At 27.3% G+C, this 57,671-nt stretch carries 54 protein-coding genes and 2 pseudogenes (1 of these 56 running past the window's edge); 51 read left to right on the top strand and 5 right to left on the bottom strand.

The window, feature by feature from the left end:
* From BUA70_RS04070 to BUA70_RS03970, 21 genes and pseudogenes are all read left to right on the top strand, one after another.
* Positions 1-1,054 carry the 3' portion of a flagellar hook-length control protein FliK gene (locus BUA70_RS04070; RefSeq protein WP_072893582.1) on the top strand. Its footprint begins 443 nt before the window's first position, so 1,054 of the gene's 1,497 nt are visible here — the last part of the coding sequence; its start codon lies off the left edge, out of view; the stop codon is at positions 1,052-1,054.
* A 26-nt stretch (positions 1,055-1,080) separates the two neighbouring features.
* Positions 1,081-1,743 (top strand): flagellar hook assembly protein FlgD, encoded by a 663-nt coding sequence (locus tag BUA70_RS04065; RefSeq protein ID WP_072893578.1) that lies wholly within the window; start codon positions 1,081-1,083, stop codon positions 1,741-1,743.
* 11 nt (positions 1,744-1,754) lie between these two features.
* A complete protein-coding gene (locus tag BUA70_RS04060; protein WP_072893574.1) occupies positions 1,755-2,150 on the top strand; it encodes a TIGR02530 family flagellar biosynthesis protein in 396 nt (131 codons plus the stop codon).
* Positions 2,151-2,241: 91 nt separating this feature from the next.
* On the top strand, positions 2,242-4,926 hold the full coding sequence (locus BUA70_RS13380) for a flagellar hook-basal body complex protein (protein ID WP_072893570.1): 2,685 nt from the start codon (positions 2,242-2,244) through the stop codon (positions 4,924-4,926).
* 111 nt (positions 4,927-5,037) lie between these two features.
* A complete protein-coding gene (locus tag BUA70_RS04050; protein WP_072893567.1) occupies positions 5,038-5,226 on the top strand; it encodes a flagellar FlbD family protein in 189 nt (62 codons plus the stop codon).
* A 14-nt stretch (positions 5,227-5,240) separates the two neighbouring features.
* The gene (locus BUA70_RS04045) at positions 5,241-6,059 is read left to right on the top strand and encodes a motility protein A (RefSeq protein WP_072893564.1); all 819 of its coding nucleotides are present in this window, start codon (positions 5,241-5,243) and stop codon (positions 6,057-6,059) included.
* Positions 6,052-6,807, top strand: coding sequence for an OmpA family protein (locus tag BUA70_RS04040; protein WP_072893561.1), 756 nt, complete (start codon positions 6,052-6,054; stop codon positions 6,805-6,807). Before BUA70_RS04045 ends, BUA70_RS04040 begins: the two co-directional genes overlap by 8 nt.
* Positions 6,808-6,809: 2 nt before the next feature.
* A complete protein-coding gene (locus BUA70_RS04035; RefSeq protein WP_072893558.1) occupies positions 6,810-7,247 on the top strand; it encodes a flagellar basal body-associated FliL family protein in 438 nt (145 codons plus the stop codon).
* Positions 7,248-7,257: 10 nt separating this feature from the next.
* Entirely contained in the window at positions 7,258-7,629 is a 372-nt protein-coding gene (locus tag BUA70_RS04030; protein ID WP_072893555.1) for a flagellar biosynthetic protein FliO, read from the top strand.
* On the top strand, positions 7,629-8,405 hold the full coding sequence (gene fliP, locus BUA70_RS04025) for a flagellar type III secretion system pore protein FliP (RefSeq protein ID WP_072893552.1): 777 nt from the start codon (positions 7,629-7,631) through the stop codon (positions 8,403-8,405). The genes BUA70_RS04030 and fliP overlap by 1 nt, the downstream gene beginning before the upstream one ends.
* A gap of 11 nt (positions 8,406-8,416) precedes the next feature.
* A complete protein-coding gene (fliQ, locus tag BUA70_RS04020) occupies positions 8,417-8,686 on the top strand; it encodes a flagellar biosynthesis protein FliQ (RefSeq protein WP_072893549.1) in 270 nt (89 codons plus the stop codon).
* A 10-nt stretch (positions 8,687-8,696) separates the two neighbouring features.
* Positions 8,697-10,532 (top strand): fused FliR family export protein/FlhB family type III secretion system protein, encoded by a 1,836-nt coding sequence (locus tag BUA70_RS04015; RefSeq protein ID WP_072893546.1) that lies wholly within the window; start codon positions 8,697-8,699, stop codon positions 10,530-10,532.
* A 29-nt stretch (positions 10,533-10,561) separates the two neighbouring features.
* Positions 10,562-12,627 (top strand): annotated as a pseudogene (gene flhA / locus BUA70_RS04010) (flagellar biosynthesis protein FlhA).
* 1 nt (position 12,628) lies between these two features.
* Positions 12,629-13,789: a flagellar biosynthesis GTPase FlhF gene (flhF, locus tag BUA70_RS04005; protein ID WP_072893543.1), complete on the top strand. Its 1,161-nt coding sequence runs from the start codon at positions 12,629-12,631 to the stop codon at positions 13,787-13,789.
* The gene (locus BUA70_RS04000; protein ID WP_072893541.1) at positions 13,783-14,637 is read left to right on the top strand and encodes a MinD/ParA family protein; all 855 of its coding nucleotides are present in this window, start codon (positions 13,783-13,785) and stop codon (positions 14,635-14,637) included. Before flhF ends, BUA70_RS04000 begins: the two co-directional genes overlap by 7 nt.
* Before the next feature lie 21 nt (positions 14,638-14,658).
* The gene (locus BUA70_RS03995; protein WP_072893538.1) at positions 14,659-15,294 is read left to right on the top strand and encodes a PilZ domain-containing protein; all 636 of its coding nucleotides are present in this window, start codon (positions 14,659-14,661) and stop codon (positions 15,292-15,294) included.
* A 14-nt stretch (positions 15,295-15,308) separates the two neighbouring features.
* Entirely contained in the window at positions 15,309-16,034 is a 726-nt protein-coding gene (locus BUA70_RS03990) for a FliA/WhiG family RNA polymerase sigma factor (protein ID WP_072893534.1), read from the top strand.
* Between the two features lie 66 nt (positions 16,035-16,100).
* Positions 16,101-16,535 carry a hypothetical protein gene (locus tag BUA70_RS03985; RefSeq protein WP_159429637.1) on the top strand — a complete coding sequence of 145 codons (435 nt, stop codon included), beginning with the start codon at positions 16,101-16,103 and terminating at the stop codon, positions 16,533-16,535.
* A gap of 77 nt (positions 16,536-16,612) precedes the next feature.
* On the top strand, positions 16,613-16,738 hold the full coding sequence (locus tag BUA70_RS13260) for a hypothetical protein (protein ID WP_278337206.1): 126 nt from the start codon (positions 16,613-16,615) through the stop codon (positions 16,736-16,738).
* The gene (locus BUA70_RS03975; protein WP_072893524.1) at positions 16,735-17,505 is read left to right on the top strand and encodes a flagellar hook-basal body complex protein; all 771 of its coding nucleotides are present in this window, start codon (positions 16,735-16,737) and stop codon (positions 17,503-17,505) included. Before BUA70_RS13260 ends, BUA70_RS03975 begins: the two co-directional genes overlap by 4 nt.
* 15 nt (positions 17,506-17,520) lie before the next feature.
* Positions 17,521-18,294, top strand: coding sequence for a flagellar hook-basal body complex protein (locus tag BUA70_RS03970; RefSeq protein ID WP_072893521.1), 774 nt, complete (start codon positions 17,521-17,523; stop codon positions 18,292-18,294).
* Positions 18,295-18,385: 91 nt separating this feature from the next.
* On the opposite strand, the gene BUA70_RS03965 is transcribed toward BUA70_RS03970, so the two are convergent.
* Positions 18,386-20,023: a putative manganese-dependent inorganic diphosphatase gene (locus BUA70_RS03965; protein ID WP_072893518.1), complete on the bottom strand. Its 1,638-nt coding sequence runs from the start codon at positions 20,021-20,023 to the stop codon at positions 18,386-18,388.
* Positions 20,024-20,254: 231 nt separating this feature from the next.
* Between BUA70_RS03965 and BUA70_RS03960 the strand changes: the two genes are divergently transcribed.
* Complete coding sequence (locus BUA70_RS03960) at positions 20,255-22,804, top strand: calcium-translocating P-type ATPase, SERCA-type (protein WP_072893516.1); 2,550 nt, start codon at positions 20,255-20,257, stop codon at positions 22,802-22,804.
* 98 nt (positions 22,805-22,902) lie between these two features.
* On the opposite strand, the gene BUA70_RS03955 is transcribed toward BUA70_RS03960, so the two are convergent.
* Positions 22,903-23,313 carry a hypothetical protein gene (locus tag BUA70_RS03955; protein ID WP_072893512.1) on the bottom strand — a complete coding sequence of 137 codons (411 nt, stop codon included), beginning with the start codon at positions 23,311-23,313 and terminating at the stop codon, positions 22,903-22,905.
* 260 nt (positions 23,314-23,573) lie between these two features.
* Between BUA70_RS03955 and BUA70_RS03950 the strand changes: the two genes are divergently transcribed.
* The 5 genes from BUA70_RS03950 to BUA70_RS03930 all read left to right on the top strand — a co-directional run bounded on the left by BUA70_RS03950 (position 23,574) and on the right by BUA70_RS03930 (position 29,161).
* Complete coding sequence (locus BUA70_RS03950; RefSeq protein ID WP_072893508.1) at positions 23,574-24,620, top strand: DNA polymerase IV; 1,047 nt, start codon at positions 23,574-23,576, stop codon at positions 24,618-24,620.
* A gap of 18 nt (positions 24,621-24,638) precedes the next feature.
* Positions 24,639-25,304, top strand: coding sequence for an NUDIX domain-containing protein (locus BUA70_RS03945; protein WP_072893504.1), 666 nt, complete (start codon positions 24,639-24,641; stop codon positions 25,302-25,304).
* A gap of 100 nt (positions 25,305-25,404) precedes the next feature.
* The gene (locus BUA70_RS03940; RefSeq protein WP_072893501.1) at positions 25,405-25,773 is read left to right on the top strand and encodes a hypothetical protein; all 369 of its coding nucleotides are present in this window, start codon (positions 25,405-25,407) and stop codon (positions 25,771-25,773) included.
* 79 nt (positions 25,774-25,852) lie between these two features.
* Entirely contained in the window at positions 25,853-26,527 is a 675-nt protein-coding gene (gene deoC / locus BUA70_RS03935) for a deoxyribose-phosphate aldolase (protein ID WP_072893498.1), read from the top strand.
* Between the two features lie 342 nt (positions 26,528-26,869).
* Positions 26,870-29,161 carry an AAA family ATPase gene (locus BUA70_RS03930; protein WP_072893495.1) on the top strand — a complete coding sequence of 764 codons (2,292 nt, stop codon included), beginning with the start codon at positions 26,870-26,872 and terminating at the stop codon, positions 29,159-29,161.
* A 101-nt stretch (positions 29,162-29,262) separates the two neighbouring features.
* On the opposite strand, the gene BUA70_RS03925 is transcribed toward BUA70_RS03930, so the two are convergent.
* Entirely contained in the window at positions 29,263-31,038 is a 1,776-nt protein-coding gene (locus tag BUA70_RS03925) for a hypothetical protein (protein WP_072893492.1), read from the bottom strand.
* 265 nt (positions 31,039-31,303) lie between these two features.
* Between BUA70_RS03925 and spoIIAA the strand changes: the two genes are divergently transcribed.
* From spoIIAA to holA, 8 genes are all read left to right on the top strand, one after another.
* Positions 31,304-31,639 (top strand): anti-sigma F factor antagonist, encoded by a 336-nt coding sequence (spoIIAA, locus tag BUA70_RS03920; RefSeq protein WP_072893489.1) that lies wholly within the window; start codon positions 31,304-31,306, stop codon positions 31,637-31,639.
* Positions 31,640-31,653: 14 nt separating this feature from the next.
* The gene (gene spoIIAB, locus BUA70_RS03915) at positions 31,654-32,085 is read left to right on the top strand and encodes an anti-sigma F factor (protein WP_072893486.1); all 432 of its coding nucleotides are present in this window, start codon (positions 31,654-31,656) and stop codon (positions 32,083-32,085) included.
* An 8-nt stretch (positions 32,086-32,093) separates the two neighbouring features.
* Entirely contained in the window at positions 32,094-32,849 is a 756-nt protein-coding gene (gene sigF / locus BUA70_RS03910) for an RNA polymerase sporulation sigma factor SigF (RefSeq protein WP_072893483.1), read from the top strand.
* A 207-nt stretch (positions 32,850-33,056) separates the two neighbouring features.
* A complete protein-coding gene (gene spoVAC, locus BUA70_RS03905) occupies positions 33,057-33,530 on the top strand; it encodes a stage V sporulation protein AC (RefSeq protein WP_072893479.1) in 474 nt (157 codons plus the stop codon).
* Positions 33,530-34,549 carry a stage V sporulation protein AD gene (gene spoVAD / locus BUA70_RS03900; protein ID WP_072893476.1) on the top strand — a complete coding sequence of 340 codons (1,020 nt, stop codon included), beginning with the start codon at positions 33,530-33,532 and terminating at the stop codon, positions 34,547-34,549. The genes spoVAC and spoVAD overlap by 1 nt, the downstream gene beginning before the upstream one ends.
* A gap of 14 nt (positions 34,550-34,563) precedes the next feature.
* Positions 34,564-34,923, top strand: a complete 360-nt coding sequence (gene spoVAE / locus BUA70_RS03895; RefSeq protein ID WP_072893473.1) for a stage V sporulation protein AE — start codon at positions 34,564-34,566, stop codon at positions 34,921-34,923.
* Between the two features lie 485 nt (positions 34,924-35,408).
* On the top strand, positions 35,409-37,136 hold the full coding sequence (locus tag BUA70_RS03890) for a ComEC/Rec2 family competence protein (protein WP_072893469.1): 1,728 nt from the start codon (positions 35,409-35,411) through the stop codon (positions 37,134-37,136).
* On the top strand, positions 37,133-38,173 hold the full coding sequence (gene holA, locus BUA70_RS03885) for a DNA polymerase III subunit delta (RefSeq protein ID WP_072893466.1): 1,041 nt from the start codon (positions 37,133-37,135) through the stop codon (positions 38,171-38,173). Before BUA70_RS03890 ends, holA begins: the two co-directional genes overlap by 4 nt.
* A gap of 60 nt (positions 38,174-38,233) precedes the next feature.
* On the opposite strand, the gene rpsT is transcribed toward holA, so the two are convergent.
* Positions 38,234-38,497 (bottom strand): 30S ribosomal protein S20, encoded by a 264-nt coding sequence (gene rpsT, locus BUA70_RS03880; protein ID WP_072893463.1) that lies wholly within the window; start codon positions 38,495-38,497, stop codon positions 38,234-38,236.
* A gap of 201 nt (positions 38,498-38,698) precedes the next feature.
* On the opposite strand from rpsT, the gene gpr reads away from it, so the two are divergent.
* The 6 genes from gpr to BUA70_RS03850 all read left to right on the top strand — a co-directional run bounded on the left by gpr (position 38,699) and on the right by BUA70_RS03850 (position 45,496).
* Positions 38,699-39,673 carry a GPR endopeptidase gene (gene gpr, locus BUA70_RS03875; protein ID WP_072893459.1) on the top strand — a complete coding sequence of 325 codons (975 nt, stop codon included), beginning with the start codon at positions 38,699-38,701 and terminating at the stop codon, positions 39,671-39,673.
* A 283-nt stretch (positions 39,674-39,956) separates the two neighbouring features.
* Positions 39,957-41,024: a stage II sporulation protein P gene (locus tag BUA70_RS03870; protein ID WP_159429636.1), complete on the top strand. Its 1,068-nt coding sequence runs from the start codon at positions 39,957-39,959 to the stop codon at positions 41,022-41,024.
* Positions 41,025-41,086: 62 nt separating this feature from the next.
* On the top strand, positions 41,087-41,440 hold the full coding sequence (locus BUA70_RS03865; RefSeq protein WP_072893456.1) for a hypothetical protein: 354 nt from the start codon (positions 41,087-41,089) through the stop codon (positions 41,438-41,440).
* A gap of 127 nt (positions 41,441-41,567) precedes the next feature.
* Positions 41,568-43,373 (top strand): translation elongation factor 4, encoded by a 1,806-nt coding sequence (gene lepA, locus BUA70_RS03860; protein WP_072893453.1) that lies wholly within the window; start codon positions 41,568-41,570, stop codon positions 43,371-43,373.
* Positions 43,374-43,485: 112 nt separating this feature from the next.
* Positions 43,486-44,613: a radical SAM family heme chaperone HemW gene (hemW, locus tag BUA70_RS03855; protein ID WP_072893449.1), complete on the top strand. Its 1,128-nt coding sequence runs from the start codon at positions 43,486-43,488 to the stop codon at positions 44,611-44,613.
* Positions 44,614-44,872: 259 nt separating this feature from the next.
* The gene (locus BUA70_RS03850) at positions 44,873-45,496 is read left to right on the top strand and encodes an NUDIX hydrolase N-terminal domain-containing protein (RefSeq protein WP_072893446.1); all 624 of its coding nucleotides are present in this window, start codon (positions 44,873-44,875) and stop codon (positions 45,494-45,496) included.
* Between the two features lie 259 nt (positions 45,497-45,755).
* Here BUA70_RS03850 and BUA70_RS03845 read toward each other — a convergent pair whose 3' ends face one another.
* Complete coding sequence (locus BUA70_RS03845) at positions 45,756-46,790, bottom strand: M42 family metallopeptidase (RefSeq protein ID WP_072893444.1); 1,035 nt, start codon at positions 46,788-46,790, stop codon at positions 45,756-45,758.
* 412 nt (positions 46,791-47,202) lie between these two features.
* Between BUA70_RS03845 and hrcA the strand changes: the two genes are divergently transcribed.
* From hrcA to BUA70_RS03795, 10 genes and pseudogenes are all read left to right on the top strand, one after another.
* Positions 47,203-48,231, top strand: coding sequence for a heat-inducible transcriptional repressor HrcA (hrcA, locus tag BUA70_RS03840; RefSeq protein ID WP_072893442.1), 1,029 nt, complete (start codon positions 47,203-47,205; stop codon positions 48,229-48,231).
* Positions 48,232-48,263: 32 nt separating this feature from the next.
* Positions 48,264-48,896 (top strand): nucleotide exchange factor GrpE, encoded by a 633-nt coding sequence (gene grpE / locus BUA70_RS03835; protein WP_072893440.1) that lies wholly within the window; start codon positions 48,264-48,266, stop codon positions 48,894-48,896.
* Positions 48,897-48,945: 49 nt separating this feature from the next.
* The gene (gene dnaK / locus BUA70_RS03830) at positions 48,946-50,805 is read left to right on the top strand and encodes a molecular chaperone DnaK (RefSeq protein WP_072893438.1); all 1,860 of its coding nucleotides are present in this window, start codon (positions 48,946-48,948) and stop codon (positions 50,803-50,805) included.
* A gap of 93 nt (positions 50,806-50,898) precedes the next feature.
* On the top strand, positions 50,899-52,050 hold the full coding sequence (dnaJ, locus tag BUA70_RS03825) for a molecular chaperone DnaJ (RefSeq protein WP_072893436.1): 1,152 nt from the start codon (positions 50,899-50,901) through the stop codon (positions 52,048-52,050).
* Between the two features lie 192 nt (positions 52,051-52,242).
* Positions 52,243-53,172: a ribokinase gene (gene rbsK / locus BUA70_RS03820; RefSeq protein WP_072893434.1), complete on the top strand. Its 930-nt coding sequence runs from the start codon at positions 52,243-52,245 to the stop codon at positions 53,170-53,172.
* Positions 53,172-53,570 carry a D-ribose pyranase gene (gene rbsD / locus BUA70_RS03815; RefSeq protein ID WP_072893431.1) on the top strand — a complete coding sequence of 133 codons (399 nt, stop codon included), beginning with the start codon at positions 53,172-53,174 and terminating at the stop codon, positions 53,568-53,570. Before rbsK ends, rbsD begins: the two co-directional genes overlap by 1 nt.
* A 17-nt stretch (positions 53,571-53,587) precedes the next feature.
* Complete coding sequence (locus BUA70_RS03810) at positions 53,588-55,090, top strand: sugar ABC transporter ATP-binding protein (protein WP_072893429.1); 1,503 nt, start codon at positions 53,588-53,590, stop codon at positions 55,088-55,090.
* A gap of 18 nt (positions 55,091-55,108) precedes the next feature.
* Positions 55,109-56,044, top strand: a complete 936-nt coding sequence (locus BUA70_RS03805; RefSeq protein WP_072893426.1) for an ABC transporter permease subunit — start codon at positions 55,109-55,111, stop codon at positions 56,042-56,044.
* A gap of 15 nt (positions 56,045-56,059) precedes the next feature.
* The gene (gene rbsB, locus BUA70_RS03800) at positions 56,060-56,974 is read left to right on the top strand and encodes a ribose ABC transporter substrate-binding protein RbsB (RefSeq protein WP_072893423.1); all 915 of its coding nucleotides are present in this window, start codon (positions 56,060-56,062) and stop codon (positions 56,972-56,974) included.
* Positions 56,975-57,252: 278 nt separating this feature from the next.
* Positions 57,253-57,576, top strand: a pseudogene (locus BUA70_RS03795) (LacI family DNA-binding transcriptional regulator); the annotation flags it as partial.
* Positions 57,577-57,671 lie beyond the last annotated feature (95 nt).

Genomic DNA, 57,671 nt, shown 5'->3' with positions numbered 1-57,671 from the left:
ATTTACAAGGGACTTAAGTGAGTTTTTAAAGGGACAAGAAAATGCCATAGACTTTAATGCGTTAAATGGTGAAATTGGTAGTTCTAAAAATTATTTGATAGATTTATTAGATAAAAAAATTCAAAGTATTAAAGAAAACTTAATGCTTAATGGTAATTCAGATAAATTAAATAGTAAAAACATTAAGACTAATTTAATTTTAGAATTATTTAGTGATAAAGAAATTAATAATATAAAACAGTTAATTAATAGTTTTAAAAATGAGAATTCTGACAGCTTAAATAATAATTCATCTAAGAATTTGTTTAATTTAATAATTAAAAAACTTAAAGAATCAGATGATTTTAAAACAAATGAAAATAAAAATAACTTAAACAATATAGAGCAGATAAAAAAACATAGTAATAAGCTTAAGACTGTTTTAGAAAATAATTCAAATTTAAAAGATAGTAAAGAAAATTCTTCTAAAGAATTTAAGGAAGATGACTTTTTAAATGAGGTAATTGGTAAAAATAATAAAAATCAATTTAATCATAGAATAGGATTTATGCAAAATCTAAATAATGTTTCTTTTAATCAAAATATTGAAGATGTAGGAACAATAAATATAAAAGAAAATCCTGTTGAAGGAATAATAAAAACTATAAAGTTCATGGATAAAGAAGGAATTAAAGAATTAACTGTTAAAATTAATCCAAAGGAATTAGGAGAGATGACAGTAAAGCTTACAATGACGGCTTCTTCAATGAAGGCCACAATAGAAGCAACTTCTAAGGAAACTTATAAGATTCTTCAAGCCAATTTAAATGAACTTAAAAATTCTCTTCATAATGAAAATATAAAAATTGAAGAATTAAATATAAATTTATATAATGATGATCCAAGTTTTTATAGGAATAGCTCTAATGAAAGCGGATTTAATAATAGTTTTTTAAACAACAATAACTCTAACAGGGAAAATAAAGAAAGTCATAATAGAATAAACATATTAAATGACAATGTAGAAGTTAAAGAGACTACTACTGATGATGGAATTGTAAATATGTTTGCTTAAAATTATATAAAGAAGGAGAGCTTTAAATGTCTATAAATAGTATTGGATATGATGGAAGCAGAGCTACTGAAAGAGGAACTAAGATCTCAAAGCCTGGTAGTGATATGGATAAAAATGCGTTTTTAAAAATATTATCTGCTCAATTATCAAACCAAGATCCTATGAGCAATACTGATTCAACTCAATATATATCACAAATGGCTCAATTTACTGCAATGGAACAAATGCAAAACTTAAATTCTACAATGACAAAATTTGCAGATAATTCATTAGTAGGTAAAGGGGTAACTACTAAAGTTTTAGATGATAAGGGAATACCATATACAGGAATTGTTAAAGCTGTTACAGATAACAGTGGTAAAATAACTATTTCAGTAGAAGTAAATAATAATGGCAAAAATGAACTTAAAGATTTTGATAAAAATGACATATCATCAGTTTTAAATGTTCCAGATTACTCTTTAAATGGAATAAATAATATAAATGGTAATATGCAATTTTTATTAGCATCTTCATTTATAGATAAAAAGGTTACTATAAATGAAAAAGATGGTAATGGAAATCTACTTAAAGGGGAAGTGATTAGTGCCTTTAAGGATAATGGATTAATCAAAGTTACTGTTAAATTAGATGGGGAAAATATTAGTAAGGATTATACTTTGGATAAAATTACGAAAATATCAAAGTAGAGGTGGTTTAGGTGAGCTATAGAATCATTAATGGAAAGCCATATTTAGTTGGAAGTTTTGGACAAGTTAATGATAACTCAACTAATAAAATAGAAAAAAATAATGGCAAAAAACAAAACAGTTTTAAGGAAGTACTAGATACTACTTTAAAAAATGATAAGAGCTTTACTATATCAAATCACGCTTCAGAAAGATTAAAAAATATAGATTTTACAGATAAAGATTATAAAGAGATAGAAAAAGGTTTTGCTATAGCTTATGAAAAAGGTGCGAAAAACACATTAATGCTTTATAAGGATGTTGCTTTAATAGCAAGTGTAAAAAATAAAACAATTATTACAGCTATAGATAAAGATAGAACTAAAGATAATGTTTTTACCAATATAGATAGTGTAGTAATTTTATAAAAAGCTGGACCAAGGGGAAGCTTAGTTTTGTGGAACGATAGAAGCAAAACATTGTTATTTTACACATAATAAAAATTGGAGGTTACATAAGATGTTAAGATCAATGTATTCAGGAATAAGTGGTATGAAAACCAACCAGGTCAAGTTAGATGTTATAGGAAATAATATTTCTAACGTAGGAACTACAGCTTTTAAATCATCAAGAGCTAGATTCCAAGATATGTTAAGTCAAAATGTAAAAGATGCAATGGCACCAAATGCAAATGTTGGAGGTATGAACCCTAGCCAAGTAGGTCTTGGAGTTCAACTTGCAAGTATAGATACAGTAATGTCTCAAGGTATGATGCAACCAACAGGTAGAACATTAGACCTTGCAGTAGATGGAGAAGGATTCTTTATGGTAAGTAAAGGACCTCAAATTGCTGGAGATGCAACTTTAGAAGTTAATCACAGACAAGGAAATCACTCAATAACAGCTCAATCATTAGCTAACTCAGGAAATGAGATAATGTTTAGTAGAGATGGTTCTTTCACTTTAGATGAAGGTGGAAATCTTATAACATCAGATGGATATAGAGTTTTAGGATATTCATTAACTAATGATGACACTGCAGAAAGAGCTACAGAAAAAAATCCTAATACAGTATCAACAGCTGGATTAGATTTTAGATTTGGACCAGGATCTGCATTAAATGGATATAAGGTAGTTTTAGGTTCAATTGGACCTAACACACCAACTACTTGTGATGTAGATAAGGTTTCAAAAGAAGTAATTTTAAATGGAGATTTTGCAACAGCTGGAGCAATAAAAACACCAGAAGTTGAATCTGCTATAAATAAAGGATTATCAGCAGCGGGAATAGCACAAAGTATTTTTGTAACTGGAAAACCAGTAACTATTCAAGGTCTTGGATCAGCAAATCTTGTTGGTGGACAAGATGATGAAGCGCCAAATAGTGTATCAGTTGGAGGATTTACATTCCAATTTAGTGAAGGTTCAGCATTAAATGGATATTCTTTTGAATTTGGAAAAACAGCTCCACCAGCAGGTAAAGATAATTTAGACATTAATGTTTCAATAAATAAAGGTGCAAAGAAAATAACAATAGATGCAGATTTAGTTAATAAAGCCGCTTTTAATGGAGAAGATTTAGTTAATGCTATAAATGGAAAATTCCAAGCAGAAGGCATAGATATGCAAATAATAAATTATAGTGGATCTCCAATAAATATATCTGATTTATCTGTAAAGCTTGGAAAAGGATCTATATACAAGGAACCTAACATGATAAGTGATGCAAATAATGGACTTACTTTTAAAGCTAAGGGATTAAAGGATGATACAGGATCAGAATTAAATGGATATAGTATTGTGGCTAATGAAGATACAAGTTTAGTAGATGGAACCTGTAAAGTAGATATTTCCTCTAACCAAATTAATGTAGCAATTGGAAAAAATACTCCTGCTGATAAAATACAAAAAGCTATAAATGATAAATTAAAAGAAAAAGGTATTAGAAAATGTACTATAGAAGTTAGTGGAAACTATAAAGCAGATCCATTAGCTAAACCAGCAGTTGTAGGAAATGATGGTTCAGATTTTAAATCAGCTAATCCAGTTAAATTAATGGGATTTAATATACAACTTCCTAAGGGAGATCTTTTTGATAACTGTGAGATTGAAGTTGGAGATATTAATGCAGGAAATATAACTGCAGAAGCTAACTTAGATCCTAAAACTAATAAAATTAATAAAATAGTAATAAGTGGTCCATTTAGTACATTAGGAAAGATAAAATCAGACCAATTAGCTGAAGCAATTAAAGAGGGCGTAAATAAAGTAAAACCAGATGCAATAGATAATACAAAAGATGATAAAAAAGTAACAGTTAAAGGAAGTCAATCAAATGTATTATCAGGTTTAACTTCAAATACTATAGATGGAGGATCATCTAAAAAAGCTCCTCAAACTATTAGTGTAAATGGAATGAATTTTTCAATATCAGATGGTGCTGCTTTAAATGGATACTCAATTGATATTGGAAGAGTAACTGCTGGAACTAAGACTTCTGTAGAAATTGATGAAAAGAGCAAAAAGATAATTTTAAATGGAGATTTTGCAACAGGAACAAATCTTGAGGTTGGAAGAATTCAAAATGAATTAAATAAAGCTTTAAGTGAAAAAGGAATAAACCAAACAATAGAAGTTGCAGGAACTCCAAATGTAATAGGTGGATTAGAGTCTGGAATTACAAATGGTGGTACACCAGTACAAAGTTTAGGTTCTGATGGAGAAGTTAATTTTGTTGATGGAACTAAGGATTTAAAATCTTATGATGGTGGATTAAAGACTCTTAAAATTCCAGAAAAAATTAAAGTACCTGGAACAGGATTAGAGCTAAGAGTAAAAACTTATTCAATAGATAAAAATGGTGTAATAAATGCTGTACTAGAAGATGGAAGAGTTGCAGCTTTAGGACAAATTGCTATGTCAAGCTTTAAGAACCCAACAGGTCTTACTAAACTAGGCAAAAACCTTTATTCACAGTCAGTTAACTCTGGAGAGGCAACAATAAAGTCTGGTGTAGGAACTAGAGGAGATGACAATAGTAAGGGTTATGGAGCTATGCTTCAAGGTATGCTAGAAATGTCTAATGTTGATTTAGCAGAACAATTTACAGATATGATAGTTACAAATAGAGCATTCCAAGCTAGTGGAAAGATGATAACTACTGGTGATGAAATATTACAAGATATTATAAACCTTAAGAGATAGTCTGCTATAGGGATAGCCTATAGGCTATCCCATTTAATAAGTTAAATTAATGAATCTTTTTAAAACTAAATAGTTAAGAAATGCCTAAAAGCATAGGTTAGGAGAGAATATATGATAAAGCTAACTTCTATAAATAACGATAAGTTTATTTTAAATGTAGATAATATAGAAAAGATAGAGCAAATATCTGATACTATAATCACCTTAACAAGTGGCAAGAAATTTAGAGTAAAAGAAGATCAAGATGAAATTGTAGACAAAGTAGTAGCATATAAAAAGAGAATTTTTAATTCTAAGTAATAGGAGGCAACAAAATGAAAAAAACAGATAATCTTACGTTGATAGGATTAGGAACAGGAATTGTATTACTTCTTTGGGGAATGATGATGGGTGGAAGTAGCTTAAAAGTATTCTTCGATCCTGCATCAATTTTAATAACAGTTGGAGGATCTTTTTGTGCGTTACTAATTACATATGGAATAAAGGAGATAAAAAGTGTAGGAACTTTATTTGTACAAAGTACAAAGGAAAGTACTAACTCTAACAAAGAGTTAATTTCTAAGTTTGTTGAGTTTTCTAAAAAATCTAGAAAAGATGGACTACTTTCATTAGAAGATGATATAGCAAGTCTTGACGATGATTTTTTAAAAAAAGGTCTACAAATGGTTGTAGATGGTATAGAGCCTGAAACTATAAGAGAAATTATGGAGCTTGAAATTGGTGAGATGGAAAAAAGACACTCATCTGGAGCTGCTGTTTTAAAAACATGGAGTGCATATGCTCCTGCATTTGGTATGATAGGAACACTCATAGGACTTATTCAAATGCTTTCTTCAAATCTTAGTGATGCTGCAGGGATAGCATCTGGTATGGCAAAAGCTCTTATAACAACTTTCTACGGATCATTAATGGCAAACTTAGTTTTAACACCTATGTCAATAAACTTATCAACAAAAAGTGAAAAGGAAAGTGGAACTAGGGACTTAATGTTAGAAGGAATTTTAGCAATTCAATCAGGAGTAAATCCAAGAATTGTAGAAGAAAAATTAGTAACTTATCTTGAACCTAAAGACAAAGAAGAATATTTAGCTCAATCCATTTCTAGTGGAGAAGGAGTGAGAGATAATGGCTAGAAAAAAGAAAAAGGGTGATGGCGGTGTAAGTGGTGATGAATGGCTTGCAACCTATTCTGATACCATAACTTTATTACTTACTTTTTTCATACTTTTATATACTATGTCTAGTGTAGATTCACAAAAGTTAAAAGTAATGTCAGCTGCAATGCAAAAGGCCTTTCAAGGAAAAGGTGAGAGTGTATTAGAGTATAACTTACATAATGGAACAGAACCTATAGTAGGAAATGAAGATATAGAAAAACCTGATTCAGGTGATACAGTAAATGAGAATGATTCAGCCTACAACAATATAGAGCAATTTGTAAATGAAAATAATTTAGCTTCTGATGTTCGTCTAACAAAAGACGAGAGAGGAGTAATACTTCAAATAAAAGATAGTATTTTATTTGAATCAGGTAAAGCTGATTTAATTGAAAGTAGTAGAGAAGTATTAGATAAAATAAGTAAATTATTATCATCTATGCCAAACAAAGTAATTATAGAAGGACATACAGATAATTTACCAATAAATACATATAAATTTGCTAGTAACTGGGAACTTTCTGCAGCAAGAGCAGTAAATGTTGTAAAATATTTTTCTGATAATAAAAAAATAGATCCAACAAGATTTTGTGCTGCAGGATATGGAGAGTATAGACCTATAGTAGATAATTCAACGCCAGATAATAGAGCTAAAAATAGAAGAGTAAATATACTTATAGTTACTAATGAAAATAAAGATAGTAAACAAAGTAAGGAGAGTTAGTTATGGCTGCAATGGAGAATAAAGGCAACAAAACTAAAATAATAGCACTAGTAATTGTATTATTAGTAGCAGTTGGAGCAGGAGTTTACTTTGTAACTCTTAACATGGTTAAGAGCAAAGGAACTGAGCAAGTTAAACTTGATTATTATGATTTAGGAGAAACTTTTATAAATCTTAATGATGAAGGTGGAAAGAGATATTTAAAAACTCAAATTTCATTATCTTATGATGGTAAAAATGAAAAGTTAAAAGAAGAAATTGATAAGGACAAACCAGAATTAAAAGATATAGCTATATATTATTTTAAAGGAAAAAAATCAGAGGATTTTAATTCAGCAAATGAAAGTGAAATTAAAAAAGGATTATTAACAGAAGTAAATAAACATTTGACAGCAGGACAAATAAATGGAGTGCATTTCCAAGAGTTACTAATACAGTAATGGTGTAGTAATGGAAATTTTTTTGGCAATAGTTAAGATGATTATGGTGTTAATTGCAGTTGTTTGTTTAATTTTAATAACTTTTAAATTAAGTGAAACTAGACTTAATAAAATGCGAAATGGCAATTATATAAAAGTTATCGAAAGAACGCAAATTACTAAAAATAACACCATAATTTTAATAAAAGCTGGTAAAAAAGGATATTTAATCAATTGCTCCAATGACAAAAGTGAAGTTTTAAAGGAAATAAGTGAAGATGAGATTCTGTTAATTGAAAAAGAAAAGCAAGATATAAAAAATAATATGGCTATAGACGTTAACAATAAATTATTACAAATAAAAGATAAATTAAAATCGTTAAAGTTAAGAGGAAAAAATTAATGAAAAAGTGTATAAAGATTGGAATGATATGTTTAATCGCATCATTAGCAATGATAGTCTTTAGCAATAGTATAAAAGCTCAAGCAGCTCCTACAGGAGCTATGTCTCCAATAAATATTACAGTAGATGGAGGGAGTAGTGCTAAAGATTATGTTTCTAATATTAAACTGTTAATTTTATTAACAGTACTAACTATATTACCATCATTTTTAATAATGATGACTAGTTTTACAAGAATAATAGTTACATTTTCATTTTTAAAGAGTGCACTAGGTGCACAGCAGTCTATTCCTAATCAAATCTTAATAGGATTAGCTTTGTTTTTAACAATATTTATAATGATGCCAGTTTATAATCAAATAAATGATAATGCCTTAAAGCCTTATTTAGAAAATAAAATTACTCAAGATGAAGCTTATGAAGCTGGATCTAAACCAATAAGAGAGTTTATGCTAGGTCAAACTAGAAAAAAAGATTTAGAACTTTTTGTAGAATTATCTAAAATGGATAAGAGTAATTTAGATAGAGAAAATATTCCATTACAAGTTGTTGTTCCTGCTTTTGCTATAAGTGAACTTAAAACAGCATTTCAAATAGGATTTTTAATATATTTACCATTTTTAATTATTGATATGGTAGTAGCAAGTGTGCTCATGTCTATGGGGATGTTTATGTTACCTCCAGCTATGATATCTCTACCTTTTAAATTATTATTATTTGTTATGGTAGATGGTTGGTATCTATTAGTCAAATCATTAGTATTAAGTTTTTCGTGAGGTGATTTTAAATGAGTGAACATTTAGTAATTGGAATTATAAAAGATACTATGGCAACAGCATTAAAACTATCGGCACCATTTTTAACAGTAGCTATTGTTGTTGGTTTAATAATCAGTATTATTCAAGCTACAACCCAAATTCAAGAACAAACATTAACTTTTGTACCAAAACTTATAGGAATAGCTGTTGTGGGATTATTATTGTGCAGCTGGATTACACATAATATGATTGGATTTACCGAAAGAATCTTTACTTTAATATCAAATATCGTTCATTAGGTAGAGAACCTTGATAGATACAGCATATTATTTAGCGATTTTTTTCATATTTATAAGACTAATAAGTTTTTTAGGTATAATAACAGCCTTTTTCCCACGATCTACTCCTAAGAGTTTTAAGGTTTTCTTTACAATAATATTTTCACTTATTCTTGTTAATATTATTGATTATTCATCTATAAAAGAGATAAATTCTAATTTTACTATTGTAATGTATATAATAAATGAATTTATGACAGGAGTAATTTTAGGATTTGTAACAAATTTATGTTTTTATATTTTTCAAATGGCAGGAAGTTTAATGGACATGCAAATAGGGTTATCAATGCTTACAATGTATGATCCAAACTCTCAAAATAATACAACTTTATTATCTAGGATTATTCACTGGATAGGTATACTAATATTTTTTATAGTTGATGGACACCATTTACTTATAAAAGAATTAGTAGCTAGCTACAATGTAGTTAATATAGGAAAAAGCATTGTATATGGTGACACAATGATGCTTGTAATTAATAGTTTTATTCAATATTTTATTATAGGTTTGAAAATAGCAATACCAATAGTATTGATTATTATAATTACAGATTTAACTTTAGGATTAGTTTCAAGAACAGTTCCTCAACTAAATATTATGATTCTTGGACTACCTTTAAAGATATTTGTAGGAATAATGGCTTTCCTAGTGGGATTACCTATAATTATAAAAGGTTTGGTAATAAGCTTTGGCCATATATGGGATACCTTCCATGGAATTTTTGGTGCCTTACCATTAGCTTTAATATTTTCTTCTGATGAAAAAACAGAGGAGGCAACTCCTAAGAAAAAAGCAGAATCAAGAAAAAAAGGACAAGTTCCTAGAAGTAAAGATGTAAATATAGCAATAACTATGGTTACCTGTACTTTAGTTGTAATAGGATTAAATAGTTTTATAGCATCAAATCTTAAAGAGAACATTATAACTTTTTTTTCCATGAATTTTAAAGAAGATTTAGGAGCTAATACAGTAGGCGTAATAATATTAAATTTAGCATGGAGAATAGCTAAAACTTATTTACCAGTAGTTCTTCCTATAATGGTTATGGGAGTTGTAGCTTCAATTATGCAAACAGGATTTTTAGTTACAGGAGAACCGCTTAAACCTTCCTTAGATAAATTAAATCCATTAAATGGTTTTAAAAATATGTTTTCAAAAAGAAGTTTTATAGAGCTTACTAAAAACTGTATAGTAATTGTAATTGTTAGTTATGTGGGATACTTATTTGTTAAGGAAAATTTCTTACACATTATGCAAATAGGTAATACATATGTACCATCTATATTAGATGAAATTAATGAACTAGTAATAAAAATATTTATTAAAGTATCATTGGTTCTAGTTATATTAGCAGTTATAGACTATTTTGTTCAAAGAAGACTTTACGATAAAGATATGAAAATGTCTAAAGAGGAAATAAAAGAAGAGTTTAAACAAATGGAAGGAGATCCTCAAGTTAAATCAAAGATAAAACAAAAGCAAAGAGAGATGGCTACAAGAAGAATGATGCAATCTATTCCAGATGCCACAGTAGTTGTTACAAACCCTACTCACTTAGCAATAGCATTAAAGTATGAAGAAGGTAAAACAGAAGCACCTATTGTGGTTGCAAAGGGAGCAGATAATTTAGCACTAAAAATAAAAGAACTTGCTAAAGAAAATGATGTTCCAATTGTTGAAAATAAACCTTTAGCAAGGTTAATTTTTAAATCTGTAGAAGTTGAAGAAGAAATACCAGGAGATATGTATCAAGCTGTAGCAGAGATATTAGCAGTAGTTTATAAAATGAAAAAAGATAAAAAATAGAAAATTAAGAAAAGGATGTGGAAACAAGAATGGAGGCAAAAAGTTCAAGGTTTAAATTGAAAAATAACCTAGATGTTTTAGTTGCTTTCGGCGTTGTTGGAATTGTAATGATGATTATAATTCCATTGCCACCATGGATGCTAGATATATTATTAGCATTAAATATAACAATATCAATAGTAATAATATTAATAACAATGTTTACAACTAATGTATTGCAACTATCAGTATTTCCAACGTTACTATTGGTTACAACCTTGTTTAGATTAGGTCTTAATATCTCATCTACAAGATTAATCCTAACAGATGGAGCTGCAGGAGAAATAATACAAGCTTTCGGTGAATTTGTTATTCGAGGGAATTATGTTGTAGGAATTATAATATTTTTAATTATAATTGTTATTCAGTTTGTAGTTATTACAAATGGTGCTGGTAGAGTATCAGAGGTAGCAGCAAGATTTACATTAGATGCTATGCCTGGAAAGCAAATGAGTATAGATGCTGATTTAAATGCAGGATTAATAGATGAAATGACTGCAAAGCAAAGAAGAAATGATTTGCAGGCAGAGGCAGATTCTATGGTTCTATGGATGGTGCTTCTAAGTTCGTTAAAGGAGATGCCATAGCAGGAATAATAGTTACTATAATAAATATTCTTGGTGGAATTATAATTGGTGTTATGATGAAACATATGTCTGCAGCTCAAGCAGCTCAAAACTATGTTAGATTAACAGTAGGTGATGGACTTGTGAGCCAAGTACCAGCCCTTTTAATTTCAACAGCATCAGGTATTTTAGTAACTAGGTCAGCTAACGCTGAAAGTTTTGGTAAGTCAATGACTAAGCAGCTTACAGGATTCCCAATTGCATTAGCTATTGCATCAGTATTAATGATGTTTTTAGCATTAATACCACAAATGCCTGGAGCAACATTTTTTATACTTTCCGTTGGTGCTGGTACTGCAGCATATTTCTTATATAAAGACCAACGCGAAAAGAGTGAAGAAGCTATAGCAAGAGAAGAAGAAGAAGTTATTGAAATGGAAAGCAAAGAGCCAGAAAATGTAATGAATTTAATTTCTGTAGAGCCTATGGAAGTTGAAATAGGTTACGGGTTAATACCACTTACTAATGAAAGTACTGGTGGAGATTTACTTCAAAGAATAGCTTCTGTTAGAAGACAATGTGCTATAGAAATGGGTATAATAGTTCAGCCTATTAGAATTAGAGATAATCTTCAACTGAAAAATAATGAGTACATAATAAAAATTAGAGGAACAATGGTAGCCTCAGCAGAACTTATGCCAAATATGCTTTTATCAATGGATCCAAGTGGTGCAGGTGCTGAAATGGCAGGAATTCAAACAGTAGAACCTACTTTTGGATTACCAGCAGTTTGGATTAATAATGACCAAAGAGAAGAAGCTGAAATTAAAGGCTTAACAGTTGTAGATCCAACTACAGTTATGGTAACTCATTTAACAGAAACTATTAAATTACATTCATATGAATTATTAGGAAGACAAGAAGTTAAACTTATAGTTGATAATGCAAGAGAAAAATATAGTGCTGTAGTAGATGAACTTATCCCAGATTTATTAACAATTGGAGAGATTCAAAAGGTACTTCAAAATTTATTAAAGGAAAAGGTTCCAATAAAAGATATGGTTACAATAATGGAATCTTTAGCGGATAATTCAAGAAATACTAAGGATTTAGAACTTTTAACAGAATATGTAAGATGTGCTCTTGCAAGAACTATTTGCAATCAAATAATAGATGAAAATAGAGCAATTACAGTAATAACATTAGATCCATCAATAGAAGAGGTTATAGCTAATAATATTCAAAGATCAATGCAAGGTTCTTTCCCAGCAGTAGATCCAGATACTACAACTAGAATTTTCACTGCACTAAAAAATACAATGGATTCAGTATATTTTTATAATAATCAACCAATTGTATTGGTATCACCAAATATTAGGGCACCTTTTAGAAAGTTAACAGAGATGGTGTTCCCTCATATAATGATTCTTTCAATTAATGAAGTTCCAAATGATGTTGAAATTAGAACTGAAGGAGTAGTGGCATTATAGTATGATTATAAAAAAATATGTAGTGAAAAATATGAATGAAGCTATGACAAGAATTAGATATGAACTTGGAAAAAATGCTTTAATAATAGGACAAAGAAAAGTTAGAGGAAAAGGAATTAAAGGTTTCTTTTCCCCTAAACTTTTAGAAGTAACAGCGGCTATAGAGAGCTATGAAAAAGAAGATGATAAATTAGATATTTTAAATGCATTTAAAAAGCCATTAGATAATTTAGAAAATGTAAATACTTTACCTAAAAAAGAGGTATTAAGTAGCAAAAAAGAAGAAAAGTTTTTAATTAATAAAACTAATCTAGATAAACATAGTGAACAAAATAATCCATTAATGAAAGAAATTTTAGAAATGAAGAGTTTAATTTCTAAAAATATTATAGAAAAAGAAATTAAAGAAGAAATACCTATGCTAGAATCATTAAAGGAAAATGATGTAGATAGTAAAATAGTTAATTATATAGAAAGTCAGTTAAAAGAATGTAATTCTATAGAAGAAAAAAATGAAAAGATTAGAAAGATATTAATAAATAATATTAGTATAGATAATCAAATAGATACAGGAGTTATTGCTTTTGTAGGACCTACTGGAGTAGGAAAGACTACAACAATAGCTAAAATAGCTGGAGAATTAGCACTTATAAAAGAAAAAAAAGTAGGACTCATTACAATAGATACTTATAGAATAGGTGCAGTAGAACAATTAAAAACTTACAGTGAAATAATAAACATACCCTTTGAGGTTGTAACAACATTAAAAGGTATGGAAAAAGCTATAGAAGACATGAAAGAGTGTGATGTTATATTAATAGATACTACAGGAACTAATTCTAAAAATTCTATGCAAATATCTGAAATGAGAGCTCTTATAAATAAAGCAAATCCAGATAAAATTAATTTAGTTGTAAGTAGTACTATTAAAAATAAAGATATTGAAGGAATATTAAAGGGATATAAAGCTTTAGGATATGAAAGTGTAATTATAACAAAACTTGATGAAACCTCAGCTTATGGTTCTTTAATAAATATTTTATTTGAAAGCAAGGTTCCACTTAGTTATATAACATTAGGACAGAATGTCCCTGATGATATAATAAAACTTTCAAAAGAAGAAGTATTAGAAGTTATTTTAGGAGAAAGAACTTTATGTTAGATCAAGCAGCAAAATTGAGAAATATGGTTGGCAAAAAATGTGATAATAAAAAGGCTAAAATAATAACTGTAACATCTGGTAAAGGTGGAGTTGGAAAAAGTAACTTTGTTATAAACCTTGGCATATATCTTCAAAGTATTGGTAAAAAAATAATGATTTTTGATGCTGATATAGGAATGGGTAATGATGATATTCTTATGGGCATAACAGGAAATTGGAATTTCTTTGATGTAATTTCCGGTGATAGAGAGATAGAAGATGTTATTATTGAAGGACCATCTGGCATAAAACTTTTAAGAGGAGGTTCTGCAGTAAATAGAATTGAAGAGCTAACAGAAGAAGAGAAAGAAAGATTTTTTAAAAAACTTTCTGCATTAAAAGATTTTGATTATATAATCATGGATACTGGTGCTGGAGTTAGTAGAAATGTACTTGGATTTATAAGTTGCTGTGATGAAGTAATATTTATAACAACACCAGAACCAACTTCAATAACAGATTGTTATAGTTTAATTAAAGCAACAAATCATTTTAAGTTGAAAAGTACTGGAAGTATTATTGTTAATAGAGTTTTCTCTAAAAAAGAGGGAGAAGAAGTCTATAATAAATTAAAAAATGTATCAAAAAGATTTTTAAACATGGATTTAAAATATTTAGGTTTTGTATATGAAGATAAGAGATTAACTCAATCAGTAAGGGAACAAAAGCCCTTTATTATAAATTTTCCTAATTCTATAATTAGTAACAATATAAAGGATATAGGAAATGCTTTAATCGGAGAAAAAAATAATAGTGAAAATACAGGGGTTGAAACTTTATTTAAAAAGATATTTAATATTTTTTCTTAAGGAGAGATAGGTGTATGAAATATGTTTAATTTAAGTATACATGATAAATTAGGATTAATCATACAAGATAATATATATATGTGTAATGTGAAATGTTTAGAAGAGGGTTATTTTATTTTAAATACACCATTTAAAGAAAAAGAATCTATTATCTTAAGTAAGGGGAAGATTATAGAGACTTTAAACTATGATGCAAATGGGAATTTATATAAGTTTTCTTTAGAAGTTCTAGATAAAAAAATGAATTATGAAAAAAAGATAGTTTGTGTTTGCAAGTACTGTAACGATTCACTTAAAGTAGAAAAAATAGATAATATTACAGCAAGATTTTTTGAACTTATAAAATATAGTAAGGGATTTATAAAAGAAGAGATATTTAAAAGAGCAAAAAAATCTAATGGAATTTTAATAAATATTAATGAAACAGGCATTAGATTTAAAACAAGAGAAACTTTGAATCTTGGAGATGAATTAACTTTTGAAATAAAAAATGATGAAGATTATCTAATTACAAAAGGTGCAGTTAGAAGAGTTGAGAATACAAATAATAAAGAATTTTTATATGGTGTAAATTTTTATAATAATGATAAAAAAGAAAAAGAGAAGATAATTAAAATGTTAGTTACAATTATTAAAAAGCAAAGAAAGTTGCTATAGAGGAGGAAACTTAGATGGCAGTAGCAGATTCTATGGAGTATAGAAAAGAAATTGTAGAAAAATATATACCTCTTGTTAAATATATAGCATCTAGAGTTATTATAGGAAAGACTAAATATATTGAATATGAAGACTTAGTTAGTTATGGAATGGTAGGACTTATGGATGCTTTAAATAAATTTGATAAATCAAAGGGAATGAAATTCTCAACATATGCATCTATAAGAATAAAAGGTTCCATGATAGATGAAATAAGAAGAAACAGTCCTATTTCTAAGGGAGCTATGGATAAATTAAATAGATATAATGATGTAGTGGAAAGACTTCAAAGAGAATTAATGAGAGAACCTACTAATATAGAAATTGCAGAAGAATTACATATGAATCTAAATGAGGTTGCTCAAATAGAAATGTACATAAATTATATTTCAGTAGTTTCATTAGAAAATATTATTTTTTCAGATGATGATGATATATCTATAATGTCAATGATAGCAGATAAAAATAGTCCAAGTCCTGATAAAATATTAGAAGATAAAGAAGATATAAATATATTAAAAGAAGGACTTGATATGCTAAATGAAAAAGATAGAATAGTTTTAAATCTTTATTATTATGAAGGTTTAACTTTAAAAGAAATAGGTAAAGTTTTAGATGTTTCAGAATCGAGAGTATGTCAATTACATAGTAGAGCCATAAGAAATTTAAGATCTGTCTTAAAAAAGTTAGAATTTGTTTAAAGAGGAATAGGTATAAATATGATTTTCTTACTTATAATTATAGGAGCTATTCTTATTATATTTAATATGAAAGCTCTAAAAAAAGAAAATAAAAATTTTGATAATGTATTTAACGAAAAAATAGATAACATAACAGAAGTTAATTTAGAAATTGGAGAGCTAAGAAGAGAATTTGGGGAAACTATATTTGAACTTCAATGTGATATAGAAAAGCTTAAAAAAGAAAACTTATTTTTGCATAATGAATTACTGAAGATTAATGGAAAATCCTTCGATAATAAAAGAGATCATAACTTTCAAAATGAATATAAAATAGATGAAAATGAAGCTTTTAATTTAAAAGAACTAGATAATAAAAATCAATTAGACAATATGGCAAAGGATAAAGTAGATAAAATTAAAGAACTTTTAGATAAAGGACTTAGAATTGATGAAATTTGCCAGAAAACATCTAGTGGAAAGGGGGAGGTATTATTAATAAAAGGATTATACAAAAAATAAAAAATACCTTCTTTCTTTTAAAGGATAGAAAGGTTCTTATAGGATTAGGAATAGGTATTATATTAGGAGCTATTATAATGAAAGCAACTAATTATAGTTATAGTCTATCTAGAGAGCAAATTGAATTAAAAGCAAAAGGTTATGGTATGCACTATAGTGACGAATGTAAGGTTATATTTGATAAGGAGCTGAAGGAAAAATGATAAGAAGTTTATACACTGCAGTATCAGGGCTAATAAGTTTAGAAGCTAAACAAGATGTTATAAGTAACAATATGGCTAATGCTAACAATGGTTCTTATAAAGCTGAAAATTTAGCTATTAAAAAGTTTGATGATGTTCTTATAGAAAATAAAGATAAACTTTCAGGTAATAGAAATGTAAAACAAAAGATAGGAAAGTTATGTTTAGGATCTAGAATTGATGAGACAAAAATAGATTTCTCACCGGGAATACTAGAGGAAACAGGCAAAAAAACAGATTTTGCAATAGATGGTAAAGGATTCTTTGTAGTTAGAAAAGGTGATGAAGAGCTTTATACAAGAGCTGGAAGTTTTAGGGTAGACCCTAGGGGAGAACTTATAACTGCTAATGGGGAAGAAGTGTTAGGAAGAAATTTAACTACAGGGGCAGTAGAACCTATTGCAGTTGGAAGTGGAGAAATATCATTAAACGGTAACAATGATGTATATATAGATGGTAGACCTAAATATTCTTTACTTACTGCAAATTTTAATGATTATAATTCATTAAAAAGAAGAGGCGATAATCTTTATGAGGGAACCAATCCTAATTATAATGAGAGAGTATATGTAAAGCAGAGAATATTAGAAAAATCTAATGTTAATATAACAAAAGAGATGATAGACATGATTACTACTATGAGAAACTTTGAATCTAATCAAAAAGTAGTTCAAACTATAGACGAAACTTTAAATAAGGCAGCCAATGAAGTTGGTGCTGTAAAGTAATAGGAGGGGTTTTAAATGCTTAGAATGCTATGGAATGGTAAAAATGCCATGTTAGCGAATCAAGAAAAAATTGATGCAATATCAAATAACTTAGCAAATGTACAAACTAATGGTTATAAGAAGGTTAATGTATCTTTTGAAAATCTTATGACAGAAACTTTAGAGAGAAAAGGATATCCAACAACAGGTAAAGAAGCATTTACAGGAACAGGTGTTAGAACTACTCCTTGGTCAAGAGATGATGCTCAAGGTATTCTTAAAGAAACCTCTATAAATACTAACTTTGCTTTAGATGGAGTTGGATATTTTAGAGTGGTTAAACCAGATGGTACATATTCTTATACCAGAGACGGAGCATTTTATACTGATGCAAGAGGAAGATTAGTAGATTCAAGAGGAAATAAATTATACATAGAATATGATAATGGATTTAATGAGAATAATGTTCAATTTTCAAGAGATAACTTTATGTTAGATAAATCAGGAGAGATAGCATTAAAAGAAAATGGTCATCTAAGAAAAGTAGGAAAAGTACCAGCATTTACAACTACAGGTACTGATTCTTTAGTTTCTACAGGTTCTAATTTATTTGAACCAAAACCAGGAGCTCAAATGACTGTTACTAATAATGTAGATATGCTACAAGGATTTTTAGAAGGATCTAATGTGGATATGGGAAAAGAGTTTTCAGATCTTATAATAGCTCAAAGAGCCTTTGAATTAGGTTCAAGAAGTGTAAGAACTGCTGATGAAATGTGGGGAATGGCTAATAATTTAAGATCAAGATAGAATTTATATTAATAGGTTAAAAGTGCTTAAAGAGAATAATATTCTCTTTAAGCACTTTTTCATATAATTAAATATTATAAATATAAATTTACTACATATTTGTTATTGTTTGAGTTAGTGGTGGAATAACTTGTTTCTTTCTTGAAAGAACTCCAGGAAGATAAGCAGTTTTATCCTGTAATTTTATCTTGAAAGCTAATTCAGCTATTTCAGATCTTAATCCTGTTACAAGAACTTGAGATCCTTCCTTTAAAATGTCAGTTAAAAGAAGAACCATCATTTGGAATCCACCTTCATCAGCTTTTTTATCCATATAAGTTAACATTTCTTCTTTTAAAGGCATAAATCCTTCTATATCCATTGTATTAACTTGAGCAACACCTATCTTAATTCCTTCAATTGTGAAAGGTTTAAAATCTTGATTAAATATTTGCTCCACAGTTTTACCTTTTAAAGATGTTCCAGCTTTAAACATTTCAGTTGCAAATTCATTAACATCAATTTCAGCTATTTTTGCAAGCTTTAAGCAAATTTCTTTATCTATAGAAGTACAAGTTGGTGATCTAAATAATAAAGTATCTGATATTATAGCACCACATAATAAACCAGCTATTTCTTTTGATGGAACTAAGCTATTTTCAAAGAATCTTTTAGCAACTATAGTTGAAGTACTTCCAAGAGGTTCATTTCTAAAGTATATTGGATTTCCAGTTTGTATATCTGCTACTCTATGGTGATCTATTATCTCAAGAATTTCAGCTTCTTCTAATCCATCAACAGATTGACCTCTTTCATTATGGTCAACTTGTATTACTTTCTTTTTAGGATTAGCAATTAAATGATATCTTGAAATTAATCCAGTAACTTTATTATTAGAATCTAATATAGGATAGCTTCTAAATCTAGTTTCTGTCATAACTCCTTTAATGTCATCTACTAGTTCATCCTGTGAAAATGTAACTAAATTTTCTTTAGCCATAACATAATCTACTGGAATTGATTGAACTATTAGTCTTGAAGCTGAGAATGAATCATGAGGAGTAGTTATAACTGAAACTCCTTTTTCTTTAGCTTTTTCAAGAAGAACAGGATCTATTTTATGAGAACCTGTAACTATAATTAATGAAGCTTTTATATCTATTAGAGCCTCTTGAGATTCATATCTATCTCCAACAATAGCAATATCCCCTTCATTTACAAAATCCTTCATAGTATCAGGTTGCATTGCAGCTACTACTATTTTTCCAGGGAAAGTAGCATTTTCATCTATATATAAAGCTTCTCCATCTAAAGTTGAAACTATATTTTCTATTGGAGTTGAACTTTTTGCTAATATACAGTTATCCCATATATCCATATAGCTTGAAGTTAAATTAGCAGTAGATAAAACACCTAATAAATGATTATGCTTATTAGTAACAGGGATAGATTTTAAATTGTTATTCTTCATAACAATCCAAGCATCTTTTAATGATTGACCTGTTAATACAGGAGTTACCTTATCGTATTCAAGATCTTCTACTTTTGTTTTAACTGTTTCTAAAAATATTGGTTTTTCCACACCAAAGTAATCTAAAATAAATTGAGTTTCTTGATTTACCTCACCAAGTCTAACTGGTATAGCAGGAGTTTTACCTGTTTTATTTTTAAAATCTGCATAAGATATAGCAGCACAAATTGAGTCAGAATCTGGATTTTTATGACCAGTTATATATATTACGTCTTTCAAATTTATATCCTCCTTTGTATATCTTTCTTGAACCAAATAATTATATATAATTTATTCTAAATGCTAAGAAAATAAAAGTAAAGTCATTAATAAAAGTGTGTGTAAAGTTTTTAGCTTTTAAACATCATATTAAACGTTTACCTTATGTTTTTTTAATAAATATAAGGTTCTAATTAAAATACTAAGGAACATATATTACTATGAGAGTTTATAGATAGGGAGGTATACAAATTGGTAGAAGAAAAGAAACTCATTAAAGGTCTTTCTTCAAAAGATGCAGAAAAACGTCAAAAAAGTTTTGGGTTAAATGAATTATCAGAAAAAAAGAAGATTTCAATGTTTAAGATTTTCTTATCTCAATTTAATGATTTTATGGTTTGGGTTTTAATAGGAGCTACTATAATATCAGGAATAATGGGAGAAAAAGCAGATGCAATAACAATATTAATAATAATAATTATTAATGCTATTTTAGGATTTGTACAAGAATACAAAACAGAAAAATCTTTAGATGCACTAAAATCTTTAGCAGCTCCAACCTGTAAAGTTTATAGAGATGGAAATATTACTGTTATTAATGCGAAGTATTTAACTGTAGGAGATATAGTAATACTTGAAGCAGGAGATAGAATCCCAGCAGATGGAGAGATATTAGAATGTACAAGCTTAATGGTAGATGAATCACTACTTACAGGAGAATCTGTAGGTATATCAAAATCTTTAAGGGAAAATGAAAATTCTTTATATATGGGTACTACTGTTTTAAAAGGAAAGGGATTATTGCAGATAACAGCCATAGGAATGAATACTAAAATGGGGGAAATTGCTAATTTGCTTCAAGATATTGAAGATGAAAAATCTCCATTAAAAGAAAGGCTTGATAGCCTAGGAAAAATCCTTGTAATTTTATGTATTGTAATATGTGCCTTAGTTACTGTTGTTGGTATATTAAGAGGTAATGAGCTTACAGAAATGTTTTTATTAGGAGTTTCTTTAGCTGTTGCTGCAATTCCAGAAGGACTTCCAGCTATAGTTACTGTAGCTTTAGCTTTAGGAGTTTCTAGAATGCTTAAAAAAAATTCTTTGGTAAGAAAACTTCCTGCAGTTGAAACTTTAGGATGTATATCTGTAATTTGTAGTGATAAAACAGGAACCTTAACACAAAATAAAATTACTGTAAAAGAAGTCTATATGAATGGAAAAGTATATAATTTAGACAAAGATATTTTGCCACAAAATTCTCTTATGATGAAGTCTTTTATCTTATGTAATGATTGTAATTATGATTTTAATGAAAGAAATATAGATAAAGCTTTATATGGAGATCCAACAGAAACTGCTTTAATAAAGATGTATTTTAAAGATATTAATTTACTAAAGGCTTTTACATCTAATACAAGAAGAGTTTATGATATACCTTTTGATTCTAATAGAAAGATGATGAGTGTAATAGTTAGAGAAAATGGTAAAGAATCTTGTTATGTTAAAGGTGCGCCAGAAAAACTTTTAGAAAGATCTTCTTATATATATGAAAATGGAAGAATAAAACCTTTAACTTATCAGAAGAAACAGCAAATAATAGCCAGTGTAAATTCTATGTCAGAAAGAGCTTTAAGATGTTTAGCAGCAGCTTATAAGGATGAAAGTTTAGAAAGAAGTGAAGAGTTAGAAAAAAATCTTATTTTTATAGGTTTTGTAGGAAGTATAGATCCTCCTAGACCAGAGGTTAAAGATGCTGTTTTAAAGTGTAAATTAGCTGGTATAAGACCTATTATGATAACGGGAGACCACAAAAATACAGCTTTTGCTATTGCTAAGGATTTAAATATATGTAATACTTTAGAGCAAGTATTAACAGGTGAAGAAATAGAAGTTTTAAGCGATAAAGAACTTTCTAAAATGGTTACTAAAATAAGAGTTTTTGCAAGAGTTAGTCCTAATCATAAATTAAGAATAGTAAAAGCTTTTAGAAAGAATGGACACATAGTATCAATGACTGGTGATGGAGTAAATGATGCACCAGCTATTAAGGAAGCAGATATTGGAATATCTATGGGTATATCAGGTACTGATGTTACCAAAGAGGCCTCTTCAATGATATTAATGGATGATAATTTTAGAACTATAGTAGATGCAATAGAAGAGGGAAGAGTAATTTATGATAATATAAGAAAATTTATAAGATACTTACTTTCCTGTAATCTAGGTGAAGTTTTGACTATGTTTTTAGCTTCTCTTTTTTATCTTCCAAACCCATTATCTCCAATACAAATACTATTTGTAAATTTAGCTACAGATGGACTTCCTGCCATTGCTCTTGGAATGGATCCACCAGATTCAGATATAATGAGACAAAGACCAAGAGAAAAAAGTGAAGGAATTTTTGCAAGAGGACTTACAGAAAAAATATTAGTTAGAGGATCACTTATTGGAATATTAACATTAATTTCATTTTTAGTTGGAATGAATTATGGATGGAGCTTAGAAACTTGTAGAACTTTATCTTTAGCTACTTTAGTAATGTCACAGCTTATACATGTTTTTGAGTGTAGATCAGAGAGACATTCTATTTTTGAAATAAAGTTATTTACTAATCCATTTTTAGTTGGAGCTGTAGCTATTTCAATAACTATGCTTGTTGCTATTTTATATGTTCCAGCTTTAAGTGCAATTTTCCATACTACTGCTTTAAATTTTGGACAATGGCTTTTAGTTCTATTCTTTTCAGGAATTATAGCAATTATAAATAGTATATATCTTTATATAAAGGTTAAAAGATAAATTTTAAAATGCTATTTTAGAATTTATAATATCTATAAAATATATTATAATAAAAAATAAAAAGCTTCCTAAAATTTTAGGAAGCTTTTTATTTTTTATTATCTCATTTTCGTTGCTTGTTGCTTTGCTTTTTTTATTTGAGAATGATCTACAGGAACTAAGTCCTTTTTAGTGGTAAAGTTTAAAACATTCATAATTTGAATAATTTCTCTATTATCCTTACCTTTTTTACCTTTTAACCCTTGAATTAAAACGTTATTTCCTTGATTAATCTGAATAAATGAAGGCTTTTTAAACCATTTATTTTTATTATAAACACATTTTATAATAGCTTTACTTCTTTCAGGTCTAATGATTAAAGTAGCAGCGATTTTATGGAATATCCATAAAATAGTCTTTTCTTCTACTTTAACAGATACTACAGTACCTTGGAATTGAGCCATTCTATCTCCATATTTTTTTATATAGGACTCTGTGTAGTATTTAGACATTTTTTCTTTAAATCCCATAACTATAACTCCTTTACAAATATGATGTATTAGTCCAAACATAAACCTATTAAACTAGTAAGTATTATAGCATAACATTAGGTATATTTAAATACTTAACATATAAATTGAGATATTCTACTAATACTGAATTTAATTAACCATTATTGAAAAATAAGCTAAGATAATTCAGTATTTATAAATTATTATATTTTTAATAGAATAATTTATTCGTATACAATATAATTAATAAAGTATATAACTTTTAAGGTGTGAGTATTTTGGAAAGAAGAATTTTACATGTAGATATGGATGCTTTTTTTGCATCGGTAGAAGTTTTAGATAATAAAAGTCTTAAAGGAAAACCAGTAATTGTAGGTGGAACATCAGAAAGAGGAGTAGTTGCTACTTGTTCTTATGAAGCAAGAAAATTTGGTGTACATTCTGCTATGCCTATTTTTTTAGCAAAATCTAAATGTCCAAATGGAATATTCTTGCCTACAAGGCACAGTAGATATAGAGAAATATCTAATAAAATTTTTGATATATTTTATGATATAACTCCAATTGTAGAGCCTTTAAGTATAGATGAAGCTTATTTAGATATAACAAAAACTGATTATGATAGCTTAGAAGTATCTAAACTTATAAAAAAAAGGGTATTTGAAGAAATAGGATTAAGTTTATCTATTGGGGTATCATATAATAAGTTTTTAGCTAAATTAGCCTCAGATTGGAATAAACCTAATGGACTTAAAATAATTACAAAAGATATGATTCCAGATATCTTATATCCTCTTTCTATAAAAAAGGTTTATGGATTAGGAGGAAAATCGGTAAAAAAGCTTAATAATATAGGTGTTTTTACTATAAAAGATATGTATTCTCTTTCTAAAGATTTATATATAGAGTATTTTGGGAAATTTGGTGTTGAAATTTATGATAGAATAAGAGGTATAGATAATAGAGAAGTTAAGGCTTTAAGAGAGAGAAAATCTATTGGTAAAGAAAAAACATTAAAAAGCGATACTAAAGATAAGGAAGAATTAAAACTATATATAAATGATTTTTCAAGAATTATATCAGAAGAATTAATAAGCAAAAATGTGAGCGGAAAAACTATTACACTAAAAATAAAAACATCATCTTTTGAAACCCATACTAAAAGTAAAACTCTTATAAAATATATATGGTCTCAGAATGAAATATATAAAGAAGCCTGTGAAATATTAAGTACAATTAAATTAGAAGAAAATATAAGACTCATCGGATTATCTATATCATCATTAAATGAAAATAATATTTGTCAATTGTCATTTTTCAATTAGTATAAAGAGGTGAATTTTATGAAAAATCAAATTAGAAATTCAAAAGGTCAAACTGAAGAGGAATTTTTAAAAGAATATGATCCTTCAAAGTACAAAAAACCTTCAGTTACAGTGGATATACTTATATTTAGATTAGGAGAAAAGTCTTCTAATAATATTGGAAGAGATGTAGAGATGCTTTTAATAAAAAGAGGTAATTTTCCAGAATTAGGCAAGTGGGCGTGTCCTGGAGGATTTATTGAAATGGATGAAAGTTTAGAAGAATCTGCTAAGAGAGAGCTTTATGAGGAAACTGGAGTTAAAGATGTATATTTACAACAACTTAAAACTTTTGGTGATCCTAAAAGAGATAAGCGAGATAGGGTTATTACAGTAGCTTATATGTCTATAATAGATGAGCAATTAGAAGTTAAAGCAGGAGATGATGCAGCTGATGCAAAATGGTATAAAGTTAATTTGAAAAAACGAAATAGAATAAAAAAAGAAGATGGATATGATGAAAAATGGATAATATCCTTATTAAATAAAGATATTAATTTAGAATGTATACTTATAAAAAAGGTTAGAAAAATAGGAGTTCTTAAAAGCAAAGATTTTCAAATTATAGATGGTGGACTAATAGCTTCAGACCATTCAAAGTTAATAGCCTTTGGTATTGAAAAATTAGAACATATATTAGGATAAAATTTAAGGTATCTTTAAGAATACTTTAAGATAACAATAATTTTTAAAGGGAATTTTACCGTTATAATCATATTATTAAAGCACTTAGGAGGTAAAATCCATGAAAAGAACTAAAAGTGAAAATGTTATTTTAAGCTTTTTATTTATAGATTTAATAATAGTTAGTACAATAATTTTATTTGCAAAAATTGATTTTAATATTTCAAATATTAATTTTACTAATACTCAAGGAAATATGATGTTAACTTTAGGAATAACTTATTTACTTATGTTAATGGGAGTGTTATTTTGGCAAGAGTGGGCAATGTATGGAATGCTATCTAGTAAAGTTTTAATGTCTATTATAATGATTATAGGAAGTAAATTTAATTATTTTGTATTAGTTTATCAAATAATAATATTAATTTTAGTTATGATATTGATGGCTAAGTTAATATTAACTAAATTAAATTATAAAGATAATTTGTAATTTCTAGTAGACTATAATCGATTCTTGAACTATAATGTAAATAGACAAGAAAACATTTAAATCATAGGAGGAATATTTAATGGATAAAAAAACTTTAGCAAAAATGATTGACCACACTGCATTAAAAGCAGATACAAAAGAAGCAGCTATAAGAGAGCTTTGTAAGGAAGCTTTAGAATATAACTTTGCTTCAGTTTGTATAAATCCTGCAAACGTTAAACTAGCATCAGAACTTTTAAAAGGTAGCGATGTAAAGGTATGCACAGTTATAGGTTTCCCTTTAGGAGCAAATACTTCAGCAGTTAAAGCTTTTGAAACAGAAGATGCTATAAAAAATGGCGCTAATGAAGTTGATATGGTTATAAATATAGGAAAATTAAAAGATAAAGATTATGATTATGTAAGAGAAGACATAAAGTCAGTAGTTAATGCAGCTAAAGGAAAGGCTTTAACTAAAGTTATAATAGAAACTTGTCTTTTAACTGATGAAGAAAAAGTTATGGCTTGTAAATTATCAAAGGAAGCAGGCGCTAATTTTGTTAAGACTTCAACAGGATTCTCAACAGGTGGAGCAACTCCAGAAGATGTTAAATTAATGAGAGAAACTGTAGGAGCTGAAATGGGAGTTAAAGCATCAGGTGGAGTTAGATCACAAGAAGATGCAATTAAAGTTGTAGAAGCAGGAGCAAATAGAATTGGAGCATCAGCATCAATAGCTATTTGTGAAGGTCAAAAATCAAATTCAACATATTAGAATTTTTCTTGAAAATATGTAAGGGTTTACTTATTTTGTAATAAAAAGGTTGTCTTGTACAACCTTTTTTTTGTTGTAATTAAAGGGTTTTAGATATAAAGTAAAATTTTCATATTTTAATCAAAATATGAAAAAATATGAAAATAGTTAATTGTATTAAGTTAATATACATACTTTGTTTAATTTTATTATTATATGGTGAAATTTGCGAAAACAAATTTAAAAAATTTATACCTAAAATCTTAATATAAGAATATTTATATAATAGATTACTTTATTAAGGGAGGGAACTACTCTATTTAATTGAGGCATTATTTATTCTCAATTTGTGAGTGGGATTTTATGATAAGAGAGTTAACTCCACAAGAAGTGGTATATAACGTAAATTTTATTAATCATAAAAAGAGAACTGATGAAAATTATATTTTAGAATATAATGAAGTCTATGAAAATATTAAAACAGCATTAAGTATAAATAAAGAAGGATATAACGTATATGTTATAGATGAATTTTCAAAGGAAAAAGTAAAAAATTTAAAAAGTTATATAACTGAAATATTAAAAGAAAATAAAAAAGTGCCAAAGGATATATGTTATGTAACAAATAATGAGTCTAGAAATCCCAAAAGTTTATTTACTGAAGGTGGAAGAGGGAAAGAGTTAAAAGAATTTGTAGAAGGACTAAAAAATTTATATTTAGATAAAATTTTTAATTTTTATCATTCATCTTCAAATGAAGAAAAAGAGAAAATTTTAGATGATGTGCAAAAGAAAAGAAGTTGTTTTATTAGTAATTTAGTAGAGATGGCTAAAAATGAAGGATTTGAATTAAAAGCAACAACTAGTGGATTTGCCTTCATTCCTTTAAAAGAAGGAGAAGCAATTACTGAAAAGGAATATGATAATTTAGAAGCTAATTTCAAGGAAGAAATAACTAGTAAAGCAGGAAGATTAAAAATTAATGCGGAAAATGTTTTAGAAAAATTAAAAGAGATAGAGTTAAATTCTATTAAAGAAATAAAAGATATTTATAAAAGTTATTTAGATGATGAAATGAAAGAAGCGAAGGAAGAATTAAAGGAAATTTTTAAAATAGAAAAAGATGCATTAAAGTTTTTAAAAGAAATGTGTATAAACATTGAAAAAGAAATTATAAATATATATTCTATGAATTATGATGATGATGAAGATAGAATAAATGAATTAATACAAAAATATGGAGTGAATGTATTAGTAGATAATGAAGGAATAGAGTGCTCTAAAGTAATATTTGAAGAGGATCCTAGTATAAATAATCTTATAGGAACTATAGACTATGAAAATCATAATGGAGTTTATTCAACAGATTTATCTTTAATAAATCCAGGATCAATTTTAAAGGCTAATGAAGGGTGTTTAATTATTAAAGTAGATTCCCTATTTGATAATCCAGGTAGCTACTATTATTTAAGAAAGACTTTAATGAGTGGTAAGTTAAGCTATGATTATAATAAGAGTCATTTAGAATTTATCGCATTAAATGGATTAAAACCTGAGCCTATAGATATAAATTTAAAAGTTGTATTAATAGGAGATTATAGATCTTTTGATTTATTATATCATTATGATGAAGACTTTAAGAAGCTATTTAGAATAAAAGGAGAATATAATCCATACAAAAATATTGATAATAAGCTCAAAGATTATTTAGTAAGTTTAATTGATAGTACTAGCAAAAAAAATAATACTTTGCCTTTAACAAAAGGTGCTATAAATTCTATAGGAAAATATTTATCTAGAAAAGCAGGAAATAGAAATAAAGTTTTTATAGATGATTTTATATTAGATAAAATATTAAATTTATCTAATAATTTAGCAAAGAAAGAAGGTATAAGTAAAATAACAAAAAATGAAGTGAAAAAGGTCATATACTCAGAAGAGCTTATAGAAAAGGAAATTATGGAGTCCTTTAAGGAAGGAAAAACTATGATAGAGGTAAAATCCTCTATGATAGGTTCTATAAATGCATTATCTGTTATTAATACTGGATATTATAAATTTGGCAATCCTACTAGAGTAACTTGTATATGTTGTAGGGGTACAGGAAAGATATTAGATGGTCAAAGAGAAAGTAATTTAAGTGGAAATATTCATATAAAATCATTAAATATATTAAGAGGAGTTTTAAATAGAGTTATAAATCCTTATAAAACTATTCCAGTAGATTTTCATTTAAGTTTTGAACAAACTTATGGAATGCTAGATGGTGATAGTGCTTCAGTTGCAGAAACTATATGTATGATTTCAGCCTTATCAAAAATTTCTATAAAACAAAATATAGCAGTTACAGGATCTTTAAATCAGTTTGGAGAAGTTCAGCCTATTGGAGGAGTTAATGAAAAAATAGAAGGATTTTTTAAAGTTTGTAAGGAGATTGATACTGTAAAAGGCAAGGGAGTTTTAATTCCTTATAATAACAAAGATGAAATAGTTTTAAACTACGAAGTAGAAGAAGCAGTAAAAAATGGTGATTTTACTATTTATATTATGAAAGATCTATATGATGCTATAGATACATTGTTGGATAGTGATAATTCTAAAATTGAAGAAGTCTTAAATAAAATAGAACTTCAATTAGCTTTATATGGTAAATAACTAGATTATAAATAGTTTTATTTTTATATAAAACTATTTATTGTTTTTTAGTATACTTAAAAAAGATTTAGCATGAGATTTTTCATGCTAAATCTTTTAATTTATTCTAAAGATATTAATTCACTGTTATTTAAGAATCTATTGAAATCATAGATTTTTCCATCACTATCAACTACAATTCCACTGTTGATATTATTTCTTTTTGTGTATATAAAGTAGATTTTGTTATCTTTATAACAAGTATTTATTAATTTAATTTCACTATTCAACCTAGATTTTGCTATTTCTTTTGAATTATTTACTTTAAATAAAAAATCATTATATATTTTCTCGTCTATTCTTATATATGTATTATTTCTAAAGGTAAAGCTATTGTCATTATATTCTATCTTATCTATATTATTTTTAATTTCACTATTATAAAATTCCATAAGCATAAAGTTTTCACTAGACTTTAGTATAGTAACATCTCCTGTATCTTCTCCAGCGATATTTAAGAATGTAAATTTTCCATCCTCTACCTTAATAAAATCTGTATTAAAATTTTTATTTACCCAAAAGCCATATAAGTCATCAAGATTTATACTTTTTTCATATACAGTGGAAGTTAATGATGATGAATTTTTATTTATGTTATTATAACATTGAGTATAATTGTTTTGATAAATTTTAATATTTGCATACTCTTTAGCATTTTCCAAAACTTTTTTAGGTGGTTCTTCATTTTTTGAAAAATAAACTTGATTTTTATAATTTACGTAAGCTAGTGAATCCAAACTGACATTAAAGGATTTAACATTAGATGATATTTCTTTATCATTTTTATATAATTTATTATCTTTAGTTAAAATAATTAGGGAATTTTTAAAAGCTTTTATTTCCTTAAAATTTTTAGGTAAAGATTTTTTTTCACCTGTAGGGGATATTATAAATAGATTATTAGAACTATCTAATATAAATGCATCATTATAAACATTTTTTATTGAGGTAACATCATCACATAATTTAAATTTCTTTAAATTTTCTAAGTCAATATAATTTAAAGTATTATCTGATTTTAGATAATAAACTCCTTTTTTATCATTAGTTAAGAAGTATAATGATACACTATCATCTAATTTTTGAGAAGGAGAATTATACTTTTTATAATATAAAATCGTTGCATCTAAATCAAGATTTTCCATATTCTCATTAGGTATTTCTCCGTAAAGAATATCTTTATTATTTATAAAGAAAAAATAATTGCCGATACTATTATTATTTAAGGCCTCTTCCTTTCCAGTTTTTAAGTTTTTTAAGTAAATAATATCTTTTTTAAAGTATAATACTTTACTTTTATCACTGTTAAATTGACAAATTGAAGAATTTTCAGTAATTTTTAAAGGCTTATTATTATTGTTTACAAAAAATAAATTTAAATTTTTATCAACATAATAAAAACTATTTTCATCTAATAAGTGAAACTTTATTACATCACTTGCCAATTTAACCTTTTCTTTTCCACTATCTTTTATATATAAATCATTTTTATTATTTATATAATATACTAAGCTTCCTATAATACATTGACGAAAAGAATTTGGTAGTATATTTGAATCTATAAATTCTTTTTTACCATCTTTCTTGGTAAAATAAAGATTAAAATTTTCATCAATAGATATATATTCTTGTAGATTAGAAGAATAAATTACATTTGATATGTTTTCTCCGATTTTAGTTTTTTCTAATTTGTTATCTAAACTAAAAGTTTCTTTAGTTTTATCATTATAAAGTAGAAGCGTAGACTCACTATTAAGATTATTCTTTTTATTAGAATAAATAAATAGGAAACTAATAATAAAAATTATGATAGTTCCTATTATTATAGTCTTTTTCATTTAAATTTCCTCCCCAAAAATTTATTTATAATTTTATATAAATATTATATAGAACTTATTATATTATAAAAGAATGTAGATTAACTAGTATTAATTTAATATAGAATATTAAATTAAAAATAAAAAAATATAAGAATATAATTAAATTCTTAAAACCTTTGACTTACAATTGAAATATATGGTAAAATTATGGAAAAAGTAGGAAAAGTGGTGACGAGAAAATAAGGAGGTGAAATACTCTTTTTAATAAAAAGAGTAGTGTCTTATGTATTTAAAATTTGATAACATTAACAACAATTTGATTGTTACTTTAATGGGGGAGTTAGATCACCATAGTGCAGAGGAAGTTAGAATAAAAATTGACGATAGAATAGATAGAGATAATTTTAAAAATCTTATAATGGATTTTTCCGGAGTAAGTTTTATGGATAGTTCAGGTATAGGGGTAGTAATTGGAAGATATAAAAAGGTAGAAAGTAGAGAGGGAAAAGTTTTAATAACCTCTTTAACTAAAAATGTTAAAAGAATTTTTGAGCTATCAGGAATATTTAAAATTATAAATACCTATAACAATGTAGAGGAAGCTATAAGTAGCATTTAGATGGAGGGATTTAAATGGAAGAAAACAAAATGAAGATAGAATTTTTAAGTAAATCTCAAAATGAAGGTTTTGCGAGAGTTGCAGTAGCTGCATTTATTTCACAATTAGATCCAACTATTGAGGAGATTAGTGATATAAAGACTGCCGTTTCTGAAGCTGTAACTAATTCTATAATACACGGATATGAAGATAAAGGAAATGGAACAGTTTTTATAGAGGTAACTATTATTAAAAATGAAGCTACAATTGTTATATGGGATAATGGGACAGGTATAGAAGATATAGATTTAGCTAGAGAACCTTTATATACATCAAAACCAGAACTTGAAAGATCAGGTATGGGATTTACTGTTATGGAAACATTTATGGATGAATTAAAAGTTTTTAGTGAAAAGGGTAAAGGAACTAAAGTAGTAATGAAAAAAGTATTTAAATCTTTAAGCTAGGTGAGTATATGGAGAAAGAGAATTTATTAAGAGAGGATTATAATTATAATGATAATGCAGAATTAATTTCCTTAGCTAAAGCCGGTAGTGAAGAGGCAATGAATAAAGTTATAGAGATAAATCTTCCTCTAGTATCATCAATAAGCAGAAAATTTAGTAATAGAGGATATGATTATGAGGATATATTTCAAATAGGATCTATTGGACTTATTAAGGCAGTAAATAATTTCGATGATAGTTTTAATGTAAAATTTTCAACTTATGCAGTACCTATGATTATTGGAGAAATAAAAAGATTTTTAAGAGATGATGGAATGATTAAAGTAAGTAGAAATACTAAAACTTTAGCCAAAAAACTTCATTTCGATAAAGAAGAACTTTCTAAGAGATTAGATAGGGAACCGACTATTGAGGAATTATCTGAATTCTCTGGGATAGATAAGGAAGAAATAGTATATGCTTTAGAATCTGCAAGTTGTATGCAATATTTATATGATACTATTCATCAAGATGATGGAGCACCAGTACTTTTAATTGATAAATTAAGTGAGAATGGTGATAGTGATGAGGAAATGATTGATAAGTTAGCTTTAAAAGAAGCATTATCTACTTTAGATAATAAATCAAGACAAATTATTATGCTTAGATATTTTAAAGATAAAACTCAGGTTCAAGTTGCAAAACTTTTAGGCATAAGTCAAGTCCAGGTTTCGAGAATAGAAAAAAAGGTTTTAATGGCAATGAGAGAAAAACTTAAGTTTTAGTTATATGTTAATTATGAAAAATAAAAAAAGTATTTAAAAAGAAGCTTTTAAAAAATAATTTTTTAAAAGCTTCTTTTTAATTTTTTGAATAATAATTTATGTTTTAAACAAATACTATCTTTATAAAATAGTTATATAAAAATTATATTTATAATAAAAAATATTCATTATAAAAATTTCTAAAATTATAAGCAAAGGATGATAAAAATGAGCAAAAAAAGTGATCAGAAGAAGGAAATGATTATAAAACAAAAATTTCAAAAATTATCTCAAGAAGTAAAACCAAAACCTAAACTTTTAAAAAATTGTATTAATGCTTTTTGGGTAGGTGGACTTATTTGTGTACTAGGACAATTTATACTAAATACTTTAATAAGTTTTGGTATTACTAAAGATGACGGGGCAGCTATATTATCTATAATAATGGTATTTTTAGGAGCTTTATTAACTGGTATAGGTATATATGACAAAATTGCAAGTTTTGCTGGGGCTGGTACAGTTGTTCCAATTACAGGTTTTGCCAATTCTATAGTATCACCAGCTATAGAATTCAAAAAGGAAGGTTTTGTTTTTGGAGTTGCAGCTAAGATGTTTACAATAGGAGGACCTGTATTAGTTTACGGAATAGGTACTTCTGTGATTATAGGAATTATTTATTATATATTTGGAGTGATTTTGTAATGGATAAAAAGATAAAAAGAATAGGTGAGCAGACTATAAAACTTTTAAATTTACCAAGAATTATGGCAACAAGTACAGTAGTTGGTCCAAAGGAAGGTGAGGGACCATTAAAGGATTATTTTGACATAATAATAAATGATGATACTTATGGAGAAAAAACCTTTGAAAAAGCTGAAAGTAGAATGATGTATACTGCTATTTTAGAAGTGATGAAAAAAGCTAATTTAAAGGAAAAAGATATAGACTATTTATTTGCAGGAGATCTTTTAAATCAAATTAGTTCATCAAATTTCGCTGCTAGAGAATTTAGCATACCATTTTTTGGACTATATGGAGCTTGTTCAACTATGGCGGAATCATTAAGCTTAGCATCTATTGCAATGGAAGCTCAGATAGCAAAGTATGTAATAGCTTCTACATCATCTCATTTTAGTTCGGCAGAAAGACAATTTAGGTTTCCTTTAGAGTATGGATCTCAAAGATCAGAAACTTCCCAATGGACAGTTACAGGATCTGGGGCTATGCTTTTAACTGATAAAGGAGATTATCCGGCAGTGACATATATAACAACAGGTAAGGTAAAGGATTATGGGGTATTAGATGCAGATAATATGGGAGCTGCAATGGCTCCAGCAGCTGTAGATACTATTTATAAACATTTTAAAGAAACAGGAAGACAACCAAAGGATTATGATGTAATAGCTACAGGTGATTTGGGGGACATAGGAAAGAAAATAACAGAAGAACTACTTTTAGAATATGGATATGATGTAAGAGATGTATATATTGACTGTGGTTCTGTAATTTTTGATAATGAAAAACAAAAGACTAATGCTGGAGGAAGTGGATGTGGATGTTCAGCTGTAGTTAGCAGTGGATATCTTTATAAAAAGTTAAAAGATAAAGAAATAAATAAAATTTTATTAATATCTACAGGAGCTCTTATGAGTACAACTACATCTCTTCAAGGAGAAAGTATACCAGGTATAGCTCATGCTGTAGCTATAGAAAATGTATAAAGGAGTTTTGTTATATGGATACTTATATAAAAGCATTTATAGTAGGTGGAATTATATGCATTATTGCACAAGTTCTAATGGATAAAACTAAATTAACTCCAGGAAGAATTTTAGTATCCTTTGTAACGATAGGTGCAATTTTAGGGGCTTTTGGTATATATGATAAAATAGTTGAATTTGGTGGAGCAGGAGCTACTATTCCTCTTCCTGGTTTTGGAAATTCATTAGCTAAAGCTGCTATAAAAGAAGTTAGAGAAAATGGGTTATTAGGAGCTTTTTCAGGAGGAATAAAGGGAACTGCAGCTGGGATAACAGCGGCTATATTTTTTGGATATATTATGGCTTTAATATTTAATCCTAAAACTAAAGATTAGAAACTTTATTTTTTCAAATTAAAAGTATTTTATTATTTTTCACGTATAATATAAAATAAAAATATTATAATAAATTTATTGTATATAACTTAAAATGGCTATGTAAAGATAGAATATATATTATTAAAATTTTACATTAAACTTTTAGTGTATTATATTTAATGTTTATCTTTACATAGCTTATTTATTCTATAATAGAATAAATAAGTATTTTAAAGTAAATAGAAAAGAATAAAAATATTAGAAAATAAGTTTTGAAAATATTACTATAGGTTTTATATAAATATTTTATTTTAAAAGGTTTTTTATACCTATTGTATTTAAATATTTAAAGTGGACAAAACTAAATATATGGAGGTGATTTTTATATTAAAAAATTTATTAAAGACTTTTAATAGGGTAAATAAAAATAATATTAAGTCATTTACAGATATAATATTTTTATATCTTAAGAAAAAATATAGTTTTATAGTAGAAAATTATATATGAAAAGACCTATTATCAATATACTTATTTCTATAGTACTAGGTCTTTTTTGTTATATTTTAAAAGACTACAGTATATTATCAGTAATAATAATTTTCATATTATATTTTGTAGTTAATATTTGCTTATATAATAGTAAAATAAATTCTTTTATACTAATTTTATTAGTGGTAATTGGATTTTTTGTAAATTATATTTATTATGAAAGTACTATAAATCAAAGGGGAACTTTTAAGGTTAAAGCTGAAAATATACAAAAGAAATATTTAATTGGATATTATAATAAAAGAAAAATAAAAATAGTAGGAAATATTAATAATATTAAAGAGGGAGACAATTTAATAATAAAAGGGACATTTAAAAAAGATAAAAATATAGAAAAAGGTATAGTTGGACTTTTATTTTCAGATGAAAAAATAAAAGTAGGTGAGAGTAAAAGATTAAACTTAATTGATAAATTTTTTAGTAAGCTTAGTGATAAAATAGGTGAAGAAAAATCTGCAATAGTTATTTCATCATGTCTAGGAGAGGATAAATATTTAACGGAAAATCAAAAACTTGATATAAAAAATCTTGGAATTGTACATGTAATGTGTGTATCTGGATTTCATCTAACATTAATATATGGGTTTCTTATAAAATTTTTAGGATTTTATCCTTCTATAGCTATTACTTTTTTATATGTAATTTTAACAGGAGGTAATGCTCCTAGTATAAGAGCTTTTATAATGATAACTTTATTAAATTTAGGAAAAAGATTAAGGAAAAATTATGATGGGTTATCAGCATTAAGTTTTTCTGCTATTTTACTATTACTAGTTAACCCTTATTTGATATTTGATTTTGGATTTAATTTATCTTATTTTGCTACCTTAGGTATATTATTATTTTTTAAAAAGATTAAAAGAAAACTATATAAATTACCTATTTTCTTAAATAATATTGTATCTTTATCCTTATCAGCCCAAGTCTTTACTTTTCCTTTAATAGCTTTAGTAATTAAAGAGTTTTCGTTAAATTTTATAATATCTAATATATTTATAGTTCCAATATTTACACCACTAATAATTATAGGAAATTTATCTATGATTTTTAGTCTAATAAATCCTATATTCAATTTTTTATCTATAATATTAAATTTAATATTATTAGTGCTAGACGGAGCTATGTATATTATAAATACTATTGCTATAGAATCTATAATTTTTAATAATATTTTAGTTTATTTTTATTTATCTACTCTTATCTGTGTTTATATGATTAAAAAGGGGCAAAGAAAGTTTAAAAATATTCCTTTAATTTTATTTATAGTTTCATTTTTTCTAATCTATTCTTTTTCACCAAGAATTATATTTTTTAGAGACAAATATAATAAAGGTATAGTAATTCATAGTGGATTTAAAAAGATATTTTTAACTAATAGTAAAAATCAATACTTTATAAAAAATGCAAGGCTAAACTATGGAGTTACAGAATTTATAGCTTTAGACGAGGATAAAAAAATAAAAACTCATAATCATTTCATAAAAATTGATAGAAATTTAAGATATATGTATTTACAAGGAAAAAACAAAAAAATATTTTTTACAGAAAATAATGAAAATATCAATAAAGAAATCTATTGTGATATAATATTTTTAAGTAATGAGTATGAAGAGCAAAGATTTTTCTCTATGCTATTTAAAGATAAAGGCTATATGATTAATTGGAGAGGAAGATTAAAGTGATAGATTTAGAACTTTTGGATAAGGAAATTAAAGAAGGTAAGTTTAAAAATTCATATGTTTTTTGTGGGCTAGATGAGATGCTTATAAAAGAAAATATAGATATTATAATAAATAAAGCTATAGATCAGACATTTAAAGATTTAAACCTAATAAAAATTGATGGAAATAATAGTACTTTTGATGAAATAATGAATGCCTGTGAAACTCTTCCTTTTATGAGTGATAAAAAGGTAGTAGTAGTATATAGGGCCAATTTTTTAAAGGATAAAACAGATAGTGCTGGATTAAAAGTATATAATGAAATTAAAGAGTATTTAAAAAATTTACCGGAACAAACTATTTTAATAATGTATTATTTATTTGGAGATAAAAGAGAGAGACCAAATAAAAATAAAAAATTCCATACCTTAGATAAATTAAGCACTGTAGTTTATGCAGATAAATTAAGAGGAGAAAGATTATACAAAAAAGTAAATAATATTTTTGAGAAAAAAGGTAAAAAAATAGGAAGAGTAGAGCTTAGATTTTTTTGTGATTCTGTAGAAAATAATTTTGATATAATAGAAAGAGAAATAGATAAACTTATAAATTATACATTAGGTAGGGATATAAAAAAAGAAGATATATCTTTATTACTTCCTAATAAAGGGGAAGATGATGTATTTGATCTTGTAGATTTTATATCTCAAAGAAAGCCTGAAAAAGCTATAGATATAATGAATGATCTACTTAATAAAGGTGAAAATATAATGTTAATTCTTACTTTAATTGCTAACCAGTTTAATATGTTATTTAGAATTAAGGTAGCTTTAAATGAGGGAAAAAATAAAGAAGTTATTGCAAGAGAAATTCATAGACCAGTTTTTGTTGTGGAAAAATTAATAGGTCAAAGTAGGAAATTTACCATTAAACAAATAGAATCTTGTATGGAAGAATTTATAGAAACGGAGAAAAAGCTTAAAAGTAGCTCTTTAGATAAAAAAATAGAATTAGAATTATTTATTATGAAAACAGTTATAGTTAGTGCAAGGAGCTAGCTATAGCTGTTTTTTAGCGTATAAAAAGAAAATAACCGGTCAAAGAGACCGGTTTATTGATTAAGCCATAGCGTTTAACTTAGTAGCTAATCTTGATTTCTTTCTAGCAGCCATGTTCTTATGTACTACTCCTTTTGAAGTAGCCATGTCTAATGCCTTAACAACATCTTTGAAAAGAACAGTAGCTTCTTCTTTGTTGCTAGCAGCAACAGATACTTCGAATTTCTTTATAACTGTTTTAAGAGCTGACTTTATCATTTTGTTTCTTAAAGTCTTAGTTTCAGTTACTTTTATTCTCTTCTTAGCTGACTTTATGTTTGCCATTGTTTCACCCCCCTTGACTAATTTAGGGTCTCAGCAGTTTTGGGGAAAACCGCGTACGAGTTCATATTCAACAAAGGTAATTATAGCATTGAAGTTTTTATAATTCAAGTAAAAAATATAAAATATTTAAGATAATAATATTCAATTATTGTGGAAAGATAAAAATAATAATAAAAATATATGACAAAAAGAGGTGGAAAAATGATTAATGTAAGAACTGATTTAGCAGTAGAAGCTAGGGAAATATATAAAAATGTTCATAAAAAGGAAGTAGATGGAGTAGTTATAGAAGAAAATGAAAGGGATAATATTAAAATTACAAAAGTTGATGTAACAACAAAAGATGGAGCTATAAAAATAGGAAAACCTATAGGAACATACATAACTATTGATATACCAGAATTTACTCATTATGATGGAGAAATTATGGATGAGGTATCTAAAGTTCTTTCAGATTCTTTAAAAGATTTAGTAAAAATAAATAAAGATAATACAGCTTTAGTAGTAGGTCTTGGTAACTGGAACATTACTCCTGATGCTTTAGGTCCTAAGGTAGTAGATAAAATAATGATTACAAGGCATTTAAAGGCTATAATGCCAGATTCAATAGATGATTCTATAAGACCTGTTTGTGCTTTAGCTCCAGGAGTTTTAGGTATAACAGGAATTGAAACCGGTGAAATTATAAAATCTATAGCAGATAAAATAAATCCTAACTTAATTATTTGTATAGATGCTTTAGCTTCTAGAAAGTTAGAAAGAGTAAATAAAACAATACAAATAAGTAATACTGGGATTTCTCCAGGGGCAGGTATTGGAAATAACAGAATGGAGATAAATGAAGAAAATTTAGGTATTCCGGTTATAGCTATAGGAGTTCCTACGGTAGTAGAAGCTTCAACAATAGTTAATGATGCTATGGATTTAGTTTTAGATGAAATGATATCTGAAGCTACAAAAGGTGGCGAATTTTATAATATGTTAAAATCAATAGATAAAAATGAAAAAAGTCATATGATAAAAAGTCTTTTAAATCCATATGTAGGAGATCTAATGGTCACTCCAAAAGAAGTCGATATTGTAATAGACTCTGTATCTAAGATTATCTCTAATGGGCTTAATATGGCACTGCAACCTGAATTAGATATGGAGGATATAAATAAATTTATGGGTTAATATTTATAATCTATTTTAATTGCAAAGAGCAAAACTCTTAAAATCAAGGCACTTTGCAATTAATTTAGTTTTATAAATAAATTAAATATTATAAAAATAATAGTTATATTACTTTGATATTTATTTAATTTTATAGTTAATTACTAATTTAATAGATTAATCTTAAAATAAAGGATTAGTTTTTAAATTTAATAATATATGATTTATAAAAAGCCAATAAAAATATGATTAACATATTAATTAAAAGGTCCTCATATAAATAGATGTATGGGGAGGGATGAAAATGATGTATAATCACACAAAAGGTAAGAAAAACTTTAACTCTAGAATAATCATTTTACTCATATTATCCATTTTGGCAGTAATAATTATATTTTTAAATAGTTTAAAGTTTCTAGAGAGTTTAGGGACAAGCGCTACAGGTATATATCAAAAATTAATAAATAATGCTTTTCCTATAACATATATAGCTAATAATAAGATGGAATTAGATCATTCTGGAGACATTTTAGATGTTGTTTTAGATAAGATTAATATAAAGTTATTTAATCCGTTTTCTATAGTAGGTTTTGAAGTACCTTATTTTAATATGGATAAGGTTAGGGTAGATAGTAAGGAGAATTTTTCTATATTAGATTCTTTTTCTTTAAATGAGGGGAGTGTTGTTAAATTAAATCCAGAAGAATTAGAGGAAAAGAAAAATCAAGAAACTTCTTCTGTTTTTAATCCAAATTTAAAAAAACCATTAAATAATAGTAGACCGGAAGTTCTTTTATATCATACTCATACTACAGAAGCTTATGCGCCATCTCCTAAAAATGATAATAATGATGAAGCTTATAATGTAGTAGGAGTTGGAAATGAACTTGTTAAAGAACTTGAAAAGTATGGAATATCAGTTATCCATGATAAAACGTTACATTCATTGAATTATGATTTATGTTATAATGAGTCAGGAAAAACTGTTCAAAAATATTTGAATGAGTATGGTAATTTTAAAATGATAATAGATCTTCATAGAGATGCAGGACCATCTAAGGAAAATATAACTACAAATATAAATGGAGAAAATTTAGCTAAAATAATGCTTGTAAATTCTAGAAATAGTAAGTATTATAGTCAAAATGCTGCATTAGCAGATAAAATGAACAAATTAGCTACAGAACTTTTCCCAGGATTATTTAAAGGAATTAGAACAGTAAATAGAGGAATAAAAGCATATAATCAAGGGTTAAATCCAAATGCCACTTTAATAGAAGTAGGTGCAAATACTAGTAAGGCTAAGGAAGCTCAAAATTCAGCTAAATATATAGCTAGAATTATTGCAGAAATTATTAATGGACAAAAATAAATGAATAAAAATATAAATAAATGAACATCCTTATAGATATAAAATCTAGGGGGTGTTTTTTTGTGAAAAAAATAAAAATTGTTATGATTATGATAATTTTTTTTATAATTGTTTCAGTGGGATTTATAAAAGTAAATATGTCAAATACAACTTTTTATAATTATAATAAAGATAAGATAAATAGTGAGGAATTTAAAGAACTTATTAAAGAATTTGACGGGGCATTAGAAGAGCAGTTTTCAGATAATTCTATAATTAAAATTTATTATAATGAAGAAGAAAATTTGATTGCAGATTTAGGTAAATATGAAATGATAATTTTAAATAAAGAAAATTGGTTAGATAAATTTTTAAAGAAAAGTAAGATGTTTTTTAATGAATTACTAAGTAAAATAACAAAAAATGTAGAAAATTAATCTTAGTTTAATTAAATAAGCTTTTTATTGACATATAGCCGGTAGTTTATGATATAATTTATCAAGATTGATTAACATGGGGGTGAAGACTGTTCTTAGATAATTATTACTAAGAATAGATAGATATATGGAAAGTAATAGACAAAAACATATAAGAAATTTTTCAATAGTAGCACATATAGACCATGGTAAATCAACTCTTGCAGACAGATTGCTAGAAGCTACAGGAACCTTAACTAAAAGGGAAATGGAAGAGCAGGTTCTTGATAATATGGAGCTTGAAAAGGAAAGAGGAATCACAATAAAATCTCAAGCTGCAAGATTGATTTATAGAAGAGACAATGGTGAGGAATATATACTAAATTTAATAGATACTCCAGGACACGTAGATTTTACTTATGAGGTTTCAAGAAGTCTTGCAGCCTGTGATGGAGCTGTTTTAGTAGTAGATGCAACTCAAGGAATTCAAGCTCAAACTTTAGCTAACTGTTATCTTGCAATAGATAATGACTTAGAGGTTGTACCTGTTATAAATAAAATAGATTTAGCAAGTGCAAGACCGGATGAAGTTAAAGAAGAAATAGAAGATGTTATAGGAATAGAAGCGGAAGATGCACCTTTAATATCTGCAAAGTCTGGACTAAATATAAAAGATGTTTTAGAGGCGGTAGTAGAGAAGATTCCAGCACCAAATGGAGATGAAGAAGCACCTCTTAAGGCTTTAATATTTGATTCTTATTATGATAGCTATAAGGGTGTTGTTTCTTATGTAAGAATTAGAGATGGTAAAGTTAAGCCAGGAACAAAAATTAAGTTAATGGCTACTAATAAAGTTTATGAAGTAATAGAGGTAGGAGTATTTACTCCAGCTATGATGCCAGTTTCTGAATTAATAGCTGGAGATGTTGGATATATAACTGCATCTATTAAAAATGTAAGAGATGCCAGAGTAGGAGATACTATTACAGAAGCAAGTAGACCTACAAAAGAAGCTCTTCCAGGATATAAGCCAGCAGTTCCTATGGTTTATTCAGGAATTTATCCAGTAGATGGAGCTAAATATCAAGAATTAAAGGAAGCATTAGAAAAATTACAAATAAATGATGCAGCTTTAAATTTTGAACCAGAAACATCAGTAGCCTTAGGTTTTGGATTTAGATGTGGATTTTTAGGATTACTTCATATGGAAATAATTCAAGAAAGAATAGAGAGAGAATTTAACTTAGATATTATAACAACAGCCCCATCAGTTATTTATAAAGTAATAAAAACTGATGGAGAGCTTATAGAACTTACAAATCCTACAAACCTACCTCCAATGACAGAAATTAATTATATGGAGGAGCCAATAGTTAAAGCTGCAATAATATCACCAACAGACTATGTAGGCCCTATTATGGAGCTTTGCCAAGAGAGAAGAGGAAAGTTCCTTGATATGCAATATATAGAGCAGACAAGAGTTGTTATAAACTATGAAATTCCTTTAAATGAAATAGTTTATGATTTCTTTGATGCTTTAAAGTCAAGAACTAAAGGATATGCATCTCTTGATTATGAAATGAAGGGATATGAAAGATCTGAACTTGTTAAGCTTGATATTCTTTTAAATGGAGATGTTGTAGATGCACTTTCAATGATAGTACCAAATGAAAGAGCTTATACTAAAGGAAGAGGAATTGCAGAAAAATTAAAAGAAATAATTCCAAGACAATTATTTGAAATTCCAATTCAAGCAGCAGTAGGTTCAAAAATTATAGCTAGAGAAACAGTAAAAGCTATGAGAAAAGACGTACTTGCAAAATGTTATGGTGGAGATATATCAAGAAAGAAGAAACTTCTTGAAAAGCAAAAAGAAGGAAAGAAGAGAATGAGACAGGTAGGTTCTGTTGAAGTTCCGCAAGAAGCATTTATGTCAGTACTAAAGGTTGAGTAATTTAATATAAAAGTTTAAAATCTAAAAAAGAAAATTAAAGGTATAAAATAGTGTTTTCACCGTTTTATACCTTTTTGTATAGGTAGAATTAATTATAGAAGGAGATTTTTTTATGAAAAATATAGCTCTTTATATACATATTCCTTTTTGTAAGCAAAAATGCAGATATTGTGATTTTCCATCCTTTGCAGGTAAGGAAAATTTTAGAAGGGATTATATAGATGCTTTAGTTAAGGAAATATTAAAAAAAGCTAAAGATTATTTAATAACTACTATTTTTATTGGTGGAGGTACTCCAAGTTATTTAAATGATGAAGAACTAGAATACTTGTTATCAAATATAAAGAAATTAAATGTAGACAATGATTATGAATTTACAGTGGAATGCAATCCAGGAACCTTAAACTATAAAAAGCTAAAAATTATGAAAGATAATGGAGTAAATAGATTAAGCATAGGTCTACAAAGTTCTAAAGATTCATTTTTAAAATCATTAGGAAGAATTCATACCTTTGAAGAGTTTAAGGAAAATTTAGAGGTGGCAAGAAAAGTTGGATTTAACAATATAAATGTAGATTTGATGTTTGGACTTCCTAATCAAACATTAGAAATATGGATAGAAACTTTAAAGGAAATAATAAGTTTAAATTTAGATCATATATCTGCATATAGTTTAATTATAGAAGAAGGGACACAATTTTATAAATTATATGAGGATGGTAAATTAAATCTTCCTTCTGAAGAAGAAGAAAGAATGATGTATGAAGAGGGATTAAAAGTTTTAAAAGATGCAGGATACAATCAATATGAAATATCTAATTTCTCTAAAGAAAATAAAGAGTGTAAACATAATTTAGTTTATTGGAATTTAGATGAATATTTAGGTTGTGGAGTTTCAGCTTCATCTTATATAAACAATAAAAGATATAAAAATATAGATAGTATAGATGAATATATTAAAAAAATAAATTTAGAGGAAAGTATATTAGAAAATATCAAAGAAAACTCTATAGAAGATGATATGGAAGAGTTTGTTTTTATGGGATTAAGAAAAATAAAGGGAATAAAAAAAGAAGATTTTTATAAAAGATTTAATAAAGATATTCATACTGTTTATGAAAAAATTATATTAAAGCACATAAAAAATGGATTGTTAGTAGAAGATCAGGATTATATTTCATTAACTTCAAAGGGTATAGAACTTTCAAACTATGTTATGAGTGACTTTATCTTGATTTAAAGGTATGTTTTTTTAATTAAAATAATAAATACAATAATCATTTTTAGAAAAAATAATATTTTTATAATTATTTAATGATTGGATAAAAAAATTTATTTTATAGAGTATAATAGATACAAGATACTTTTGGTATTTTTAACTTTTCTAAAATTTAATTATTACATATAGTAAATATAATATAAAAATAAATTAAATTTATATAAAAGATTAATTATGTATAATAATTTTATTTTAGAAACTTTATAAAGGAGAGAGAATTATGGAAAAAGAACCTAAGTGGATATTTTGGGCTAAAAAACTTCAATCTATAGCTCAAGCAGGCCTAGAGTATTCAAAAGATAAATATGATTTAGAAAGATTTGAGGAAATAAGGGATATATCTTTAGATATAATGAGTTTTTATACAGATATAAGTAAGGAGAAGATAAAAGATTTATTCGGAAATGAAAAAGGATATCAAACGCCTAAGGTAGATGTAAGAGCATCTATAATTAAGGATGATAAAATACTTTTAGTTAAAGAAAAAATAGATGGCAAATGGTCCTTACCTGGTGGATGGGCAGAAGTTTATTTATCTCCTAGTGAAAATGCCATAAAAGAAGCCTTTGAAGAAGCTGGAGTAAAGGCTAGAGCAGAAAATTTAATTGCTGTATTAGATAGAAATAAAAGAAATCCAGGAGAGTGTCCTTATGGAATATATAAGATTTTTATACAGTGTAAATATATAGATGGTGATTTTAATAACAATATAGAAACCTCAGAAAGTAGATTTTACCCATTAAATGAATTACCTCCATTATCTCTTGGAAGAAATACAAAAGAACAAATAGAAATGTGTTTTAATGCAAAAAACAACAAAAATTATATTCCTATTTTTGACTAAAAACACTAATAAAAATTTAAATAAATTAATTACTAAAATTAATAAATAAATTGTAAAAAGAGTTTTAAATTTAACCTAATATATTTTTGTATAAATTTAAAAACTATGAAATTAAGATTTTAATTTCATAGTTTTTTTATTTTGTAAAATAATTTAAGGTTTTAAGAATTATATTAGATTACTTTATGATATTAATATAACCTTAGTTAAAGTAAAACCCTTATAATTAATTTATTTTAATAAAGTTAATTGTATCTTGTTATTCTGTTATATAATGTAATAATAAATTAATAGTGTTCTCTAAAGCTTTAATATGAGTTCTTTCATAATGATGAGTACCATCAACTCCAGGTCCAATACAGGCGAAGTTTACATCTAATCCTCTTGCAATAGCTTGAGAAGAATCTGAACTATAAAAATTAAATACATCAACATTAAAATCTATGTTGTTATTTTCACAAATATCTATTAGTTTATTTCTAAAATCATAATCATAAACAGTTCTTTTATCTTTAGCGGCAATTGTAACTCCGAATTCAGTGGAAGTTTGTCCTTCGCCAACTGGGCCTATATCTATAGCAAGAAGTTCTTCGGTTTTTGGTGGAACATAAGATACTCCATGGCCTTGCTCTTCAAAATTGCTTATTATAAAGTTTGTGGTATATTTAGGTTTTAAGTTATTTTCATTCATTATATTTAAAACTTCTAAAATCATAGCAATAGCAGACTTATTATCTAAATATCTTGATTTTATAAATCCACTTTCTGTAACTTCAAATCTTGGGTCCATAGAAATGAAATCACCTACATTTATGCCTAACTTTAAAACATCTTCTTTAGAACAGACTATCTCATCTAATCTAAGAATCATATTGAATTCATCTTTTTTTTGAGATACAACATCAACACCATAAATATGAGTTGCTCTGTGTTTTGGAACTATTGAACCTCTATAAGTTTTATTTTTTCTTGTAATTATAGTACAGTTTTCCCCTTCTAAAGAGTTATAAGCCCCTCCACCTATTTTATGAAATCTAATAGTTCCATCTTTATTTATTTCTTTTATTATGCCACCTAGGGTGTCAATATGTGCAGATATGCTTATTTCCTTATTAGAAAAATTCCCTTCAATTGTTCCTATTAGAGCCCCTTTTTTTGTAAAATATGTTTTTAATCCTAATTTTTTAAAATCTTTTTCAAGTTCAATAGAGGCATTTTTAGTATATCCTCCTGGACTTGGAATATCTAAATATTTTTTTAAGTTTTTTAAAGTATTTTCAATATTTATATACATGTATACTTCCCCCCAATGAAAAACTATATAAAAATTATACCATAAATACCAAAAATATATTGTTGTAATAATTAAAGAATTTTTGGGTAATATATAAAAGAAATTTTTATAAATATATTAAAGCAAATAGATAACTATGATTTATATAAAAGTAAAAATTATTTAAAGATAATATTTTATATAAAATATTATCTTTAAAAGTGTTATGTTTAAAGGGAATAAACCAAACTATATAGATATCTAAAGAAAAACAAAGAAAATATAAGATAATTAGAAAAGTATTTCATAAATTACCCTATTTTAATGATAAATTCATCTAAATATAATTGACAAAAAAATATAGAAATAATATATTAAAAGCGTAGTCATTAGCACTCGATATTAATGAGTGCTAACAAAAGAGGTGATATTAGTGATAGATGATAGAAAAATAAAAATTCTTCAGTCCATAATTAATGACTATATAATAACTGGAGAGCCAATCGGTTCAAGAACTATCGCTAAAAAATATGACTTAGGAATTAGTTCAGCTACTATTAGGAATGAGATGGCTGATTTAGAGGAAATGGGATACTTAGAACAACCTCATACATCAGCAGGAAGAATTCCTTCAAGTAGAGGCTACAGACTATATGTTGATAAACTGATGGAAAAAAAAGAGCTTAGCTTAGATGAAGAACTTTTTATAAAAAGCTCTATAATAGATGCAGCTTTATATGAAGTAGATAAAATAGTTAGGCAAGCAACTTCTCTTCTTTCAGAATTAACTAAGTTAACTTGTGTTGTTAAAGTACCTTCAGTTAGAAAAAGCTCTATAAAATCTATACAACTTATTAAAGTTGATGAGGTTAATTTATTATGTGTAATAATAACAGATACAGGAATAATAAAAAATTCTTTATTAAGATTAAAGGGAAGTCCTAGTGTAGATGTTATTGAAAAGATTAATTCAATTCTAAATTATAGACTAAAAGATTTAACTATAGAGCAAATTAATTTAGAAATTATAAATAAAATAAAAATGGATTTAGCTGGACATGAGGATATATTTAATTCAATTATACCAGCACTTTATGAAACACTTAATGACAGTGATGCCTCTGATATATTTATGGAAGGAACAACTAATATATTTAATTATCCTGAGTATAATGACATTGAGAAGGCAAAGGAAATATTATCTCTATTAAACAATAAAGAGTATGTTTCAAAGCTTATAAAAAGCGATAATAATATAACTATAAGAATTGGAGATGAAAATTTTTTGCCAGAGGCAAGAGACTGTAGCGTAATCTCTGCAATATATTCATTAGGTGATAGGCCATTAGGAACAATTGGTTTAATAGGTCCTAGGAGAATTAATTATTCAAAAGTTATATCTATAATGTCAGAAGTTATAAAAGAGCTGAATGAATCTTTGTCTAATCAAAGTTTAAGATAGTAATATAAGAGAGATGAGGTGTATTTTATACCATGACTAAAAAAAATAAAGAGTTTGACGAACTGAAAAAAGAAGATCTTCAAGCAGAAAATGAAGAAGAAGTAAAAGAAGAAGTAAAAGAAGAAGTAAAAGATAAAGTAACTGAAGATAATAAAGAGTCTAAAGTAGAAGAAACAGAAGATTGTGATTCTAAGCTACATAAATTAGAAGAGCAAATCTTTAAATTAAAAGATGAAAATAATAAACTTTCAAATGAATTAGATACTATGAAAGAAAGAGCAGTAAGTTTAGCTGCTGAATATGAAAATTTTAGAAAAAGAACTAAAAAAGAAAAAGAATGTATATATATAGATGCATGTGAAGACATTTTAAAAGAGATGTTTCCAGTATTAGATAATTTAGAAAGAGCTGTATCTGTAGATGGATCAGTAGAAGATCTTAAAAAGGGAATTGAAATGACAATAAGACAATTCCAATCAGCCTTTAAAAAATTAGGTGTAGAGGAAATAGATGCAAATGGAGAATTTGATCCAAACTTTCATCAGGCAGTAATGCATATCCAAGATGAAAATTTAGATAAAAATTCTGTAGCAGAAGTTTTTCAAAAAGGCTATAAAAAAGGTGATAAAGTCTTAAGATATACAATGGTTAAGGTAGCTAACTAATTAGAATATTTATTTATATATATTATAGATATATAAGGAGGAAAATATTATGGGAAAAGTAATAGGAATTGATTTAGGTACAACAAATTCATGTGTAGCAGTTATGGAAGGTGGAGAACCGGTAGTAATACCTAATGCTGAAGGTTCAAGAACAACTCCATCAGTTGTTTCATTTCAAGCAAATGGAGAGAGATTAGTAGGTCAAGTAGCTAAAAGACAAGCGATAACTAATCCAGACAAAACAATAATTTCAATAAAAAGACATATGGGAACTGATTATAAAGTTGATATAGATGGAAAGAATTATACACCACAAGAAATATCAGCAATGATACTTCAAAAATTAAAAGCAGATGCTGAAGGCTATTTAGGAGAAACAGTAACTCAAGCTGTTATAACTGTACCAGCTTACTTTAATGATAGCCAAAGACAAGCAACTAAAGATGCTGGTAGAATAGCTGGACTTGAAGTTTTAAGAATTATAAACGAACCAACAGCAGCAGCTCTTGCTTATGGATTAGATAAAATGGATACAAACCAAAAGATTTTAGTATATGACCTAGGTGGTGGTACTTTCGATGTATCAATACTAGAGTTAGGTGATGGAGTATTCGAAGTTAAGGCAACTAACGGAGATACAAAACTTGGTGGAGATGACTTTGATAATAAGATTATAGACTATATTGCAGAAGATTTTGCAAAAAATAATGGTGGACTAGATTTAAGAAAAGATAAAATGGCTCTTCAAAGATTAAAAGAAGCAGCTGAAAAAGCTAAAATAGAATTATCATCATCAACTCAAACAATAATCAACTTACCATTTATCACAGCAGATGCAACAGGTCCAAAACATATAGAAATGACATTAACAAGAGCTAAATTTAATGAAATTACTCATGATTTAGTTCAAAGAACAATAGAACCTATCAAAAAAGCATTAAGTGATTCTGGATTATCAATAAATGATATAGATAAGATATTATTAGTTGGTGGTTCAACAAGAATACCAGCAGTTCAAGAAGCAGTTAAAAACTTCACTGGAAAAGAACCTTCAAAGGGAGTTAACCCAGATGAATGTGTTGCAATAGGTGCTGCTATACAAGCAGGAGTTTTAACTGGAGATGTTAAGGATGTATTATTATTAGATGTTACTCCATTAACATTAGGTATAGAGACTTTAGGAGGAATTGCAACTCCATTAATAGAAAGAAATACAACAATACCAACAAGAAAGAGCCAAATCTTCTCAACAGCAGCAGATGGTCAAACATCAGTTGAAATTCACGTAGTTCAAGGTGAAAGACAAATGGCTGCAGATGATAAGACATTAGGAAGATTTACTTTATCAGGTATAGCTCCAGCTCCAAGAGGAATTCCTCAAATAGAAGTTACATTTGATATAGATGCTAATGGTATAGTTAAAGTTTCAGCAACAGATAAGGGAACTGGTAAGGAAGCTAACATTACAATAACAGCTTCAACTAACCTTTCAGATGATGAAATAGATAAGGCTGTTAAGGAAGCTGAAAGATTTGCAGAAGAAGATAAAAAGAGAAAAGAAAGTATAGAAGTTAAAAATAATGCAGATCAAATATGCTATCAAACAGAAAAAACTTTAAAGGATCTTGGAGATAAGGTTTCTGCTGAAGATAAATCTAAGATAGAAGCTAAATTAGAAGAATTAAAGAAAGTTAAAGATGGAGAGGACCTTGAAGCTATAAAGAAAGCAACTGAAGAATTAAATCAAGAATTCTATGCAGTTTCTTCAAAGATATATCAAGCTCAAGGTGGAGAAGCAGGAGCACAAGGATTTGACCCAAATAATATGGGAGCAAATGCAGGAGCTCAAGATGCACCTAAGGATGATAACGTAGTTGATGCAGATTTTAAGGTTGATGATAACAAATAATCTTGTAACAAAGACTAAATTTCTTATATAATATAACAGGGGAAGGCAAACTCGTCTTCCCTTTTCTAAAGTAATTAAATAGGTGGTGAAATTGTGGCTAACAAAGATTTTTATGAAGTATTAGGTGTAGAAAAAGGTGCTAGCGATGAAGAAATAAAAAAAGCCTTTAGGAAATTAGCTATAAAGTACCATCCAGACAAAAATAAGGGAGACAAAGAAGCTGAAGAAAGATTTAAAGAAATCAATGAAGCATATCAAGTACTAAGTGATCCTCAAAAGAGAGAGCAGTATGATAGATTTGGTAGTACAGATTTTGGTGCTGGTGGAGCTGGTGCAGGAGCTGGATTTGGTGGATTTGACTTCTCAGATATGGGTGGATTTGGAGACATATTTGGAGATATATTTGGAGGAGGCTTTGGCTTTGGTGGAAGTAGTAGTAGTTCTAGAAAAAATGGTCCACAACGTGGAGCTGATATAGAATATACTATAAACTTAACCTTTGAAGAAGCAGTTTTTGGTGTAGATAAGGAAATATCTATAACTAGAAATGAAACTTGTGAGACTTGTCATGGAACTGGTGCAAAACAAGGAACTTCTCCTGTAACATGTTCTAAATGTCATGGAACTGGTCAAATAAGAACTCAAAAACAAACTCCATTTGGAGCATTTATATCAACAACAACCTGTGATAAATGTGGTGGAAAAGGAACTATTATAGAAGAACCATGTACAACTTGTAAGGGTAAGGGATATGTAAGAAAGAATAGAAAAATATCTATTAAAATTCCAGCAGGTGTTGATACCGGTAATGTTATGCCTTTAAGAGGACAAGGAGAACATGGTGTTAATGGAGGCTCTCCAGGAGATTTATATATAAGAATTAATGTAGCACCATCAAGGGTATTTAAAAGAAAAGGTAATGATATCTATATAGATACCCATATAAATATGGCTAAAGCAGCTTTAGGAACAGAGATAAAAGTTCCTTCCGTAGATGGTGATGTAAAAATTACTGTACCTAAGGGAACTCAATCAGGTACATTATTAAGATTAAAAGGAAAAGGAGTTCCTAGAGTAAACTCAAGTAGCAGAGGAGATCAATATGTTAATGTAATAGTTGATATTCCTAAGAGTTTAAATAAAGAACAAGAAGAAGCTTTAAAAATGTTCTTAAAAGCTTCAGGAGAAGCTGTAGGAGAACAAGATGAAGGTTTCTTTTCAAAATTTAAACATAAGAAAAAATAAAAGGTGTTAAAAATAACATAATAAGAAATTTAAAACCTATCTTTAATAATTTAATTAATTATTAAAGATAGGTTTTTTTATATAAAATTAAAAAAGTATTGCAAAACGTTTACAAACAGTGTAATATAAATTTATAGAATTTAGTAAAACGGTTTAGTAAAACGATTAATTTATTTAAGGATGTGATTTTTTATGAATAAAATATCCGTAATTGGAAGTTTAAATATGGATACAGTTTTAAAAGTAAATGAAATAGTAAAGGTAGGAGAAACTATAACATCTAATTCTATGGAAAAGTTTCCAGGTGGAAAGGGAGCTAATCAAGCAGTGGCAGCAAAAAGATCTGGTGCTGAAGTTTATATGATTGGTAAAGTTGGACAAGATGGAGATGGAGATTTATTAGTTAAAGGTTTAGAAAAAGATAAAATTAATACAAAGTTTATGTATAGAGATGAAAAAGCACCAACAGGAACAGCTATTATAATGGTTGAAAATTCAGGAGATAACTCAATTGTTATAGTACCAGGTGCAAATTTTCAAATTAAAAAGGAAGAAATAAAAAAAGCAAACGAAGCTATACAAAATAGTGATATAGTAATAACTCAATTTGAAACACCAGAAGAAATTGCTATAGAATCTTTTAAAATAGCCAAAGAACTTAGAAAAGTTACAATTTTAAATCCAGCACCAGCAAAAAAGGTTAATGATGAATTACTTAAATATACAGACATAATAATTCCAAATGAAACTGAAGCTGAAACTTTAACTGGAATAAAAGTTTGTGATTTAGAATCTGCAAAGAAAGCAGCAGAAAAATTTATGGAAAAGGGAATAAAGTGGGTGATTATTACTTTAGGAGAAAAAGGTGCAGCGTTAATTTCAAAGAATAATTTAAAAATAATTCCAGCATATAAGGTTAATGCTGTTGATACTACAGCAGCAGGAGATAGTTTTATAGGAGGATTAAGTTCGGTTCTTGATATAAATAACTTAAATGAAGAAACCTTATCAGAGGCTATAAAGTTTGGAAATAAAGTATCATCAATTGCAGTTTGTAGAGAAGGAGCTCAATGTTCAATACCATATTTAGAAGAAGTAATAAAATTAAGAGGTGAAAACTAATGAGAAAGACAGCATTATTAAATTCAGAAATATCATCAGTAATATCTACAATGGGGCATACAGATATGTTAGGTATAGGAGATTGTGGACTACCAATTCCTAAGGAAACAAAAAGGATAGATTTAGCTCTTATAAAAAATTTGCCTACATTTTTAGATACACTAAAAGCAGTGCTTTTAGAACTGCAAGTTGAAGAGGCTATGATTGCTGTAGAAACAAGGGAAGTATCTCCTAAAACTTTTGAAAATATAAAGGATTCATTAGGGGAAAAGGTTAAGATAACATTTATAACTCATGAAGAATTAAAAGGATTTTTAAAGGATTGTAAGGCAGTGGTAAGAACAGGTGAACAAACACCTTATGCAAATATAATTTTAAAATCAGGAGTGGTTTTTTAAAAAAAGGAGGGCTTTAAATGGGTGAGAGAACACCAATGCTAAAAATGGTAGATGTATCTAAATCATTTCCAGGAGTGAAGGCTTTAGATAAGGTTAGTTTATGTGCTTATGGTGGAGAGGTTACTGCCCTTATGGGTGAGAATGGAGCAGGTAAATCCACCCTTATGAAAATATTAAGCGGAGTTTATCATAAAGATGAAGGCGATATATTTATAGAAGGTGAAAAAGCTAACATTAGAAATATAAAAGAAGCAGAGAAATATGGAGTTACAATTATTCACCAAGAGCTTAGCGTAATTCCTAACCTTACAGTGGCAGAAAATATTTTTTTAGGAAATGAAAAATATAATAAATTCACAGGAAGAATAAATAAAAAGCTTTTACAAGATAGAAGTAAAATGTTCTTAAAACAAATAGGCTGTGATATAAATCCTAATAAATTGGTAAGAGATATAAATGTTGGTGAGATGCAAATGATAGAAATTGCAAAAGCCTTAACTAAAAATTCAAGAATAATAATAATGGATGAGCCGACAACTGCTCTTACAGATGTAGAAACTAAAAAGTTATTTGAAGTAATAGAGAGTTTAAAACAAAAAGGTATAGCTATTATTTATATATCACATAGAATGGAAGAAATTTTTAAAATATGTGATAGGGTAGAAGTTTTAAGAGATGGAAAATATGCAGGAAATGAATTAATTAAAAACTTAGATGAAGATAAATTAATAGCTATGATGGTTGGAAGAAAGATAGAAGATCAATTCCCTTATAAAGATTGTAAACCAAAGGAAATTATGATGGAAGTTTCAAAATTAAGTTTAAAGGATATTGTTAAAGATGCTTCTTTTAAAGTAAAAGCAGGAGAAATTTTAGGAATTGCAGGGCTTATGGGATCTGGGAGAACTGAACTTGCTAAAACTATATTTGGAGAATTTAAAAAGAGTTCTGGATCTATAAAAGTAGAAGGTAAAGAAGTAAACATAAAGTGTCCAAAAGATGCAATAAATAACGGTATATGTTATCTTTCAGAAGATAGAAAAAAAGAAGGTTGTGTACTTTCTATGTCAGTTGCTAGAAACATGACACTATCTAATTTAGAAAAGTATGAAAATAGTTTAAAGATGATAAATAAAAATTTAGAAAGAAAAGATGTTAGAGAATACATAGAAAAAATAAAAATAAAGACTCCAAATGGAAATCAACTTATAAAGAATCTAAGTGGAGGTAATCAACAAAAGGTTATTTTAGCTAAGTGGCTTTTATTATCTCCTAAAGTTTTAATTGTAGATGAACCTACAAGAGGAATTGACGTTGGGGCTAAAAAAGAAATTTATGAATTATTAAATGAATTAAAGTCTATGGGAAAAGCTATCATAATGATTTCATCAGATTTACCAGAGGTTCTTGGTATAAGCGATAGAATTATGGTTATGAGTGAAGGAAAAATAGCAGGAGAACTTTCAAGAGAAGAGGCAAGTCAAGAAAATATAATGAAGCTTGCTGTAAGTGTAAAGTAGGAAAGAGAGGTAATTTAAATGAAAAGTAGTACAAAGGCTAATTTATCAAAATTTAAATCACTAATAGGATTATTTATATTATGTTTTGTTATAACATTAGTTACACCAAGATTTCTAACAATTTCTAATATAACTAATGTATTTACCCAAGTATCAGTTAATGCAATAATTGCAGTAGGTATGACCTTTGTAATATTAACGGGAGGAATAGACTTATCTGTAGGTTCAATTTTAGCTTTAAGCGGAGCTTTTGCAGCATCAATTATTAAATCTACTGGAAACGTATTCTTGGCTTTTTTAGTTGCTATAGTTTTAGGAATTGTAATTGGTGGAGTTAACGGTTTATTAGTTTCAAAGGGAAAACTTCAAGCTTTTATAGTTACATTAGCAACAATGACAATATTTAGAGGAGCTACTTTAGTGTTTACAAATGGTACTCCAATATCAAAATTATCAGAAAGTTTTATGAAAATAGGAAATGGGAAAATAGGTCCAGTGCCAATACCAGTTTTAATAACAATTATAATAGTATTAATAGCTTTTTATGTATTATCTCAAACTAGATTTGGAAGATATTTATATGCCTTAGGTGGAAATGAAGATTCAGCAAGACTTTCAGGGATAAATACAGATAAAATTAAAACTTTAGTTTATGTAATTTCAGGTGTAGCAGCTGCTGTAGGAGGAGTTATAATAACAAGTAGAATAGGTTCAGCATCACCAAATGCAGGTACAGGTTTTGAACTAGATGCCATAGCAGCAGTAGTAATAGGTGGAACAAGCCTTGCTGGTGGAGAAGGAACAATAATAGGTACAGTTATAGGTGCTTTAATAATAGGAGTATTAAACAATGGATTAAATCTAATGAATGTATCACCATTTTATCAATCAATAGTAAAAGGTTTAGTAATATTAATAGCTGTTTTACTTGATAAAAAGAGCAGAAAGAACTAAAAGGGGTTGAGTGATATGAAAAGAAGAACTTTAAAGGTTCTTGCCCTAGGATTAATAGCATCAGTAAGTATAGGAGTATTTACTGGATGTTATAAAAAAAATGATGACAAAAAAATAGGTATGGTTGTTTCAACATTAAATAATCCATTCTTTGTATCAATGAAAGAAGGGGCAGAACAAAAAGCTAAAGAATTAGGATATGATTTAGTAGTACTTGATTCTCAAAATGATCCTGCAAAGGAAAGATCAAATGTTGAGGATTTAGTTCAACTAGGAGTTACAGCAGTTCTTATAAATCCAACAGATAGTGATGCTGTAGAAACAGCAGTAAAGGTTGCTAATAATAAAAATGTTCCTGTAATCACATTAGATAGACAATCTAATGGAGGAGAAGTAGCTTGCCATATAGCTTCAGATAATATAAAGGGAGGGCAAATGGCAGCAGAGTTTGCATTAGATAAATTAAAAAATAAAGATAATATATTAGTGGCAGAAATTCAGGGCATTCCAGGTGCATCTGCAACAAGAGATAGGGGAAAGGGATTTCATGATATTTTAGATGAAAAAAGTAATATAAAATTTGTTTCAAGTCAAGCAGCAGACTTTGATAGACAAAAAGGACTTCAAGTAATGGAAAATATTATACAAGCAACCCCAGAATTTGATATAGTCTTTGCTCATAATGATGAGATGGCTTTAGGTGCAGCTAAGGCTTTAAAAACAGTAAATAAAGATGTAATAATAATTGGTTTTGATGGAAATGATGATGCAAAGGAAGCTGTAGATAAGGGTGATATGACAGCAACTGTAGCACAACAACCAGATTTAATAGGCAGTTTAGGGGTTGAAGTTTCCCATAATATAAGAAGTGGTAAAAATGTTCAAAAGCAAGTAGCAGCAGATTTAAAAATATATACTAAAGACAATTAATAAGTACATAAATTCATTTTAATAAAGTTAGATTAACATAATATATTTTATTTAAAAATTGTTTTAAAAGTAGAAGAGCTATGAAATAAAGATTTTAAATCTAATTTCATAGCTTTTTGTTTTTTTATAGATAAGGAGTTAAAGGAAAGCCATATATTCTTTTGTATAAAAATATATGGTTTTAAAATTACAATGATAGTAAAATATAATATGATAAATTAGTGTCTATAAGAGATTTTATAGTGAATTATTAATTTTATTTATATTAGGAGAAGATTATGAGAAAAATAACTTTAAATGATGTGGCTGAAAAGGCAAATGTTTCTAAAACAACAGTTTCTATGGTTTTAAATAATAAACCAATAAATGTTAGTGATGAAACAAGAAAGAATATATTAGATGCAGCAAAGGAACTAAGTTATATTCCTAATACTATCGCAAGAAGTTTAAGCACTAAAAAGACCAATACTTTAGGAGTTATACTTCCAGATATAGAAAATCCATTTTTTGCAGAAATGGGTAAGGCTATAGAATGTACAGCAGAGGAGCTTGGGTATAATGTTATTTTGTGTAATTCTTACGATAAAGAGGAAAGGGAAGAAATGGTGTTAGTATAAAGTAGTGGACACATTAAGTCGAACTAAGTAAAATAATATTTAGTTAAGAAAGGATGTGTCCATTATGAGTAAGGGCAGAA

Origin of the sequence: Clostridium fallax, assembly GCF_900129365.1 — a bacterium.
GTDB classification, from domain to species: domain Bacteria; phylum Bacillota; class Clostridia; order Clostridiales; family Clostridiaceae; genus Clostridium_AH; species Clostridium_AH fallax.
This window is presented reverse-complemented; position numbering and strand designations above follow the sequence as displayed.

What these genes read in the sequence shown, in the direction of transcription:
- BUA70_RS04065 (WP_072893578.1), top strand. Translation starts at nt 1,081, where the DNA reads ATGTCTATAAATAGTATTGGATATGATGGAAGCAGAGCTACTGAAAGA.
- BUA70_RS13380 (WP_072893570.1), top strand. Translation starts at nt 2,242, where the DNA reads ATGTTAAGATCAATGTATTCAGGAATAAGTGGTATGAAAACCAACCAG.
- BUA70_RS04050 (WP_072893567.1), top strand. Translation starts at nt 5,038, where the DNA reads ATGATAAAGCTAACTTCTATAAATAACGATAAGTTTATTTTAAATGTA.
- BUA70_RS04045 (WP_072893564.1), top strand. Translation starts at nt 5,241, where the DNA reads ATGAAAAAAACAGATAATCTTACGTTGATAGGATTAGGAACAGGAATT.
- BUA70_RS04040 (WP_072893561.1), top strand. Translation starts at nt 6,052, where the DNA reads ATGGCTAGAAAAAAGAAAAAGGGTGATGGCGGTGTAAGTGGTGATGAA.
- BUA70_RS04035 (WP_072893558.1), top strand. Translation starts at nt 6,810, where the DNA reads ATGGCTGCAATGGAGAATAAAGGCAACAAAACTAAAATAATAGCACTA.
- BUA70_RS04030 (WP_072893555.1), top strand. Translation starts at nt 7,258, where the DNA reads ATGGAAATTTTTTTGGCAATAGTTAAGATGATTATGGTGTTAATTGCA.
- fliP (WP_072893552.1), top strand. Translation starts at nt 7,629, where the DNA reads ATGAAAAAGTGTATAAAGATTGGAATGATATGTTTAATCGCATCATTA.
- fliQ (WP_072893549.1), top strand. Translation starts at nt 8,417, where the DNA reads ATGAGTGAACATTTAGTAATTGGAATTATAAAAGATACTATGGCAACA.
- flhF (WP_072893543.1), top strand. Translation starts at nt 12,629, where the DNA reads ATGATTATAAAAAAATATGTAGTGAAAAATATGAATGAAGCTATGACA.
- BUA70_RS04000 (WP_072893541.1), top strand. Translation starts at nt 13,783, where the DNA reads ATGTTAGATCAAGCAGCAAAATTGAGAAATATGGTTGGCAAAAAATGT.
- BUA70_RS03995 (WP_072893538.1), top strand. Translation starts at nt 14,659, where the DNA reads ATGTTTAATTTAAGTATACATGATAAATTAGGATTAATCATACAAGAT.
- BUA70_RS03990 (WP_072893534.1), top strand. Translation starts at nt 15,309, where the DNA reads ATGGCAGTAGCAGATTCTATGGAGTATAGAAAAGAAATTGTAGAAAAA.
- BUA70_RS03985 (WP_159429637.1), top strand. Translation starts at nt 16,101, where the DNA reads ATGAAAGCTCTAAAAAAAGAAAATAAAAATTTTGATAATGTATTTAAC.
- BUA70_RS13260 (WP_278337206.1), top strand. Translation starts at nt 16,613, where the DNA reads ATGAAAGCAACTAATTATAGTTATAGTCTATCTAGAGAGCAAATTGAA.
- BUA70_RS03975 (WP_072893524.1), top strand. Translation starts at nt 16,735, where the DNA reads ATGATAAGAAGTTTATACACTGCAGTATCAGGGCTAATAAGTTTAGAA.
- BUA70_RS03970 (WP_072893521.1), top strand. Translation starts at nt 17,521, where the DNA reads ATGCTTAGAATGCTATGGAATGGTAAAAATGCCATGTTAGCGAATCAA.
- BUA70_RS03955 (WP_072893512.1), bottom strand. Translation starts at nt 23,313, where the DNA reads ATGGGATTTAAAGAAAAAATGTCTAAATACTACACAGAGTCCTATATA.
- BUA70_RS03945 (WP_072893504.1), top strand. Translation starts at nt 24,639, where the DNA reads ATGAAAAATCAAATTAGAAATTCAAAAGGTCAAACTGAAGAGGAATTT.
- BUA70_RS03940 (WP_072893501.1), top strand. Translation starts at nt 25,405, where the DNA reads ATGAAAAGAACTAAAAGTGAAAATGTTATTTTAAGCTTTTTATTTATA.
- deoC (WP_072893498.1), top strand. Translation starts at nt 25,853, where the DNA reads ATGGATAAAAAAACTTTAGCAAAAATGATTGACCACACTGCATTAAAA.
- BUA70_RS03930 (WP_072893495.1), top strand. Translation starts at nt 26,870, where the DNA reads ATGATAAGAGAGTTAACTCCACAAGAAGTGGTATATAACGTAAATTTT.
- BUA70_RS03925 (WP_072893492.1), bottom strand. Translation starts at nt 31,038, where the DNA reads ATGAAAAAGACTATAATAATAGGAACTATCATAATTTTTATTATTAGT.
- spoIIAA (WP_072893489.1), top strand. Translation starts at nt 31,304, where the DNA reads ATGTATTTAAAATTTGATAACATTAACAACAATTTGATTGTTACTTTA.
- spoIIAB (WP_072893486.1), top strand. Translation starts at nt 31,654, where the DNA reads ATGGAAGAAAACAAAATGAAGATAGAATTTTTAAGTAAATCTCAAAAT.
- sigF (WP_072893483.1), top strand. Translation starts at nt 32,094, where the DNA reads ATGGAGAAAGAGAATTTATTAAGAGAGGATTATAATTATAATGATAAT.
- spoVAC (WP_072893479.1), top strand. Translation starts at nt 33,057, where the DNA reads ATGAGCAAAAAAAGTGATCAGAAGAAGGAAATGATTATAAAACAAAAA.
- spoVAD (WP_072893476.1), top strand. Translation starts at nt 33,530, where the DNA reads ATGGATAAAAAGATAAAAAGAATAGGTGAGCAGACTATAAAACTTTTA.
- spoVAE (WP_072893473.1), top strand. Translation starts at nt 34,564, where the DNA reads ATGGATACTTATATAAAAGCATTTATAGTAGGTGGAATTATATGCATT.
- BUA70_RS03890 (WP_072893469.1), top strand. Translation starts at nt 35,409, where the DNA reads ATGAAAAGACCTATTATCAATATACTTATTTCTATAGTACTAGGTCTT.
- rpsT (WP_072893463.1), bottom strand. Translation starts at nt 38,497, where the DNA reads ATGGCAAACATAAAGTCAGCTAAGAAGAGAATAAAAGTAACTGAAACT.
- gpr (WP_072893459.1), top strand. Translation starts at nt 38,699, where the DNA reads ATGATTAATGTAAGAACTGATTTAGCAGTAGAAGCTAGGGAAATATAT.
- BUA70_RS03870 (WP_159429636.1), top strand. Translation starts at nt 39,957, where the DNA reads ATGATGTATAATCACACAAAAGGTAAGAAAAACTTTAACTCTAGAATA.
- lepA (WP_072893453.1), top strand. Translation starts at nt 41,568, where the DNA reads ATGGAAAGTAATAGACAAAAACATATAAGAAATTTTTCAATAGTAGCA.
- hemW (WP_072893449.1), top strand. Translation starts at nt 43,486, where the DNA reads ATGAAAAATATAGCTCTTTATATACATATTCCTTTTTGTAAGCAAAAA.
- BUA70_RS03850 (WP_072893446.1), top strand. Translation starts at nt 44,873, where the DNA reads ATGGAAAAAGAACCTAAGTGGATATTTTGGGCTAAAAAACTTCAATCT.
- BUA70_RS03845 (WP_072893444.1), bottom strand. Translation starts at nt 46,790, where the DNA reads ATGTATATAAATATTGAAAATACTTTAAAAAACTTAAAAAAATATTTA.
- grpE (WP_072893440.1), top strand. Translation starts at nt 48,264, where the DNA reads ATGACTAAAAAAAATAAAGAGTTTGACGAACTGAAAAAAGAAGATCTT.
- dnaK (WP_072893438.1), top strand. Translation starts at nt 48,946, where the DNA reads ATGGGAAAAGTAATAGGAATTGATTTAGGTACAACAAATTCATGTGTA.
- rbsK (WP_072893434.1), top strand. Translation starts at nt 52,243, where the DNA reads ATGAATAAAATATCCGTAATTGGAAGTTTAAATATGGATACAGTTTTA.
- rbsD (WP_072893431.1), top strand. Translation starts at nt 53,172, where the DNA reads ATGAGAAAGACAGCATTATTAAATTCAGAAATATCATCAGTAATATCT.
- BUA70_RS03810 (WP_072893429.1), top strand. Translation starts at nt 53,588, where the DNA reads ATGGGTGAGAGAACACCAATGCTAAAAATGGTAGATGTATCTAAATCA.
- BUA70_RS03805 (WP_072893426.1), top strand. Translation starts at nt 55,109, where the DNA reads ATGAAAAGTAGTACAAAGGCTAATTTATCAAAATTTAAATCACTAATA.
- rbsB (WP_072893423.1), top strand. Translation starts at nt 56,060, where the DNA reads ATGAAAAGAAGAACTTTAAAGGTTCTTGCCCTAGGATTAATAGCATCA.